The organism is Citrobacter sedlakii NBRC 105722 (assembly GCF_000759835.1).
GTDB classification, from domain to species: domain Bacteria; phylum Pseudomonadota; class Gammaproteobacteria; order Enterobacterales; family Enterobacteriaceae; genus Citrobacter_A; species Citrobacter_A sedlakii.
In genome coordinates this window covers 229,767-287,437 of record NZ_BBNB01000002.1, presented here as the reverse complement: position 1 = coordinate 287,437, position 57,671 = coordinate 229,767, and the positions used below count along the sequence as shown (strand labels likewise).

Genomic DNA, 57,671 nt, shown 5'->3' with positions numbered 1-57,671 from the left:
CCTGCCATTCGAGGGTCATATCCGCCGGGGAGGCGAACATCATGAACAGACGTACGGTGTCGGCGCCGTAACGCTCAACCATCACCTGCGGGTCGATACCGTTGTTTTTCGACTTCGACATTTTGCTCATGCCGGTGTACACCAGTTCATGGCCTGCCGCGTCTTTCGCTTTCACGATACGGCCTTTCTCGTCGCGCTCAACAATGGCATCTACCGGAGAAACCCAGTTACGCTCGCCGTTTTCGCCGACATAATAGAACGCATCCGCCAGCACCATGCCCTGACACAGCAACTGTTTCGCCGGTTCGTCAGAGTTCACCATGCCCGCGTCGCGCATCAGCTTATGGAAGAAGCGGAAGTAGAGCAGATGCATGATGGCGTGTTCAATACCGCCGATGTAAATATCCACAGGCAGCCAGTAGTTGGCGGCTTTGGAATCCAGCATGCCTTCCTGATACTGCGGGCAGGTGTAGCGCGCGTAATACCAGGAGGACTCCATAAAGGTGTCGAAGGTGTCGGTTTCACGCAGCGCTGGCTGACCGTTAACAGTGGTTTTCGCCCATTGAGGATCGGCTTTGATCGGGCTGGTGATACCGTCCATGACCACGTCTTCCGGCAGGATCACCGGCAGTTGATCTTCTGGGGTTGGCATGACGGTGCCGTCTTCCAGGGTGACCATTGGGATCGGCGCGCCCCAGTAGCGCTGACGGGAAACGCCCCAGTCGCGCAGACGGTAGTTCACTTTGCGCTCGCCCACGCCTTTCGCCGCCAGTTTGTCGGCAATCGCGTTGAAGGCGTCTTCAAAGGCCAGACCGTCGAATTCGCCGGAGTTAAACAGCACGCCTTTTTCGGTCAGCGCCTGTTCGGACAGATCCGGTTCGGAACCGTCGGCGGCAAGAATGACGGGTTTGATGGTTAAACCGTATTTGGTGGCAAATTCGTAGTCGCGCTGATCGTGACCCGGAACCGCCATGACCGCGCCGGTGCCGTATTCCATCAGCACGAAGTTCGCCGCCCAGACCGGGATCGCTTCGCCGGTTAACGGATGTACCGCTTTAAAGCCGGTATCGACGCCTTTCTTCTCCATGGTCGCCATGTCGGCTTCCGCGACTTTGGTATTGCGGCATTCGTCGATAAAGGCAGCCAGTTCCGGGTTGTTCGCCGCGGCTTTCTGCGCCAGCGGGTGACCGGCGGCAACGGCCAGGTAAGTAGCGCCCATAAAGGTATCCGGGCGGGTGGTGTAAACGGTCAGCGTATCTTCATAACCGGTCACATCAAAGGTGATTTCCACGCCTTCAGAACGGCCAATCCAGTTGCGCTGCATCGTTTTGACGGTGTCAGGCCAGTGATCGAGCTTGTCCAGATCGTTCAGCAGTTCGTCCGCATAAGCGGTAATTTTGATAAACCACTGCGGGATCTCTTTACGCTCAACTTTGGTGTCGCAGCGCCAGCAGCAGCCGTCGATCACCTGTTCGTTAGCGAGCACGGTCTGATCGTTCGGGCACCAGTTCACCGCAGAGGTCTTTTTGTAAACCAGACCTTTTTTATACAGCTCGGTAAAGAATTTCTGTTCCCAGCGATAGTATTCGGGGGTGCAGGTCGCCAGTTCACGGCTCCAGTCGTAGCCGAAGCCCAGCATTTTAAGCTGGTTTTTCATATAGGCGATGTTGTCGTAAGTCCACGGCGCCGGCGCGGTGTTGTTTTTCACCGCTGCGCCTTCCGCAGGCAGGCCGAAAGCGTCCCAACCGATAGGCTGCAACACGTTTTTGCCGAGCATGCGCTGGTAACGGGCGATCACGTCACCGATGGTGTAGTTACGCACGTGGCCCATGTGTAGTCGGCCAGAAGGATAGGGAAGCATAGACAGGCAGTAATACTTCTCTTTGCTCTCGTCTTCGGTTACTTCAAATGTGCGCTTCTCATCCCAGTGAAGCTGTACTTTGGATTCTATCTCTTCCGGGCGGTATTGCTCTTGCATGGCAGCCAGTGGTCCTGTTTTCAATACAGCTACAAACGTAGCTTTAGAGGTGGTGTTTTAGATCCGCATAGCATAGCCCAAACGCCCGCGTCAAAACAGTCTTTCGCAGGGTTAATCCGCGCATTGATTTACTCACTCTGCGGGCGATCTTACAAAGCAGTGTGCAAATAACGTCTATTATTATAGACAGTTAACGACCCAGGAGGCGAAACGATGAACAAGGTTGCTCAATATTACCGTGAACTGGTGGCGTCATTAAGCGAACGCCTGCGTAACGGCGAACGCGATATCGACCTGCTGGTGGAACAGGCGCGGCAGCGGGTATTACAGGCAGGGGAGTTAACGCGAACCGAGGCGGACGAACTGATCCGCGCGGTCAGACGCGACCTGGAAGAGTTCGCCATGAGCTACGAAGAGAGCCTCGAGGAGGAGTCCGACAGCGTCTTTATGCGGGTAATTAAAGAGAGCTTGTGGCAGGAACTGGCGGATATTACCGACAAAACGCAGCTGGAATGGCGTGAGGTGTTCCAGGATCTCAGTCATCACGGGGTTTATCACAGCGGCGAGGTAGTGGGGTTAGGCAACCTGGTGTGTGAAAAATGCCATTTCCATTTAGCCGTGTATACGCCAGACGTACTGCCGCTGTGTCCAAAATGCGGTCACGATCAGTTTCAGCGCAGACCGTTCGAGCCGTGATTCGCACTTCCGGATGGCGGTGTCGCCATCCGGCAAACATTACGCGTAAGCCGTCAGGCGTTCAGCCAGAAGATCTACAAACCCTTCGCGATCGACATCCACCATCACGGTGGCGTTGGGTCTATTGCCCGTCAGGAAATAGTAATCCACGACCGTCATTCCCTGCGTGTACTTACCCTGCGTTTCGACGCCGACCCAGCGCTCCACGGTGGTAAACAGCTCCGGCTTCAGCAGCCAGGCGATGGTGCAGGGGTCATGCAGCGGCGCGCCGGTGAATCCCCACTTTTCATCTTTATGATACTCGAGGAAGAAATCGAGTAGTTCAGCGACGATGGTCGCGATCGGGTTGCCGATGGCGCGAAAACGTTCGGTATCATCAGCATGGATCTGCGCTTTGTGCGTGACGTCCAGTCCCGCCATCACGACTGGAATGCCCGACTGGAAGACGATTTCCGCCGCTTCCGGGTCGACAAAAATATTAAACTCGGCGGCGGGCGTCCAGTTACCCAGCGCCATCGCGCCGCCCATGATCACTATTCGCGCAATGTTGGCGTGCAGCTCCGGGTGGCTATTCAGTAATAGCGCAACGTTGGTCTGCGGACCGGTCGAGACGATGGTGACCGGTTTTGGACTTTCGCGCAGGGTTTTCGCCATTAACTCGACGGCGGTGCAGGGCTGCGGCGCAAAAGCCGGTTCCGGCAGCGCCGGACCGTCCAGCCCGCTTTCGCCATGAACGTTATCGGCGATGATCAGCTCGCGCATTAATGGCTTTACCGCCCCGCCCGCGACCGGAATATCGGTACGCTTCAGCAACGTCAGCATACGCAGCACGTTACGCAGCGTTTTCTCTGGCGTCTGGTTGCCGGCGGAGGCGGTAATGGCTTTAACATCAAGTTCTGGTGAGGCGAGGGCGAGAACCATTGCGATAGCGTCGTCATGACCCGGATCGCAATCAAACAAAATCGGAAGTGCCATTGTTGCTCCTTGTAAGCGCTACTTTTGCGGCAAGGGTAACGCCGGGCTGAAAAGGATTCGAGGAGCGAAACAAGAAAGCGTGAGATGGCGCGCACTCTGCCGTGCGCGCCGTCAGGATCAATGCAGGATTTTCGCAAGGAAGTCTTTTGCGCGTTCGGATTGCGGGTTAGCGAAGAACGCTTCTTTTGGCGAGTCTTCGACAATTTTTCCTTCGTCCATAAAAATCACCCGGTTCGCCACTTTACGCGCAAAGCCCATTTCGTGCGTGACCACCATCATGGTCATCCCTTCGTTGGCCAGCTCAACCATGACGTCCAGCACTTCGTTGATCATCTCCGGGTCGAGTGCCGACGTGGGTTCGTCAAACAGCATCGCGATCGGATCCATGCACAGCGCGCGGGCAATCGCCACACGCTGCTGTTGGCCGCCGGAAAGCTGCGCCGGATACTTGTTGGCGTGGGCGGCAAGGCCGACGCGCTCCAGCAGTTTCTGCGCTTTTTCACGGGCAGGGGCTTTATCGCGCTTAAGCACTTTGACCTGCGCCAGCGTCAGGTTTTCGATGATCGACAGATGTGGAAACAACTCAAAGTGCTGGAACACCATGCCGACGCGCGAGCGCAGCTTCGCCAGATCCGTTTTCTTGTCGTTGACCATAATACCGTTGACGGTAATTTCGCCTTTTTGCACGGGTTCCAGGCCGTTAACGGTTTTAATCAGCGTTGACTTACCGGAACCCGAGGGACCGCAGACCACCACCACTTCGCCTTTTTTTACTTCCGTGGAGCAGTCGGTCAACACCTGAAAGTGACCATACCATTTCGAAACATTTTTCAGGGTAATCATTAAACTGTCCTTTTCTTCAAATAGCTGACCAACAACGACGCGCTCAGGCTGATAACAAAGTAGACGGCGCCAGCAAACAGGATCATTTCAACCTGCGTGCCGTCACGCTCGCCAATCGTGGACGCGGTGCGGAAGAAGTCCGCAAGGCTTAAAACGTAAACAAGGGAGGTGTCCTGGAACAGGACAATACCCTGCGTGAGCAGCAGCGGTACCATCGCGCGAAACGCCTGCGGCAGAATGATGAGCTTCATCGACTGCCAGTGGGTCATCCCCAGCGCCAGCGCAGCGCTTGACTGTCCGCGGGAAATACTCTGGATACCGGCGCGGATAATCTCGGAGTAATACGCCGCTTCGAACATCGAAAAAGCCACCATCGCCGAGATCAGGCGGATATCGGTTTTCGGCGACAGGCCCAGCACATCCTGCAGTAGCCCCGGCACAATCAGGTAGAACCACAGCAGTACCATCACCAGCGGGATGGAGCGGAAAACGTTAACGTAGGCTTTGGCAAACCAGGCGATCGGCGCAAAGCTTGAGAGGCGCATTACCGCGAGCAGCGTGCCCCAGACAATCCCCACGACCACCGCTGTCAGGGTGATTTTCAGCGTAATCAGCAGGCCGTCCAGCAGATACGGCAGGGAAGGGACAATGGAACTCCAGTCAAATTCGTACATTATTTGCCTCCCATATTGCCAGGCAGGCGGACTTTCCGTTCCACCAGGTTCATCACCAACATGATGAAGGCATTAATTAATACGTATGCCAGGGTAATGGCGGTAAAGGATTCCCAGGCGTGGGCGGAGTAATCGAGCAGCTTGCCCGCCTGCGCCGCCATATCGACAAGACCGATGGTGGAGGCGATGGCCGAGTTTTTCACCAGGTTCATCATCTCTGAGGTCATCGGCGGTACGATCACCCGGTAAGCGTTAGGCAGCAGCACGTAACGATACGCCTGCGGCAGCGTCAGTCCCATGGCCAGCGCCGCATTCTTTTGCCCGCGCGGCAGCGACTGTATTGCCGCGCGTACCTGCTCACAAACGCGGGCGGCGGTAAACAGCCCCAGACAGATCATTGACGACAGGAAGAACTGAATGTTGGGATCCAGTTCTGCCTTAAACCACATGCCGAGATCTTCCGGCAGCAGTTCCGGCACGACCAGATACCAGGTAAAGAACTGCACGATCAGCGGAACGTTACGGAACAGTTCCACGTAAAGCGTGCCGATACCGGAAAGAAAACGGTTCGGCACAGTGCGAAGAATGCCGAATAACGAGCCGACGAGAAAAGCAATGATCCAGGCGGTGATGGATAACGCCACGGTGACCTGAAAGCCACTCCAGAGCCAGCCGAGATAGGTGGTGTTGCCGAAGGGGGCTTCCTGTAAAAAAATACCCCAGTTCCAGTCTATTGACATACATCTACTCCGAAAAAAAAGGGTAGCAGCGCTACCCTCGAAGATTGTTGATCAGCGTGTTTCGGTTTTCAGGCCTGATGGGGAACGACCATCAGGCGTATAGTCTGTCCGTGCTGACCAGCAATCGAGAGGGCAAGGAGATCTCGCCCTATTTCATTGTTGTTAGTTAAGTGCTTTGTCGTTTGGCTCTTTGAACAGGGCCTTCATTTCGTCAGAGAGTTCGAAATTCATGTTCAGGTTCTTGGGCGGGATAGGGTTTTTAAACCATTTATCAAACCATTTTGCCGCTTCGCCAGAGGTTTGCGCCTGGGCGATGGTCTCATCCATCAATTTTTTGAAATCCGGATCGTTTTTACGCAGCATGCAGCCGTAAGCTTCTTCGGACTGCGCTTTGCCGACGATTTCCCAGTTGTCCGGTTTCTTCGCCTTGGCGCGTTCGCCCGCCAGCAGGGCATCATCCATCATGAACGCGACTGCGCGACCGCTTTCCAGCGTGCGGAAGGAGTCACCGTGGTCTTTGGCGCTGATGATGCGCATATTCATTTTTTGCTCGTCGTTCAGCTTGTGCAGTAGAATCTCCGAGGTGGTACCGGAAGTCACCACCACCGCTTTGCCCTTCAGATCCGGGAAGTCTTTAATGTCGCCGCCTTTTTTCGCCAGCAAGCGGGTACCGACGACAAAGATGGTGTTAGAGAATGCGGCCTGCTTCTGGCGCTCAACGTTGTTGGTGGTAGAGCCGCACTCAAAATCGAAAGTGCCGTTTTGCAGCAGCGGAATACGGTTCTGGGAGGTAATCGGAATCAGCTTCACCTGCAGGTCAGGCTTGTTCAGCTTCTTCTTCACCGCTTCAACGATGGCGTTGGAGTAGTCCTGAGAATAACCCACCACTTTCTGCTGATTGTCATAATACGAGAACGGTACGGATGACTCACGGTGACCCACGACAATGACGCCGTTTTTGGCGATCTTGTCCAGCGTGCTGCCCGCAGCAGGCGCGGCGTCTTCCGCGTGCGCCACACCGGCAGACAGCCCCATAACCAGCATTGCTGTGGCTAGCTTACGTAATTGCATATCCAACTCCTTTATCGTCTGCGCCATCGGCGCATTGATACCCATTGTGATGTTGTTATCGTCTGCAACTTGCGCGTGCAGTGTTGTACCTGTTTGTTAACATTTAGTTTGGCTGAATGTAAAGATATTGCTGCGTTATTGTTTATTTTTGCGAAGTGCGCCGCACCATCCGGAGGCAAAAATCTTTCATTGCACTGTTTCGGTGCTACCGATGAACCGCGTTGGTGCGTCCCGGTTGCACGTTGGGCTCAAAACAGGTTTGCCTTGTATTACAAAGCAATAGACGTGCCAGAATGGAATAGCAGGAGAAGGGAAACGCCGGAGACGGGCCAGGGCCGCCATCCGGCGAGATTACGCGGGAGGATTACTTCCGGCGTTGACGCAAGCTCATTAGCACTGCGCCAAAACCAAACAGGGCGGTTATCGCCCACAGCGGCCAGTTGCCGGTACGGGCATACGGCGTTAAGCCTGTGGTCGGCGTCACGGTGGTGGTCAGCACCTGACGCGTAAACTGAGGGATCATCGCCTGGACATCGCCCTGCGGGCCAATTACCGCGGTTATCCCGTTATTGGTGCTACGCAGCAGCGGTCTTGCCAGCTCCAGCGAACGCATCCGCGCCATCTGGAAGTGCTGCCACGGGCCAATCGACTTGCCGAACCATGCGTCGTTAGAGATAGTCAGCAGGTAGTCGGTGTCCGGACGGAAGTTATCTCGCACCTGTTCGCCCAGAATGATCTCGTAGCAAATGGCCGCCGTCAGGGCGAAGCCATGGGCGTGCAGCTGCGGCTGGATATACGGACCGCGGCTGAATGAGGACATCGGCAGATCAAAAAAGGGCGCTAACGGACGCAGGATCGACTCCAGCGGCACAAACTCGCCAAACGGCACGAGGTGGTTTTTGTTGTAGCGATTGCCTGAGTCGTAGCTGTAAGGATTGTCTTTACCCAGCGTAATAATCGTGTTGTAGGTGTCGTAACGGTTCTGCTTGTTCAGGCGCGCGTCAACGATGCCGGTAATGAGCGTACTGTTTTTTGAACGTAACAAATCGTCCATCATGCCGAGAAAGCGCTGCTGGTTAATTTCCAGATCCGGAATTGCGGATTCCGGCCAGATGATCAGCTGCGATTTCCCCATCAGCGGTTGGGTGGCATCAAGGTAGATTTTCAGCGTATTGATCAGTTGGCTTTCGTCCCACTTTAGCGACTGCGGGATATCCCCCTGCACCAGAGAAACCCGGGTCGCCCTTTCGGGTTCCGGCGTATACCACTGGATGTATCGCAGCGGGAAAGGCAGCGCAAACAGTACCGCCGCCACCGCCAGCGGGCGCCAGTTTCGGCTGACGAGGGCCAGCACCAGCAGGCCGCTCGTCATCATCAGCATAAAATTGATCGCCTCGACGCCCATTACCGGCGCCAGCCCCTTCAGCGGGCCGTCAATCTGGCTGTAGCCAAACTGCAGCCACGGGAAGCCGGTCAGAACCCAGCCGCGCAGGAACTCGGTGATTTGCCAGACCACTGGCGCGGCAATCGCCACGCGCAGCCAGCGGGTTTCCGGCCACAGGCGCGCCAGGATCCCGGCAAACAGGCCGGTATACAAAGAAAGGTAAGCGGCGAGCAGCACCACGAGAAAGACGTTGACCGGACCAGGCATCCCGCCAAACTGCGCGATGCTGACGTACACCCAGTTGATACCGGTGCCGAACAACCCCAGTCCCCAGAAGTAGCCGACAGCGGCGGACTGGAGCGGACGTCGGTTTAAGGTTAACGCCTGCAGGCCCATAAGCGAAATGATCGCCGCGGGCCAGATGTCATACGGAGAAAATGCCAGCGTCCCGCTGGCCCCGAATAATAACGCCAGCAGCAGGCGAATGCGCTGGCGTTCAAGTAAAGAGGCAAATGCCATTGAGTTCTTCTTCCCGTTCGGTTTTATTCGTCCAGTTTTGGCTGGGGGGAGTCATCCGGAATTCTGACATGAACCTGAATAATACGGCGGCTGTCGGCCATGGCCACTTTGAACTGGTAACCATCAATGTCAATGGTTTCACCGCGGGCGGGCAGGTGACCAAACGCCTGCATCACCAGGCCGCCGATGGTATCGACCTCTTCATCGCTAAAGTGGGTGCCGAAAGCTTCATTAAAATCTTCAATCGGCGCGAGCGCGCGGACGGTCCAGGTGTGGCGACTGAGTTGGCGGAAGTCGATATCGTCTTCTTCGTCATACTCGTCTTCGATTTCACCTACGATCAGTTCAAGGATGTCTTCAATGGTCACCAGACCAGAGACGCCGCCGAACTCGTCGATGACGATAGCCATATGATAACGCTGTGAGCGGAACTCCTTGAGCATCCGGTCAACGCGTTTGCTCTCCGGGACGACAACGGCCTGGCGTAACACTTTTTCCATGCTGAAGGCTTCGGCGTCGCTGCGCATAAAAGGCAGCAAATCCTTCGCCATCAGAATCCCTTCAATGTGATCTTTGTCTTCGCTGATCACCGGAAAACGCGAGTGGGCGGACTCGATAATGACATCGAGGCATTCGTCCAGCGTCTGGTTGCGTTTCAGGGTAATCATCTGGGAGCGGGGGATCATGATGTCGCGAACGCGCTGGTCCGCAATATCCATTACCCCTTCGAGCATGTCGCGCGTATCTTCATCGATCAGCTCGTTTTGCCCGGAATCACGGATCAGCGCCAGCAGTTCATCACGGTTTTTCGGTTCACCGTGGAAAAGTTGGCTCAGTAACAGGGAGAAAAATCCCTTCTTGTTGCTTAACGTGTCACTACTGTGTGAATTGTCGTCGCTCATGGCGTCGTATGGGTTCTCATGTTAGTTAATCGAACGCGCGTCAGGCGTAAACTCAGCCGCTGACGGCATTTATCGCCTGATGGCGCTACGCGTCTCAGGCCTGCAAAATGAAGGAGTGCTACTCCTTCTCGGCAATGTACGGATCCTCATAGCCCAGAGCAAGCATAATCTCTGTTTCGAGGGCTTCCATTTCCTCGGCCTCATCGTCTTCGATGTGGTCGTAGCCGAGTAAATGCAAACTGCCGTGTACCACCATATGCGCCCAATGGGCTTCCAGCGGCTTGCCCTGTTCCTGCGCTTCCTGTTCAACCACCTGACGGCAGATAACCAGATCGCCCAGCAACGGCATCTCAATACCCGGCGGCGTTTCAAACGGAAAGGAGAGCACATTGGTCGGCTTATCTTTTCCCCGGTAAGTCAGGTTGAGATCGTGGCTTTCCGCGGTATCGACCAGGCGAATCGTCACTTCTGATTCTTCCTGAAACTGCGGGATTACCGCATTCAGCCATGTCTGAAACTGGACTTCGTCCGGCAGGCCCGCGTTGTTTTCACACGCCAGCTGTAAATCAAGGATCACCGGATTCATTTCTGCTCTTGCTCCTGCGCTTCACGCTTGCGTTCCGCCGCCAGTTCGGCTTTGCGTTTTTGTTCCGCTTCTTCCCAGGCCTCATAAGCGTTCACGATGCGCGCGACCACCGGATGGCGCACTACGTCTTCGCTGTGGAAGAAGTTGAAGCTGATCTCTTCGACGTTCGCCAGCACTTCAATCGCATGACGCAGCCCGGACTTCGTGTTGCGCGGCAGGTCAATCTGCGTGATATCGCCAGTGATCACCGCTTTTGAGTTAAAGCCGATACGGGTCAGGAACATCTTCATCTGTTCGATGGTGGTGTTCTGGCTTTCATCAAGAATAATGAACGCGTCATTCAGGGTGCGCCCGCGCATATAGGCCAGCGGCGCGACTTCAATCACGTTGCGCTCGATCAGCTTTTCCACTTTCTCAAAGCCGAGCATTTCAAACAGCGCGTCATACAACGGGCGCAGATACGGATCGACCTTCTGACTGAGATCGCCCGGCAGGAAGCCGAGTTTCTCACCCGCTTCAACCGCTGGGCGGGTCAACAGAATGCGACGAATTTCCTGACGTTCCAGCGCATCGACCGCCGCCGCGACCGCCAGATAGGTTTTACCGGTACCCGCCGGCCCGACGCCGAAGGTGATGTCGTGGTCGAGAATATTGGCGATGTACTGCGCCTGGTTCGGCGTGCGCGGTTTAATGACGCCGCGTTTGGTTTTAATGTTCACCGCTTTGCCGTATTCCGGCACGCTTTCGGCGCTCTGCTCAAGCACGCGCGCCTCTTTAATGGCGAGATGAATCTGTTCCGGTTCGATGTCCTGAATCTGGCCGCGCATCGGCGCGGTATCAACATACAGACTGCGCAAAATATCTGCCGCAGCGGTAACGCAAATTGGGCGACCGGTCAGTTTAAAGTGGTTGTCACGGCGGTTAATCTCGATGCCGAGACGGCGTTCCAGCTGTTTGATGTTGTCGTCAAACGGGCCGCAAAGGCTCAGCAGGCGGGCATTGTCTGCGGGCTCAAGGGTAATTTCGCGAGTGTCTGTGTTCAAACTGTTCCTCTTATGCATAGGTAGCCGGAAGATGAACGTTCACCGGCTGATAAGGAAATTATTCACGCCAGTGGATAAAGGCGCAAGCATTGCAGTAGAAATGGGGGCGGCGAGAAGAATTACAAGGCCCGCCAGCGTAGCGGGCCTGAAGGCGTTAAGGCTGGTAGAACCCGACGCCAATATCGTTTTCTTTACGGGTGCGGGCAATGACCGATTCCGGCGTTTCAGCGATACGCAGGCCCATTTCGTCTTCGGTACGTACCACTTTACCGCGCAGGGAGTTGGTCCAGACGTCGGTGATTTCCACATCGACAAACTTACCGATCATATCCGGCGTGCCTTCAAAGTTGACCACGCGGTTATTTTCAGTACGACCGGACAGTTCCATGATGCTCTTACGCGACGTGCCTTCGACCAGAATGCGCTGAACGGTGCCGAGCATACGGCGGCTCCAGGCCATTGCCTGCTGGTTAATGCGATCCTGAAGAATATACAGTCGTTGCTTTTTCTCTTCTTCCGGCACGTCATCCACCATGTCGGCTGCCGGGGTACCCGGACGCGCAGAGAAGATAAAGCTGTAGCTCATGTCAAAATTGACGTCGGCAATCAGTTTCATGGTCTGCTCGAAATCCTGAGTGGTTTCCCCCGGGAAGCCGACGATAAAATCGGAGCTGATTTGAATATCCGGGCGCGCCGCGCGCAGTTTACGGATAATCGCTTTGTATTCCAGCGCCGTGTGGGTGCGTCCCATCAGGTTAAGTACGCGATCCGCGCCGCTCTGCACCGGCAGGTGCAGGAAGCTCACCAGTTCCGGCGTATCACGGTAAACCTCAATGATGTCGTCGGTAAACTCGATCGGATGGCTGGTCGTAAAACGAATGCGATCGATACCGTCGATGGCGGCGACCAGACGCAGCAGGTCGGCGAAAGATCCGGTAGTGCCGTCGTAGTTCTCACCGCGCCAGGCGTTAACGTTCTGACCGAGCAGGTTCACTTCACGCACGCCCTGAGCCGCCAGTTGGGCAATTTCGAACAGGATGTCATCGCACGGACGGCTGACCTCTTCACCACGGGTGTACGGCACCACGCAGTAGGTACAATATTTGTTGCAGCCTTCCATAATAGAAACGAAAGCGGTCGGCCCTTCCGCGCGCGGTTCCGGCAGACGGTCAAATTTCTCGATTTCCGGGAAACTGATGTCCACCACCGGGCTGCGATCGCCGCGAACGGAGTTGATCATCTCCGGCAGACGGTGCAGCGTCTGCGGGCCAAAAATAATGTCGACATAGTGAGCGCGTTGACGGATATGTTCGCCTTCCTGAGACGCTACGCAGCCGCCGACGCCGATAATCAGATCGGGGTTTTTCTCTTTCAGCAGCTTCCAGCGGCCTAACTGGTGGAAGACTTTTTCCTGAGCCTTCTCGCGGATAGAGCAGGTATTCAGCAGCAGCACATCCGCTTCTTCCGCCACGTCGGTCAGTTGATACCCGTGAGTGGCATCCAGCAGATCGGCCATCTTCGATGAATCGTATTCGTTCATCTGACAGCCCCAGGTTTTAATATGGAGTTTTTTGGTCATCGACTTGCTCTTGCGAAATAGTGGCTGAATTGCAGGGCGCATAGTGTAATGCTTTGCCGCGGTTGTGACCAGTATGACCGTTATCAGCCTCAAGGGGTAAAAAATCCTGTAAACTTATCTGATTCACGTAACAGGATGAATGACCATGACAAATCAACCAACGGAAGTGGCCATTGTCGGCGGAGGGATGGTCGGCGGTGCGCTGGCGCTGGGACTGGCGCAGCACGGATTTACGGTCACGGTGATTGAACACGCCGCGCCAGCGCCCTTTGCGGCGGACAGCCGGCCCGACGTGCGTATTTCCGCGATCAGCGCCGCGTCTGTTTCGCTGTTGAAAAGCCTGGGCGTCTGGGATGCGGTACAAGGGATGCGCAGCCATCCTTATCGTCGGCTGGAAACCTGGGAATGGGAAAATGCCCACGTTGTTTTTGACGCTGCGGAACTGAAGCTGCCGCTGCTGGGCTATATGGTCGAGAACACTGTTTTGCAGCAGGCGCTGTGGCAGGCGCTGGAGGCGCATCCGAACGTTACCCTGCGAGTCCCAGCGTCGCTTGCGGCGCTACATCGTCATCACGACAGTCAGGTACTGGAGCTGGCAGATGGCGAGCAGATTATGGCGAAGCTGGTGGTCGGCGCTGACGGCGCGAATTCACAGGTGCGCCAACTGGCTGGCATTGGCATTCACGCCTGGCAGTATGCGCAGTCATGCATGCTGATCAGCGTTCAGTGCGAACAGGCGCCGGGGGACAGCACCTGGCAGCAGTTTACGCCGGATGGCCCGCGCGCCTTTTTGCCGCTCTTTGATCGCTGGGCGTCGCTGGTGTGGTATGACGCGCCAGCGCGTATTCGCCAGTTGCAGACCCTGAGCATGCCGCAGTTGCAGGCGGAAATCGTAAAACATTTCCCGGCGCGGCTGGGGCCGGTGACGCCGCTGGCCGCAGGTGCGTTCCCGCTGACCCGTCGACACGCGTTGCAGTATGTTCAGCCGGGCCTGGCGCTGGTTGGCGATGCGGCGCACACCATTCATCCGCTGGCCGGGCAGGGGGTGAACCTCGGCTATCGCGATGTCGATGCGCTGATCGATGTGCTGGTAAATGCGCGCAGCTATGGAGAACGTTGGGCCAGCCAGCCGGTGTTGAAGCGCTACCAAATGCGGCGCATGGCGGATAACTTTATGATGCAGAGTGGAATGGATCTGTTTTACGCTGGATTCAGTAATAACCTGCCGCCGCTGCGTATGCTGCGCAACCTCGGCCTGATGGCTGCTGAACGTGCGGGTGTTGTTAAACGCCAGGCGCTGAAGTATGCGTTAGGGTTGTAACACGCGCTTAAAGTAGTCGCTCGAACAGCGTTACTCTGTTGTTTCCTTCGAATAAAAATCCCTGATACCAGACGCTTCCGCTGCTGGTCGTCAGGGGTTCACAGCGCCAACGATGGGTGGCGATGCGATATAGCATATAGGCGCTTCTCCCTGACATCGATAGCATATACACAAGTATGAGCAGGGCGACGATGTCTGTTGCGGCATTTGCTCCTGTCAGGAGATATTCGCGTGCCAATATCGCGATACAGAACCCCTGTAAAATTAGCTTCCCAAGAAAGCTGAAGATATAAAATTGCTGGATACGTTTTTTCGACCAGAAACAGGGTTTTTTTATAACCACCCGCTGTTCATGCGCCGGTAAGCCATGAATGTAGGTGATATTGTGGGTCTTCTCCGTCAGCGTGAGCGCTACTCCCGTTTCGTTGAGCTGGTGCAGGCGCATTGATATGCCGATGGGAAAGAGTAAACCGACCAGAATGAGGTAGGTTAGCAACGCGGAAAGGTCAAAGAAAGTTAGCACGACGGCGAAAACAAAAAGGAACAGCGTTGCCGTCCGGGTAAATATAAACGGAAAAATCTGGTAGTTCATCGTAACGTCCCTTTATCTGCCGTGGCTTAATCTAGCGACAGAGGCAGAACATGTATACGGCTGGCTGGGACTTTCAGAATTCATAAAAGCAAAAAGCTCGCCGAAGCGAGCTTTTTTAACGTGGCTGGGGTACGAGGATTCGAACCTCGGAATGCCGGAATCAGAATCCGGTGCCTTACCGCTTGGCGATACCCCAATTGGCGTACTTCTTACGTTCGTTAGCGGAACGTCTGAAAAATGTGGCTGGGGTACGAGGATTCGAACCTCGGAATGCCGGAATCAGAATCCGGTGCCTTACCGCTTGGCGATACCCCAACAAATTTTTCTGAATCTGCCGAATCAATCGACATTTCGTAAGATGGTGGCTACGACGGGATTCGAACCTGTGACCCCATCATTATGAGTGATGTGCTCTAACCAACTGAGCTACGTAGCCAGAGTATTTCTTCGATGGCTGGGGTACCTGGATTCGAACCAGGGAATGCCGGTATCAAAAACCGGTGCCTTACCGCTTGGCGATACCCCAATGACCGTCGCGGTGATCCGCAAACTCGAAGAAATATGGCTGGGGTACCTGGATTCGAACCAGGGAATGCCGGTATCAAAAACCGGTGCCTTACCGCTTGGCGATACCCCATCCGTGCAACGCGTACTGGTGAATGGTGCGGGAGGCGAGACTTGAACTCGCACACCTTGCGGCGCCAGAACCTAAATCTGGTGCGTCTACCAATTTCGCCACTCCCGCAAAAAAGATGGTGGCTACGACGGGATTCGAACCTGTGACCCCATCATTATGAGTGATGTGCTCTAACCAACTGAGCTACGTAGCCCTCTTTTTTCGCGTTACCTTATCGGCGTTGCGGGGCGCATTATGCGTATTGAGCCTTGAAGCGTCAACCTCTTTTTCATCGAAAACAGCGTGAATGTGACTGTTTGGTTAGGTTGCGAACAGCGTGACGCAATAATCGGCAATTATTGGTTATGAAACACTTTATGGGCAAGATTTTAGAACAAAAAAAGGGCCCTTGCGGACCCATTTCATCATGCAGATTTATTTGTATGCCGACTGATGTACGCCGACCGCGCGTCCGGAAGGATCGTTCATGGTTTTGAACGCTTCATCCCATTCGATCGCTTTGGCGGAAGAGCAGGCGACAGACGGGCCGCCCGGCACGCATTCCGCGGCGCTCGGGAGCGGGAACAGTTCTTCAAAGATCTCACGATACAGATACGCTTCTTTCGAGCCTGGCGTGTTGTAAGGGAAGCGGAAGCTGGCGGTTTCCAGTTGCTGGTCGGTTACCTGCTGCGCCGCCACTTCTTTCAGGGTGTCGATCCAGCTGTAGCCCACGCCATCGGAGAATTGCTCTTTCTGACGCCATGCGACGCTTGCCGGCAGGTAAGATTCGAAACATTCACGCAGGATATGTTTTTCCATCTTGCCGTTGCCGCACATCTTATCTTCCGGATTGATACGCATGGCCACATCGAGAAATTTCTTGTCGAGGAACGGGACGCGGGCTTCCACGCCCCAGGCTGACATCGCTTTGTTGGCGCGCGCGCAGTCAAACATATGTAGCGCCTGCAGTTTACGTACCGTTTCTTCGTGCAGTTCTTTGGCGTTTGGCGCTTTATGGAAGTAAAGATAGCCGCCGAACACTTCGTCAGATCCCTCGCCGGATAGCACCATTTTGATGCCCATCGCTTTGATTTTACGCGACATTAAGTACATTGGCGTTGACGCGCGAATCGTGGTCACATCGTACGTTTCGATGTGATAAATTACATCGCGGATCGCATCTAACCCTTCCTGCACGGTGAAGTGAATCTCATGGTGCACCGTGCCCAGATGGTTCGCGACTTCCTGCGCGGCTTTCAGATCCGGAGAACCTTCCAGACCGACGGCGAAGGAGTGTAGTTGCGGCCACCAGGCTTCAGATCTTTCCTGATCTTCCACGCGACGCGCGGCGAACTTTTTGGTGATAGCGGAAATCACTGAAGAATCCAGACCGCCGGAGAGCAACACGCCGTACGGCACATCTGACATCAGATGGCTTTTTACCGAGTCTTCCAGTGCCTGGCGCAGTTCCGCTTTGTCGGTAACGTTATCTTTTACCGCATCGTACTCGAACCAGTCGCGCTGATAGTACTGACGAATCTCACCGTCCTGGCTCCATAAATAGCTGCCCGCCGGAAACTCTTTAATCGTGCGGCAAATCGGCACCAACGCTTTCATTTCCGAAGCAACATACAGGTTACCGTGTTCGTCATAACCCATATACAGCGGGATAATCCCGATGTGGTCGCGACCAATCAGATACGCGTCTTTCTCGGTATCGTACAGGGCGAAAGCGAACATTCCTTGCAGATCGTCAAGAAATTCCGGGCCTTTTTCCTGATACAGCGCGAGGATAACTTCGCAGTCGGAGCCGGTCTGGAACGCATAGCGATCGCCATATTCCGCACGCAGCGCCTGATGGTTGTAGATTTCGCCGTTGACAGCCAATACGTGGGTTTTCTTTTCGTTATACAGTGGCTGAGCGCCCGCGTTGACGTCGACAATGGACAGACGTTCATGCGCGAGGATGGCCTTGTCGCAGGCAAAAATACCGGACCAGTCCGGGCCGCGATGGCGCATCAGGCGTGACAGCTCGAGCGCCTTTTTCCGCAGTTCCCCTGCATCTGACTTAATATCGAATACGCCAAAAATTGAACACATAACCTTCTCCGTTACCCTGTCTGAATACATTTTGTGTGTGCTTGATTTAAAAAATGCCGCAAAGGAGAGCAGGGCGCAATACTTTTGCCGGGTAAAAAAGAAAAAACGCAACAGCGATTATGGAATGATGAAAAAAGAGTACGTAATGAACGGATTTATTAATGAATCGACAATTTTTAGGTGATTTTATTAGATGCGGCGTGGCTTGACCGTAGGCCTGATAAGCGAAACGTCATCAGGCAACGGTTGGCGTTAAATAACGTCGATCTCGGCGACGGAGGGGTAAATCCAGCTCGGACGGAACGGCATACTGTCAATATCATCAAGCGTAGAAACGCCGGAAAGCACCAGGATGGTTTCAAGTCCCGCCTGGAATCCGGCAAGAATGTCGGTGCGTAGATTGTCACCGACAATCACCGTCTCTTCCGAGTGCGCCTGCATTTTGTTCAGCGCGGCGCGAATGATCCACGGGCTGGGTTTGCCGACGTAGAACGGCTTACGTCCGGAAATTTTCTCAATACCGGCGCACAGGGCACCGCAGGCCGGGTAAAAACCGCGACCGTGGGTGTCCGGATTGGTGGCGATAAAGCGTGCGCCGTTCGCCACGAAGTATGCCGCTTTATGCATCATGTCCCAGTTATAGGAACGGGTCTCGCCCACAATCACAAAATCCGGGTTGACGTCGGTGATGGTGAACCCGGCTTTATACAGTTCGTGGATCAGCGCCCCTTCGCCCACCACGTAAGCCTTTTTCCCTTCCTGACGACGCAGGAAGTCGGCGGTGGCCATGGCTGAGGTATAAAACACGCTGTCAGGGACATTGACGCCGGCGGTGGCGAAGCGGTTCGCCAGATCCTGCCCGGTTTGCGACGGGTAATTGGTCAACAGCACCAGCGGCAGACCTTTTTCAATAATGCCGGTCAGAAATTCTGCTGCGCCGGGGACGGCGACGTTATCGTGCATCAGCACGCCATCGATATCACAAATGACATTTTTAATGGTCATGAACTACCCAGGGAAATGGTTATGAATCCGATACTATAAAAGCGCATCAGTTTTCCAGCAAATGCTGGAGCAAAATGCCGTTCAGCATGGCGCGCTTCACAAGGGCGAATGCGCCGATAGCGGAGCGATGATCCAGCGTAGAGCGCACCACTGGCAGATTCTGGCGAAACGCCTTCAGCGCCTGCGTATTGATGCAGCTTTCGATTGCGGGCAACAGGACTTTATCCGCTTCGGTAATTTCACCGGCAATCACAATCTTCTGCGGATTAAACAGGTTAATGGCAATGGCGATAGTTTTGCCCAAATGCCGCCCTACGTGCTCGATCACTTCCGAGGCCAGGCTGTCGCCTTTATTTGCCGCTTTACAGATGGTTTTGATGTTGCAGTCATTTAGCGAAACACGGCTCTGATAGCCCTGTTTGAGCAGGTTTTGCACACGGTGTTCGATCGCGGCGTTAGCCGCAATGGTCTCCAGACAGCCGAAGTTGCCGCAGTGGCAACGCTCGCCCAGCGGCTCAACCTGAATGTGGCCGATCTCGCCGACGTTGCCGTTACGGCCAATGAAAATTCGGCCATTGGAGATGATCCCGGCGCCGGTGCCGCGGTGTACGCGCACCAGAATGGAGTCTTCACAGTCCTGGCTTGCGCCGAAATAGTGCTCTGCCAGCGCGAGGCTGCGGATGTCGTGACCGACAAAACAGGTAACGCGAAAACGGGTTTCCAGCGCATCGACCAGTCCCCAGTTTTCAACCTGAATATGCGGCATGTAATGAATCATGCCGCTTTCCGGATCGACAAGGCCCGGCAGGATCACCGAAATGGCGATCAGTTCGCGAATTTTGCGCTGGTTGCCGTCAATAAAGGCTGAAATTGCATTGAGCAACGCATGTTCCAGCGTCTCCTGAGTACGTTCGGGCAGCGGGTAATGCTCCTCCGCCAACACTTTACTGCTGAGATCGAACAGGGTAATGGTCGCGTCATGGCGTCCCAGACGTACGCCGATGGCGTGGAAACCGCGGGTTTCGGTAACAATAGAGATCGCGCGGCGGCCCCCGGTGGAGGCCTGCTGATCGACTTCTTTGATCAGCCCGCGTTCAATCAGTTGACGCGTAATTTTGGTTACGCTGGCGGGAGCAAGCTGGCTTTGTTCGGCAATCTGAATCCGCGAGATTGGCCCATGCTGGTCAATCAGGCGGTAAACGGCCGCGCTGTTAAGCTGTTTTACGAGATCAACATTACCTATTTGAGCTTGTCCGCCTGGTGTCATACTTTCTCTTACTCAGTAACGACCTCGTTACCATTAACGATGGTCTTGATGATTTTAAAGTCGTGGGTAAACGCGGTCAGGTTCGCCACTTTACCCGGCGCGATGCTGCCGAGCTGTTTTTCTACGCCAATCGCGCGCGCCGGATAGAGCGTCGCCATGCGCAGCACTTCGTCGAGCGCAATGCCGCAGTGCTCAACCAGGTTACGCACGCCTTCGATCATGGTTAACGATGAACCGCTTAGCGTACCGTTTTCATCCACACACAATCCATTGCGGTAGTATATTGTTTTACCAGCAAAAATGAACTGTTCAATATTCGCACCTGCGGGCGCTGTCGCATCCGTTACCAGACACAGCTTATCGCCTTTAAGACGTTTGGCGTTGCGGATATTGGCGTAGTCAACGTGCAGGCCGTCGGCAATCACGCCGCAATAAATGTCCGCATCGTCGAGAACAGCCCCCGCCAGACCCGGTTCACGGCCGGTAATGTACGGCATAGCGTTAAACAGGTGCGTGGCAAAGCGGATACCTGCGCGGAAACCGGCTTTGGCTTCTTTAAGCGTGGCGTTAGAGTGTCCGGCAGAAACCACGATGCCGGCATTCGCCAGTTTGCTGATGACTTCAGCAGGCACCATTTCCGGCGCCAGCGTAACTTTGGTGATGACGTCGGCATTATCGCACAGGTAGTCCACCAGCGCAGCGTCCGGCTGACGAACAAAGTTCGGGTTGTGGGTGCCTTTTTTAACCAGATTCAGCCACGGGCCTTCCAGATGAAGACCCAGCGCCTGGTTCGGGTGTTTCGCCAGGTATTCACGCATAACGCGAATGCCTTGCTTCATCAATTCGTCGCTGGTGGTGATCAGCGTTGGCAGATAGTTGGTGCAGCCCGATTTCTCGTTGGCTTTCTGCATGATTTCCAGCGTTTCAACGGTAACGGCGTCTGCGGTATCGTTGAACTGTACGCCGCCGCAGCCGTTAAGCTGAACGTCGATAAAACCGGGGGAAAGAATGGCCCCGTTCAGTGAACGTTGTTCGATCCCGTGCGGCAGTTCCGCCACCGGACAAACGCTGTCAATCAGGCCATTGGCGACAACAATCGCATGGTCATCAAGAATTTCGTGGCCGGTAAAGATCCGACCCTGGGTTAAAGCATACATTCCGACCCCCGATTTCAAAAATATGCCGCCCTGAACGCAGTGGCAGGGCGGAGACAACATTACAGACCTTTAATATTTTCGGCTTCTAACTCGTTGAAATATTTCAGCGTCTTAACTTTCAGTTCCATCGTTGACGGCTCATCGCAGACCACCACGGCTTTCGGGTGCAGCTGCAGGCAACTGATGGTCCACATGTGGTTGACGTTGCCTTCAACGGCGGCCTGCAGAGCCTGGGCTTTCTGATGGCCCAGCACCAGAATCATCACTTCTTCGGCATCCAGCAGAGTCCCCACGCCAACGGTCAGCGCATATTTAGGCACCTGATCCACATCACCGTCGAAGAAACGGGAGTTTGCCACGCGCGTATCGTGGGTCAGGGTTTTAATACGGGTACGGGAAGCCAGGGAAGAAGCCGGTTCGTTAAATGCGATATGACCGTCGTTACCGACGCCGCCCATAAACAGGTGGATTTTACCGTAAGAACGGATTTTTTCTTCATATTGACGGCATTCCGCGTCAATATCTGGCGCGTTACCATTGAGCAGGTTGATGTTTTCTGCTGGAATATCAACGTGATCAAAGAAATTGCGGTGCATGAAGCTGTGGTAGCTTTCCGGATGTTCCTTTGGCAGGCCGACATATTCGTCCATATTGAACGTCACCACATGTTTGAAGCTGACCTGGCCCGCTTTGTGCATTTCCACTAAGGCTTTGTAAGCGGTCATTGGCGTGCCGCCCGTCGGCAGACCCAGCACAAACGGACGATCGGCTGTCGGTTTGAACGCATTGATACGGTTAACGATATGGCGGGCAGCCCATTTGCCGACTTGTTCAGCGGTAGTCAGGGGAATCAGTCTCATTCTTCACCTCAGAAAGTAAATGTAAGCCGTTGGCGGATTGCGCGTCTGTGCACCTTAAAGCGTAACCTGGTCTGTCGCGATTGGAGTCAATCCGTCTTGATTTTTTGAATGATAAAATAAGTTTTCAAAGTTAGCCAGTGACAGGGAGAGATAATAACGATATTTGGTGACTTTACTCACAAAAAACACGCTTTTAATTTGCGATACGAATTAAATTTTCACACACTCTTGCAGGAGATGATCTAACAACGTATTTGCCGGAACATCACGCTGAGAAGTTGAGCTACACACATAAAAATACGGCCTGAATGGCCATATCGGGGTCTCGTAGGGGGAATAAGATGAACATTCTAGGTTTTTTCCAGCGACTGGGTAGGGCGTTACAGCTCCCTATCGCGGTGCTGCCGGTGGCGGCGCTGTTGCTGCGATTCGGCCAACCAGATTTACTGAACGTCGCCTTTATCGCGCAGGCGGGTGGGGCGATTTTTGATAACCTCGCGCTGATCTTCGCCATCGGTGTGGCATCCAGCTGGTCCAAAGACAGCGCGGGTGCGGCAGCGCTGGCAGGGGCGGTCGGTTATTTCGTACTGACTAAAGCGATGGTCACCATCAACCCGGAAATCAACATGGGTGTGCTGGCGGGTATCATTACCGGCCTGGTGGGCGGCGCTGTCTACAACCGTTGGGCGGATATCAAGCTGCCTGACTTCCTGAGCTTCTTCGGCGGCAAACGCTTTGTGCCGATTGCTACGGGCTTTTTCTGCCTGGTGCTGGCGGCGATTTTCGGCTACGTCTGGCCGCCAGTTCAGCATGCTATTCATGCTGGCGGTGAATGGATCGTGTCCGCAGGCGCGCTCGGCTCCGGTATTTTTGGTTTCATCAACCGTCTGCTGATCCCAACCGGTCTGCATCAGGTGCTGAACACCATCGCCTGGTTCCAGATTGGTGAATTCACCAACGCTGCCGGTACCGTTTTCCACGGCGATATCAACCGCTTCTACGCGGGTGACGGCACTGCCGGGATGTTCATGTCCGGCTTCTTCCCGATCATGATGTTTGGTCTGCCGGGCGCGGCACTGGCGATGTACTTCGCTGCCCCGAAAGCGCGTCGTCCGATGGTAGGCGGTATGCTGCTGTCCGTCGCCATCACCGCGTTCCTGACCGGCGTGACTGAGCCGCTGGAATTCCTGTTTATGTTCCTTGCGCCGCTGCTGTATCTCCTGCACGCGATTCTGACCGGCATCAGCCTGTTTATCGCCACGCTATTGGGGATCCACGCGGGCTTCTCGTTCTCTGCGGGCGCTATCGACTACGTGTTGATGTACAGCCTGCCCGCGGCGAGCCAGAACGTCTGGATGCTGCTGGTTATGGGGCTGGCGTTCTTCGTCATTTACTTCCTGTTGTTCAGCGCGGTTATTCGTATGTTTAACCTGAAAACGCCGGGCCGCGAAGATAAAGAAGACGAGGTGGTGACTGAAGAAGCGAACAGCAATACGGAAGAAGGTCTGACGCAACTGGCGACCAGCTACATCGCAGCGGTCGGCGGTACGGATAACCTGAAAGCCATTGATGCCTGTATCACCCGTCTGCGTCTGACCGTTGGCGACTCCGCCAGGGTGAGCGATGCAATGTGTAAACGCCTGGGCGCGTCCGGCGTGGTGAAACTGAACAAACAAACCATTCAGGTTATTGTCGGGGCGAAAGCAGAATCCATTGGCGACGCGATGAAAAAAGTCGTAGCGCGTGGTCCGGTTGCCGCAGCCTCGGCGGATGCCGCGCCTGCTGCAACAGCAACCCCGGCCCAGAAGCCGCAGGCGGTACCCAATGCGGTGACCATTGCTGAACTGGTTTCCCCGATTACCGGTGACGTGGTGGCGTTAGATCAGGTGCCTGACGAGGCGTTCGCCAGCAAAGCGGTCGGTGACGGCGTGGCGGTTAAACCGACGGACAAAACCGTGGTTTCTCCGGCAGCGGGAACCATCGTGAAAATCTTCAATACCAACCACGCATTCTGCCTGGAAACAGAGAAAGGCGCGGAAATCGTGGTCCACATGGGGATCGATACCGTTGCGCTGAACGGCCAGGGCTTTAAACGGCTGGTTGAAGAAGGGGCTGAAGTGACCGCAGGCCAGCCGATCCTGGAAATGGATCTGGACTATCTGAACGCGAACGCGCGCTCCATGATGAGTCCGGTGGTGTGCAGTAACATCGACGACTTCAGCGCGCTGGTGGTGAAAGCCGAAGGTCACGTCGTGGCGGGTCAAACCCCACTGTATGAAATCAAAGGTAAATAAAAAGGTCCGGGTCGGATAAGGCGAAAACCGGGTTCCGACAACATCACAGCGACCTTAAGCGGCGGAGGCAAACCTTCGCCGCTTTTTTTTGCAGCAAATGGTCCCCATATTTTCGTTTGAGACGTATTTTGCGTAACTAAAGGTTGTCAGTCTGTCCGGCTTATAAGATCATATGCCGTTATACGTTGTTTACGCTTTGAGGAATCCACGATGAGTGAGGCTGAAGCCCGCCCGAGTAACTTTATTCGTCAGATCATCGATGAAGATCTGGCCAGTGGTAAGCACACCACGGTACATACCCGTTTTCCGCCGGAGCCAAATGGCTATCTGCACATTGGCCACGCGAAATCCATTTGCCTGAACTTTGGCATCGCGCAAGATTATCAGGGCCAGTGCAACCTGCGTTTCGATGACACTAACCCGGTAAAAGAAGATATCGAGTACGTTGATTCGATCAAAAACGACGTTGAGTGGTTAGGTTTTCACTGGTCTGGCGAGGTTCGCTACTCCTCCGATTACTTCGATCAGCTGCATGCCTACGCGGTTGAGCTGATCACCAAAGGTCTGGCTTACGTTGATGAACTGACGCCAGAGCAGATCCGCGAATACCGCGGCACCCTGACTCAGCCGGGTAAGAACAGCCCGTTCCGCGATCGCAGCGTGGACGAAAACCTCGCGCTGTTCGAAAAAATGCGTACCGGCGGTTTCGAAGAAGGCAAAGCCTGCCTGCGCGCGAAAATCGACATGGCGTCGCCGTTCATCGTGATGCGCGATCCGGTGCTGTACCGTATTAAGTTCGCGGAGCATCACCAGACCGGCACCAAGTGGTGCATCTATCCGATGTACGACTTCACCCACTGCATCAGCGATGCGCTGGAAGGTATTACCCACTCGCTGTGTACGCTGGAATTCCAGGACAACCGTCGCCTGTACGACTGGGTGCTGGACAACATCACGATTCCGGTTCACCCGCGTCAGTATGAATTCTCGCGCCTGAATCTGGAATACACCGTGATGTCCAAGCGTAAGCTGAACCTGCTGGTGACCGACAAGCATGTGGAAGGTTGGGACGACCCGCGTATGCCGACCATTTCCGGTCTTCGCCGCCGTGGTTATACCGCCGCCGCGATTCGCGAGTTTTGCAAACGTATCGGCGTGACCAAGCAGGACAACACCATTGAGATGGCGTCGCTCGAATCCTGCATTCGCGAAGATCTTAATGAAAACGCGCCGCGCGCGATGGCGGTAATCGATCCGGTGAAACTGGTGATCGAAAACTACCCGCAGGGCGAGAGCGAACAGGTCACGATGCCGAATCATCCGAACAAACCGGAAATGGGCAGTCGTCAAGTGCCGTTCAGCGGCGAGATCTGGATTGACCGCGCGGACTTCCGTGAAGAAGCGAACAAGCAGTACAAGCGTCTGGTCATGGGGAAAGAAGTACGCCTGCGTAACGCCTACGTGGTGAAAGCTGAGCGCGTGGAAAAAGACGCCGAAGGCACTATCACCACCATCTTCTGTACCTACGACGCCGACACCCTTAGCAAAGATCCGGCAGATGGCCGTAAAGTGAAGGGCGTGATTCACTGGGTGAGCGCGGCGCACGCGCTGCCGGTTGAAATTCGTCTCTACGATCGTCTGTTCAGCGTGCCGAACCCTGGCGCGGCGGAAGATTTCCTGTCCGTAATGAACCCGGAATCGCTGGTCATCAAACAGGGTTATGCCGAACCATCGCTGAAAGAGGCGGTCGCCGGTAAAGCGTTCCAGTTTGAGCGCGAAGGATACTTCTGTCTGGACAGTCGTTATGCTACCGCCGAGAAACTGGTCTTTAACCGTACCGTCGGCCTGCGTGACACCTGGGCGAAAGTCGGCGAATAAGTCGCAACTTGTCTCTCAAACGCCGCGTTCAGCGGCGTTTTTTTTGCCCTCAACTCTCTTTTTTCGAAGCGAATTAATTATCGTTTCTTAAATATTCTGCTTAACAAATCTTTTTACATAACAAATTGATTTCATCAATGCTTATCGTGATGTAACCGATTTCATCTTTCTGGAAAACAAGTAATTTTTTCTGATCTTCCGCTTTATTGATCAAATGAATGAAATGTAACAGAACGCGATGAAATATGTGCGGTTGCTCATACTCTTACATTCTCGTTACAGAAAGGTATTGATAATTCGCGTCGCGAAAAATAGTCTATTCATTGTAGTCAGCGAGGTCTTTCTCAATGCTACTTTTCACTTTTATTTTTTGGCTGTTAGCCGTTGGCGACAGCACTTTAAAACGTCAAAGAGGATTAACACATGCGTACGTTCAGTGGCAAACGTAGTGCGCTGGCGCTGGCTATCGCCGGTATCACAGCAATGTCGGGCTTGGTTGTTGTTCCACACGCTCATGCCGAAGGTTTTTTTGATGACTCCACCCTGACGGGCGGGATCTATTACTGGCAGCGCGAGCGCGATCGTAAAGACGTTACCGACGAAGACAAATATAAAACGAACCTTTCTCATGCGACCTGGAACGCCAACCTGGATTTCCAGTCCGGCTACGCGGCTGATATGTTTGGCCTCGATATCGCGGCCTTCACCGCTATCGAAATGGCGGAAAACGGCGACAGCGGTCACCCCAACGAAATTGCCTTCTCGAAAAAGAATAAAGGCTACGACGAAGATTACTCGGGCGATAAAAGCGGAGTAAGCCTGTATAAAGCGGCGGCGAAATTTAAGTATGGCCCCGCCTGGGCGCGCGCGGGGTATATTCAGCCAACCGGACAAACGCTGTTAGCACCGCACTGGAGCTTTATGCCGGGCACCTATCAGGGTGCCGAAGCCGGGGCGAACTTTGACTACGGCGATGCGGGCGCGCTGAGCTTCTCCTATATGTGGGCCAACGAATACAAAGCGCCGTGGCACACCGAGGTCGACAAATTCTATCAGGCCGATAAAAAGACTAAGGTCGATTACCTCCATTCCGTCGGCGCGAAATATGATTTCAAAAACGACCTGGTGCTGGAAGCGGCATTTGGACAGTCTGAAGGCTATGTCGATCAGTACTTCGCGAAAGCCAGCTATAAGTTTGATTTAGGCGGCAACCCGCTGACGACCAGCTACCAGTTCTACGGTGCGCGTGACAAAGTGGATGACCGTAGCACAAACGATATTTACGACGGTACGGCCTGGCTGCAGGCGTTAACCTTCGGCTACAAGGTCGCGGAAGTGGTTGACCTGCGTCTGGAAGGCACCTGGGTGAAAGCGGAAGGGCAGCAGGGTTACTTCCTGCAGCGTATGACCCCGACTTATGCCTCCTCCAACGGTCGTCTGGATATCTGGTGGGATAACCGTTCTGACTTCAACGCCAACGGCGAAAAAGCGGTCTTCTTCGGCGCGATGTATGACCTGAAAAACTGGAACCTGCCAGGTTGGGCAGTGGGGGCGTCTTATGTATATGCCTGGGATGCGAAGCCGTCCACCTGGCAGAGCAATCCTGATGCGTACTACGACAAAAACCGCACTATCGAGGAATCATCTTACAGCCTGGATGCGGTCTATACCCTGCAGGACGGACGCGCCAAAGGCACCATGTTTAAACTGCACTTCACTGAGTATGACAACCACTCCAACATCCCAAGCTGGGGCGGTGGTTACGGCAACATCTTCCAGGATGAGCGTGACGTGAAATTTATCGTCATTGCCCCGTTCACCATCTTCTAATGCCCATACGCGGCGGGCCATGCGCCTGCCGCACCGTTGAGGACTGTGCTATGAAAAAACTGATACTCATCGCCGTGATGGCTTCGGGACTGGTGGCCTGCACAACGACGACGGCGCCAAAAGAAGACAGCCGTCTGAAAGAGGCGTACAGCGCCTGCATCAATACGGCGCAGGGATCGCCAGAAAAAATCGAAGCCTGCCAGAGCGTTTTAGCGGTGCTGAAGAAAGAGAAACAGCACGAACAGTTTACCCGTCAGGAAAGCGTTCGCGTACTGGATTACCAGCAGTGCATACAGGCGACGCGTACCGGTAACGATCAGGCGGTAAAAGCCGATTGTGATAAGATCTGGCAGGAAATCCGCAGCAACAATAGCGCCAAATAACCCAGGGGGCGGAGAGGGTCTCCGCCCCTGTTTTCTGGCTTAATTCTCCACGGGGTGGTAACTGCGGCTCAGGCGAACAAACAGCATAGCCGTCGCGGCGAAACCACATAGCGCTGCGCACATCAGCCACCATCCTGGCGAACTTTTATCACCGGTCATCTCAACCAACGCAGTAGAAATTGCGGGAGTCAGCCCCCCGAAAATGGCCGTCGCAAGGCTGAACGCCAGCGAAAACCCCACCGTTCGTACGTAGACCGGCATCACTTCGGTCAGCGCGGCGACCATCGCGCCGTTATACATGCCAAAAAAGAACGAGAACCACAGTAGCACCAGGGTCATACGGGTGAAATCCGGCGCGGCGGTCAGCCAGTGCATCACCGGCCAGGTCGTGATGAGCGCAAGCAGAGTAATCCCCATCAACACCGGACGACGGCCGATTTTATCGGAGATCGCGCCGCCAATAGGCAGCCAGATAAAGTTAGAAATCCCGACCAGCATGGTGACTATCAGGCTGTCACGCGCGCTCAGATGCAGAACGGCACGGCCGTAGGTGGGCGTATAAACGGTAATAAAATAAAAAGTGGTGGTGGTCATTGCCACCAACAGCGTACCAGCGGTGACGATGCGCCAGTTTTTCGCAATGGTGGTCAGTATTTCCCGGGTATCGGGGCGGTGCTTACGCTGGATAAAGGCTTCGGTTTCTTGTAGCGAACGGCGCAGTACAAAAATGAGCGGAATGATCATGCAGCCAATAAAGAACGGAATGCGCCAGCCCCATTCAGAGATTTCATCGTGCCCGAGCGTGACGTTCAGACCGTAGCCGATCAGCGCAGCCACCACAATCGCCACCTGTTGGCTGGCCGACTGCCAGCTGGTATAGAAACCTTTATTGCCCGGCGTGGCGATCTCTGAAAGATAAACGGAAACGCCGCCCAGCTCCACGCCGGCGGAAAATCCCTGCAACAGTCGGCCCAGCAGCACCAGCACTGGCGCCAGTACGCCAATGGTCTGGTAGCCAGGCACGAGGGCGATCAGCAGCGTACCGCAACCCATGATCGCCAGCGTTACCATTAACCCTTTACGGCGGCCAATTCTGTCGATATACGAACCCAGCACAATCGCCCCGACGGGACGCATCAAAAAGCCGGAGCCGAAGACGGCAAACGTGAGCATTAAAGAGGCGAATTCACTTTCTGCCGGGAAAAACGTTTTCGCAATATAAGTGGCGTAAAAACCAAACAGAAAAAAGTCGAACTGCTCAAGAAAATTACCGCTGGTTACCCGCAGTATTGCGCCGAACGTGCCGGCGCGCGATGGTTGTTGGCTCATGGGATTGCTCTCCACTGTCTTATCGTAATAGTTATTGAGGTAAGATGTTGCGGGTCAGTCGCCTGCGACCCCCGCCTGTTTTCCGCGCCGCTTCTCGATAGCCCATTTGAGTAACGAAGCGCAGCGGTAAAATCCGTGGGCAAATTTTCCGTACGGGAGGGTTAAAAAGAGCGCCATCACCACGCCAAGATGCACAGCAAGCAGAACGCCCATCCACGTGGAATCCCTCCCTGCCAGCAGTCCCAGCCCTGTCAGGCTGGTCAACAGCAACAGCAAAATAAAACCGCGATCCATCGGTTTTTGTCGCGCGTCACCGTGCAGCGGCGAGCGCTTTACGTTCAGCCACAGCAAACCCGCAGGACCGATAATCAGACCTACCCCCCCGAGGGTGCCGAGGAGCACCGGCACGCTGAAAAACGGATAAGGGGCTTCCCACCCGGCAAAATAGTGATAGCCGGTCGCCACCATGGTGGCGGCGAAGCAGAGCATAAAACCGTAGAAGGTAAAGTGATGGAAGCGACGGCGCAGCAATGTAAAGGCATCATCGGCTTCGTTACACCCTTTGCCGTGTCCGCCGTCGAGGTACTTCAGCGTCAGGGCATTGTGCGTCGCTTCGGCAATCTCCACGGGCTGCGGCGCGCCGGGGGAGATCTCACGCCAGAAGCGGATCACGCCAGCCATCAACAACCCCATCGCCAGAATAAAGACGGAACCAAACATCCAGGCCAGCAGGTTATGCGGGAATATCTGGTAGAAGTCGCCAGCCAGCGGCGGGTGCAGCAAGGAGCCTTTCAGACTCATCGCCAATAACAGGAAGAAAATCAGCGCAAAGACCAGCGTTAGCGCGACGGTCATGCCCGCCCGGCGATACAACGCGCCAAACGCGGCGGGCCGGGCATAATGCTGATAGGTTTCGAGGCGCACTTCCGCCATCGCTTTCGGTACGTTAATGGCGAACTCATGAGGGGGCGCGTACTGACAGGCGTGCAGACAGGCGCCGCAGTTATGGCACAGGTTAGCCAGGTAGTTGATGTCCGCTTTGCCAAACTCAAGACGTTGAGTCATCGCCGGAAAGACGGCGCAAAAGCCTTCGCAGTAGCGGCAGGCGTTACAAACCTGCATCACCCGTTCCACTTCGGCTTCCGGTTCGGTAATGATTTGTGCCTCAATAATTAATTTCTCAAGCTGCTTCATGGTGCGCCTCCTTACGTGCGGCCTGGGCGGCTTCTTTACCGGCAATGCAGCCAAACGTGGTGCCAATCGACATGCCAACGCCAGCGGTATAGCCTTTGCCCAGCACATTGCCCGCCATCATTTCTCCGGCGACAAACAGGGTACGGCTGGGTTTTCCGGCGAAATGCACCGCCGCGCGTTCGTTCACTTTCAGGCCGAGGTAGGTAAACGTGATCCCTGGCCGCAGGGCGTAGCCGTAATAAGGCGGCGTATCGAGAGGGCGTGCCCAGTGCGTTTTCGGCGGCGTTAACCCGCTGGTGGCGCAGTTATCCAGGACGGTGTGATCAAAGTGTCCAGGCTGGCAGGCCTGGTTGTATTGCCTGACGGTAGCGCTAAAACGTTGTGCATCCAGCCCCAGTTGGCAGGCCAGCTCTTCCAGCGTATTGGCCTGCGCGCCGGGGAATACCGGTGGCATAAAGTGACCAATGGCTTTGCTGTCGATAATGGAATAACCAATTTGCCCCGGCTGTTGGGCGACCAGGCGCCCCCAGATGGCATAGCGTTTCGGCCAGAAATCTTCGCCTTCGTCATAAAAACGCGCTGCGTCGCGGTTGACCACCACGCCTAAAGAGACGCAGTCCACTCGCGTGCAGATCCCGCCGTCATACAGTGGCGCGCGGGCATCAATCGCCACGCAGTGCGACTGGGATGGATCGCCAATGATGTCGGCGCCGGCATCGATCATAAATTTAAGCAGGACACCCTGATTAAAGCGGGTGCCGCGGATGAGAAAATTATCGGCGGGCCATTCCCCACGCGCGTTTTGTCCCCAGGCTTCACGTAGCCATTCGCGATTGGACTCGAAACCGCCAGCGGCGAGTACACAGGTTCTGGCCTCGATGCGTTCATCGCCCGCCAGCGCGGCGACAAACTCGCCGTCATGTAACTCCAGCGCCTGTACCGGCGTGTTATAGCGGATGGTGACGCCGAGCGCCTCCGCGCTGCGATAATAGGCGTTGACCAGCGCCTTGCCGCCGCCCATGAAAAAGGCGTTCGTACGCGCAACGTGCAGTGCGCCTGATAACGGTGGCTGAAAATTCACACCGTGTTTGCGCATCCAGTCACGGCAATGCGAAGAGGTGCGGATCACCAGCCGTGCCAGCGCTTCGTTGGTATTGCCTTCCGTTACCCGCCAGAGATCCTGCCAGTACTCCTCTTCGGGATAACGGTCGACCAGCACATCCTGCGGCGCATCATGCATACAGCGCAAATTACGGGTGTGCTGTGAATTGCCACCGCGCCATTCGCGCGGCGCCGCTTCCAGCAGCAGCACCGACGCACCGGCCTCCCGGGCGGTTAAGGCGGCACACAGCGCGGCATTGCCGCCGCCAATCACCAGAACATCAACCATCGTAGACTCCATTACGCTTTAACAAATGTTAAATTTGTAATGAAAATGTATACGCATGGGTTGTGGGGGCGCTATGAGGTACTGCTAAAACCCTCTTTAGTTAACGTAAAGGGTGGCGCCTGGCCAGCGATCAGCCTCAACCAGTTCACGCATCACTTTACCCAGCACGACGCGAGCTGCCAGCCCCGCCGGGGTCAGTTCGTCATCCGATAAACTGACCAAAAAGTTGGGACGACTGAGGACCGGATTATGGACGCCGATCACGCGCAGGTCGTCCTGGTCCAGTCGGGAAATCGCCGCGCCAGGTTGTAGGGTGGCGCCCAGACCGTCGCGGACCGCCCGCATCAGTAGCGTCAGACCGTCAATTTCCGCAACGATATCAACCTGCAGCGCGTGCTCTTGTGCGATAGCCTCCAGTCTGCCGCGCAGACCGTGGCCCTGACTGGGCATCACGAGGGGAATATTCGCCAGTTGAGCAGGCATGATGTTGTCTTCAGGGAATATAGCCAGCAGGGGATGGGGGCCGATCAGAAACAGCCGCTCTTCCAGAACCGGCTTCGCGCTCCAGCGCAGGATCTTCTCTTTCTGAAAGACGACCGCTAAATCAAGCTGGCGGGTGTTAATCATCCGCTCAAGATTGCCGGAGAGACTCTCCACGACGTGCAGCCGCACGTCAGCGTAGCTTTCCCGCATGGCGTTAATAAACGGAATGCCCAACACCGATGCCGTACTGGGCGCCATACCGACGCTAACGTGGCCGGATAACCGCGCCTCACGCGCAGCAAGAATGGCGTCGTCGGCATGCCGTAGCGCCAGTTGCGCCTGAGAATAAAAGGCCAGCCCCGCGTTAGTGGGCGTGACGCCGCGCGACGTTCGTTGCAGCAGGCGGATGGCGAGTTCACTTTCCAGACGTGTCATTTGTTGGCTCAGCGCCGAGACGCCAATGTCGAGATCCAGCGCGGCGCTACCCATGCTGCCGGTTTCAACAATACGAACAAAATAACGTAACTGGCGAAGTTCCATTTCGATTCTCCGGACAGGTCAGGGAAGGGAATTTTTACATTAAAGCAACACGGGCGGGGAGGGAAGGAAAACGGCGGGATCGCGCCCACAAAAAAGCCAGCCCGCAGGCTGGCTTTCATCAAGCGTAAAATTATTTGCCGTCGTGCGCGTGTTCGTCTTCGCGGCAGTCGCCTTCGGCGCAATGGCCATAGAGATAGAGGCTGTGGTTCGTTAAACGAATACCGTGCTTCGCCGCAATCTCACGCTGACGGGCTTCAATCGAATCATCACTAAATTCAATCACTTTGCCACAATCGAGGCAAATAAGGTGATCGTGATGATGCTGCTGGGTCAGCTCAAAAACGGATTTGCCGCCTTCAAAATTGTGGCGGGTTACGATACCGGCGTCATCAAACTGGTTCAGCACGCGATAGACGGTCGCCAGACCAATTTCTTCACCCATGTCGATCAGTCGTTTGTATAAATCTTCCGCACTGACGTGATGGTTATCCGGTTCCTGAAGCACTTCCAGAATCTTTAAACGTGGAAGCGTTACTTTCAGGCCAGCCTTCTTTAATGCGGTATTGTTGTCAGTCATGCGGAATCTGTCCTGTTGCTAAACGATTCACTTCATACGAGAAGTGACAGAAATTGCATTCGAGATAATGCCTCTCATTATAGGACTGCCATCCTTAAATGAAAACTGCAAGCCTCGGGCAAATGTTAATAAAAACGTGGTATTGCCTGGAAATGAGAGCGCCACCTAATAACTCCCGCACATTGTACAGGGATGGGCAAGAAAGTTACAAATTTGTAGCAATTATTTTGATTGGTTTTGTCTATTGATGCGGCGCAAATGGTCTTTGCGCCGCACGGTCATCAGGCGTTGATGATTTCATCCAGGTGCAGTTCTTCAGAAATCTGCTTAACCCATTTCTCAACGCGCTCGGCGGTCAGTTCTGGCTGGCGATCTTCGTCAATGGCCAGACCGACAAAGTGATCGTCATCGGCCAGGCCTTTCGACGCTTCAAAATGATAACCCGCGGTCGGCCAGTGACCGACGATGGTCGCGCCGCGCGGCTCAATGATGTCGCGGATAGTGCCTAACGCGTCGCAGAAATATTCCGCGTAATCTTCCTGGTCGCCGCAGCCGAACAGCGCCACCAGCTTGCCGTTGAAATCAATCTCTTCCAGAGTCGGGAAGAAGTCGTCCCAGTCACACTGCGCTTCGCCATAGTACCAGGTCGGGATACCAAGCAGCAGGATGTCATAGCCTTCAAGATCTTCTTTGCTGCTTTTTGCAATGTCATGCACGTCGGCAACATCTTTACCAAGCTGTTTTTGAATCATTTTTGCGATATTTTCGGTGTTCCCGGTGTCGCTGCCGAAAAAAATGCCAGTGATTGCCATGAGTAAAGTAACCTCTTGAAACTTATTGAAATGGTGGGGGCAAATTGCCCACAGATAAGGGCAATCATAGCAGAACAGTCAGGTATGCGGAAATAGCAAACGCACGCGAGTGCACTCCCTGCTACATGAAAGTGATAAAATGTGCGGGTTTCAGACTGAACCCTGGCGTCGCAACGTCGCCAGTTGGCTCATCAGGATTTCTTCGATCAGCTCGCTGCGGCTGATGTCGCGCGATTCCGCCAGTTCATTCAGGGCGTCGACGGCTTCCGCGTTGAGCTTAAGTTCAACACGTTTCAGGCCACGAACTTTGTCGCGTTTAAGCTGGTTGCGCTTGTTAATGCGCAGCTGTTCATCGCGTGAAAGCGGATTGGTTTTAGGTCGTCCCGGGCGACGCTCGTGCGCGAACAGATCTAATGTCGTACGGTCCGTTTGTTCTTTGGCCATGATTTTGGTGACTTCGGGGAAACAATCAGCCAGGCCTCTGCCCGGATGGATAGCGCGCCATCATACATCAGCGGATGGGGCACGCCAACGTTCGCGCGCGCAATCGCGCGCGGACGCTGAGTTTTTAATCAGTTTGCGCTGTCGTTCAGATAACGACGAATGGCGCGCAGCACTGCGTCAGGTTTTTCGGCATGAACCCAGTGGCCTGCGCCCGCGATGACATGCGCGCGCGCCTGTGGGAATTGCGCGAGCAGGTCGTCGCGATACGCCTCGGTGACGTAAGGGGAGTTGCCGCCAGGGATAAACAACGCCGGGCGATCCCAGGCTGGAATCGGCTCCCAGCCGACAATATGCGGATACTGATCCCACAGCGCCGGCACGTTAAAGCGCCATTCGCCGTCAACGTACGACTTCAGCAGAAACTGAATCACGCCCTCTTCTCTGAGATGGTCGCGCATGACGGCAGCCGCCTCCTTGCGCGTCGTGGCCTGAGACGCCGTCACGGCGTTGATCGCCGCGAAAATCTCATCGTGGCGTCGTACCTTATAATCTACCGGGGCGATGTCGATCGCCACCAGACGATCGATGCGTTCCGGAGCCAGCGCGGTCAGGGCCATCACCGCCTTGCCGCCCATCGAGTGGCCAATAAACGTGGCTTTATCGATCTGCTGCGCATCCAGAGTGTCGAGCAGATCCTGCGCCATCGCCGGATATGTCATCAGCGGATCGCGGGGCGAGAGGCCGTGGTTACGCATATCGACCTGGAGGATATCGTGATCGCTGACCAGCTCGCGGGCCAGCACGCCGAGATTGTCCAGGCTGCCAAACAGACCGTGAACGAGGACGATGGGAGAATTATTGTGCAGGTTTTGTGCAGTTTGCGCTCGGATATTCAATTTCATGGCAAAGTTCTTTTTTTCGCTCTGTCGGGTTAGGGTATTATGTTGACCATTCTGCCACTGGGCTGCAACTGATACGGTTTACTCCGAGTTTTTTGTTCAGCCAGGTTTGACGCTATCCGCTGTTGGGATTTGCTCCTATAATTCCAACGATTTGTATTCAGATCAGTTATGACACCGCACTGGATTAAGATGAAAACGATTGAAGTTGATGATGAACTCTACAGCTATATTGCCAGCCACACCAAGCATATCGGCGAGAGCGCGTCCGACATTTTACGGCGTATGTTGAAGTTTTCCGCCGCATCGCAGCCCGTCGCGTCGGCGACAAAAGAGGCACGCGCCGCGCAGCCTGTGAGCGCAGAAGTGAAACCCGTCAATCCCGTCAAAGACAAAGTGCGCGCTATGCGCGAGCTGCTGCTGTCCGATGAATATGCCGAACAGAAAAAAGCGGTGAATCGCTTTATGCTGGTGCTGTCTACACTTTACTCACTGGATCACCAGGCGTTTGCCGATGCCACCGACTCGCTGCATGGTCGCACTCGCGTCTATTTCGCGGCGGATGAACAGACGCTGCTGAAAAACGGCAATCAGACCAAGCCGAAACATGTGCCTGGCACGCCGTACTGGGTGATCACGAACACCAACACCGGCCGTAAATGCAGCATGGTCGAACACATCATGCAGTCAATGCAATTCCCGGCGGAATTGATTGAGAAGGTTTGCGGAACAATTTAATGCTTGCATAAAAGGACCAGGCAATGGCAATCCACAACCGTGCAGGTCAACCTGCGCAACAAAGTGATTTGATTAACGTCGCCCAACTGACGGCGCAATATTATGTACTGAAACCCGAGGCAGGGAATGCCGAGCACGCGGTGAAGTTCGGTACCTCCGGACACCGCGGCAGTGCAGGTCGCCATAGCTTCAACGAGCCGCACATTCTGGCGATTGCCCAGGCTATCGCCGAAGAACGTGCGAAAAACGGTATCACCGGCCCTTGCTATGTGGGGAAAGATACCCACGCGCTGTCCGAACCGGCGTTTATCTCGGTGCTGGAAGTGCTGGCGGCCAACGGTGTCGACGTGATTGTTCAGGAGAACAACGGTTTTACCCCGACGCCTGCGGTGTCGAACGCTATCCTGGTTCACAATAAAAAAGGGGGGGCGCTGGCGGACGGTATTGTCATCACGCCGTCTCACAACCCGCCGGAAGACGGCGGCATCAAATACAACCCGCCGAACGGCGGTCCGGCAGATACCAACGTCACGAAAGTGGTGGAAGACCGCGCAAATGCGCTGCTGGGCGACGGTCTGAAGGGCGTGAAGCGCATTTCTCTCGATGCGGCGATGGCATCTGGTCACGTCAAAGAGCAGGATCTGGTGCAGCCGTTTGTGGAAGGGCTGGCGGAAATTGTTGATATGGCCGCCATTCAGAAAGCGGGCCTGACGCTGGGCGTCGATCCGCTGGGCGGTTCCGGTATTGAATACTGGAAGCGTATTGCGGAGCATTACAAGCTCAACCTGACCCTCGTGAACGATCAGGTGGATCAGACCTTCCGCTTTATGCACCTGGACAAAGACGGCGCGATCCGCATGGACTGTTCCTCAGAGTGCGCGATGGCTGGCCTGCTGGCGCTACGTGATAAGTTTGATCTGGCGTTTGCCAACGACCCGGACTATGACCGTCACGGTATCGTCACGCCGGCGGGGCTGATGAACCCGAACCACTATCTGGCGGTCGCTATCAATTATCTGTTCCAGCACCGTCCGCAGTGGGGCAAAGAGGTGGCGGTGGGTAAAACCCTGGTTTCCTCGGCAATGATTGACCGCGTGGTCAACGATCTGGGCCGCAAACTGGTCGAAGTGCCGGTGGGCTTCAAATGGTTTGTTGACGGCCTGTTTGACGGTAGCTTTGGCTTTGGCGGTGAAGAAAGCGCGGGCGCATCGTTCCTGCGTTTCGACGGTACGCCGTGGTCCACCGATAAAGACGGGATCATCATGTGCCTGCTGGCGGCGGAAATTACCGCTGTCACCGGTAAAAACCCGCAGGAACACTACAACGAACTGGCGGCGCGTTTCGGCGCGCCAAGCTATAACCGCCTGCAGGCGGGCGCAACCTCTGCGCAAAAAGCTGCGTTGTCGAAGCTGTCGCCGGAAATGGTCAGCGCCAGCACGCTGGCTGGTGATCCGATCACCGCGCGCCTGACCGCGGCGCCGGGCAACGGCGCGGCGATCGGCGGTTTGAAAGTGATGACGGAAAACGGCTGGTTTGCCGCGCGTCCATCCGGTACGGAAGACGCCTATAAAATCTATTGCGAAAGTTTCCTCGGCGAAGAACATCGCAAGCAGATCGAAAAAGAAGCGGTTGAAATCGTCAGCGAAGTGCTGAAAAACGCCTGATGCGTCTGGCGTTACCGACAAATGAAAAGGCGCCGTAAGGCGCCTTTTTTGTTTCAGGATGGGGGCTAACTTACCCGTGCTTATTCTTCAGCTCAAAGCGCGGCGATACCAGTCCGTATAGCGTCCAGCCGAGGAAGGTGACAATCGAGCCATACAGCATCGCTTCTTCCCCCGACGAGTAGAGCGCGTAGAAGCTGTACATCGCGCCAACAAACGCCACGAAGTTTGCCATTTTCGCTTTCGCTGGCGGGACGTTCGCCACCCGCTGAATAATCACCAGCGCGGCCATCGACAGGATATACGGAATAATATTGGTGACCACCGCCAGGTTGACCAGCACATTAAACTGGCTGTTCAGCGACGGGCTAATGGTCATCAGCGAGAGTCCGCTCTGAATAATCACGATAGTCAGCATCCCTTGTACCGGCGCATCGACCTTAGTCACCCGCGAGAAAATTTTCGGGAAATAGCCTTCATCGGCAGAGGATTTAAACACCTGAGCGATGGTGAACTGCCAGCCCAACAGGGAACCGCAGCAGGACATGATCATCAGCGCCATGATCACTTTCCCCACTTCCGGCGTGAACATCTGGGCAAACGCCAGACCAAACGGGGCCGTGGAGTTGGCCAGGTCCATGTTCGGCACAATCCCGGCAATCACGTTGGTGGAGACGATGTAAATCACCGCTGCGCCAAGCGTACCGCCAAGAACCGCTATCGGCACGTTGCGTTCAGGGTTATCCACCACTTCCGCGTTAGCACAGGCGGACTCCAGGCCGAGGAAAGCCCACAGCGTCATGGCGATAGACGACCCGACGGCGGTAAAGAACGGCACGTGATGCGGGTTCCATGAGTTCGCGTACAGCGTCGGACTGAACCAGAACCAGCCGATGATGCACAGGCCAACCACCGGAATGATCACCCCCCAGACGGTAATACTGCTGATCTGCCCGGTAATCCGCGCGCCGCCGAAGTTGGCAACCGTACAGATCCACAGAACGCCGATGGTGGCGAGGCCAATCTGCACCGGCGTGAGCGTCGCGCCGAACAGCTCGGTCCCGTAGCCCACCGCGGAAATGGCAATCGCCACGTTGGCGATTAACAGCGACACCCCATAGGTATAGTTGGCCATAAAGTTACCGGACTTGCCAAATGCATACTCCGCGTAGCCGCCCATGCCGCCAGATTTGCGGCTGAACATCCCGCACTTGGCGAACGCCCAGGCCAGCGCCATGGATCCGACAGCGGTGACCAGCCAGGAGATAATCGAGATGGTGCCGACCTCCGCCAGCTTGGTCGGCAGCATGATGATCCCGGAGCCCATCATGTTGACCATCGTCAGAATGGTAAGCTGCATCACGCCCATTTTGTTGGCTTTGGCTTTACTCATAATGTTTCTCCTTTCAGCAGACCGTCATGCTCTTGTCTCGCTTTGATCACGTAGCACCACACCTGCTTACGACCATCACATTCTTCGATGTAGACCCCCTGCAGCTCCGGCGCAAAGCCCGGCAGCAGGTTGATCCCTTCTTCCAGCGCGCTGAAATAGCGCAGCACCGCGCCGCCCCAGACTTCGCCGGGCACGACGCACAGCACCCCCGGCGGATAAGGCAACGCGCCTTCCGCGGCAATACGGCCTTCGGCTTCCGGCAGCGGCACCAGTTCCACCTCGCCGCGCAGATAGGCGTAATTTGCCTCCTGCGGATTCATGCTGACGCGTGGGAAATGCGCTTTACGGAACATCTCTTTTTGCAACTGCTTAACGTTATGGCGCGCGTACAGGTCGTGCATCTCCTGACACAGCAGGCGCAGGCTGTATCCGGCGTAGCGTGCTTCATGCTGCTTGTAGATGGAGGGCAGCACGTCGGCCAGCGGCGCGTCGGACGCCAGCAGTTTTTCGAAACGCACCAGCAGTGCGACAAGCTGCTGCAATTTCGCCATGTCTTCTGCCGGGGTCAGCAGAAACAGGATCGAGTTGAGATCGCATTTTTCCGGTACGACGCCGTTTTCGCGCAGGAAGTTGGCGAGAATGGTGGCCGGAACGCCAAAGGCGTCATATTCGCCGGTCCGCGCATTAATGCCCGGGGTGGTTAACAGCAGCTTGCAGGGGTCGACAAAATACTGATGCTCTGCGTAGCCTTCGAACGCGTGCCAGCTTTCGCCGGGTACAAAGTGGAAGAAACGCAGATCGCTGGCGACAGTCGCCGTTGGCCAGACATGCCACGGTTTCCCATCCACCGTTTCCGGGACAAACGGACGGATATACTGACAGTTCTCAAGGATCAGCTTGCGGGCGTCGATGCCGTTCGCCACGCAGTCCATCCACATATTGCGGCCGCTGGCGCCCTCGTGCATTTTGGCGTTGATATCCAGCGCTGCGAACAGCGGATAAAACGGGCTGGTGGAGGCATGCATCATAAAGGCGTTATTCATGCGCTTATGCGGCACGTAACGTGACTGCCCCTTGATATGACTGTCTTTTTTATGGATCTGCGAGGTCTGGGAGAAGCCAGCCTGTTGTTTATGCACCGACTGGGTCACCAGAATGCCCGGATCGTTTTCGTTCAGTTCCAGCAGCAGCGGTGAGCAGTCCGCCATCATCGGAATAAACTGTTCATAGCCGACCCACGCGGAGTCAAACAGAATGTAGTCGCACAGATGACCAATCTTATCCACCACCTGACGTGCGTTATAAATGGTGCCGTCGTAGGTACCCAACTGAATCACCGCCAGGCGGAACGGACGCGCATCGCGGGCGCGCTGAGGCGCGACTTCGCCGATCAGTTCCCGCAGATAACGCTCTTCAAAGCAGTGGGCGTCGATCCCACCGATAAAACCATACGGGTTACGCGCGGTCTCCAGATATACCGGGGTGGCGCCCGCCTGCAATAATGCGCCGTGATGGTTTGACTTGTGGTTGTTACGATCGAACAGCACCAGGTCACCCGGCGTCAGCAGCGCGTTGAGCACCACTTTGTTCGATGATGACGTTCCATTCAGCACAAAATAAGTTTTATCGGCGTTAAACACTTTTGCCGCGTGCTGCTGGGCGACGCACGGCGCGCCTTCGTGGATCAGCAGGTCGCCCATCGCCACGTCAGCGTTGCACAGATCGGCGCGGAAAAGCGTTTCGCCAAAATACTCAACGAACTGGTTGCCAGCAGGATGGCGACGGAAAAACTCGCCGCCCTGGTGTCCGGGGCAGTCAAAGGCGCTGTTACCCTGGTTAACGTAATCGACCAGCGCACGGAAGAACGGCGGACGTAACTGCGTTTCATAGTGGCTCGCCGCGGTTTCCAGTTGCCGACCATAATAGGCGCTACGGGCTTCATGGCACTCGAAAACACCCGAGATACGCGGCAGGAATTCCGCCGGGACGCGCTCTTCATTTTCGGTCGCGACAAACACCGGGATACCGTAGCCGGTGGCGTCAATTTCTTCGAGTTTACCTCGTTCAATATCATTGACCGATAACACGACCGCCGCCACGTCAATAAAATGGGTTTCATCCACATTTACAATATTACGCTGCGTTGAGAAGCAGTCGGGGCAGGAACGGCTTACGGCAATTTTTAATTCAGACATGTTCATCTCTTTATTTCAGGTAATAGCAGGTCCTCAATTTCTCAAATGAGAAACTGATAGCGCCGGAATAAAAGCAAAGTCCATCCCCTGATAAATAAAATCAGTGAATTGCTTTTTTTAGGATGCAAAAAACCTTACCTGTCCGGTTACAGGTAAATTCAGGTTTACGCAGTGTGAGCACTTGGAGATACAGGCGCAGGCCTGTGATACAGCGAGTCAGGAAGACCTGTATGCTGACGTGCCCATAGTCGAACGACTAACGGGCGTTAAAGAAATGAAAGTCAAAACTATTACGGTGGGCAAACATCATAATATGTGTTGTTCGCCTGATATGGGGCATTAAGCGGTTATTGTTTTCCATTTTGGTTACCTTTCCTTTATCAGTAGAAGGTGAGGGTATTTTATCCAGGAAAACAGTCCGATCCGTGAAGGAGATCAACAAAAAACGATCATTCGCAAAATATTTAGTCGTTTTTTATGCATGATGGCAGATAAGATATCAAAATGTGTTTTATATGTTATAGGTTTGTATTTTGTTATTTTTTGTGAGAATAAACTTATGCCGCCATAATTATTATTATGGCAGTGCGGTATATTAAAAATTAATTTTTAGAATTATTTAAAAATAATGAATAACCATTCATGGCATAAAACGATAGCCAATGCCGGTTTCGGTGATGAAATGCCGGGGACGGGCCGGATCCTGCTCCAGCTTTTGCCGCAGGTGACCCATATAAATACGCAGATAGTGGCTATGTTCGACCGCGTTCGGCCCCCAAACCTGATTCAACAGCTGCCGTTGCGTTAACACTTTTCCCGGATTGTTGAGCATGACGGCCAGCAGGCGGAACTCAATCGGCGTAAGGTGAATTTCACTTTCGCCGCGATGAATCAGATGCGCGGCGAGATCCACCACGATGTCGGAAAAGCGGACAACCGGATCAGGGGAAGGGGTTGCGGCATGACGGCGCAGGGCCACGCGCAGACGCGCCTGCAGTTCGCCAATACCAAAAGGTTTACTCAGATAGTCATCCGCGCCCGCGTCAAGGGCGGCAATTTTATCGTTCTCTTCGCTGCGGGCAGAAAGCACGATCACCGGGACGGCGCTCCACTGCCGCAAATCGCGGATGAAATCGATGCCGTCGCCATCCGGCAGGCCAAGATCGAGAATAATAAGATCCGGTTTCCGCGTGGCTGCCTCCAGCAGTCCACGCTGCAGGGTTTCCGCTTCGAATACACGCAGTCCGTCGCCTTCCAGCGCGCTGCGCAGAAAACGGCGGATGGCCTGTTCATCTTCTACAATCAGAACGTTTGTCACATATCCTCATGAAAATCATCAAGTTCTGGTGGCGCTTCTTGCTTCAGTGTAACACGAAAACAGGCGCCGCCCTGGGGGCGATTATAGACGGCAATGGCGCCGCCGTGCACTTCAACAATCGCCCGACAGATCGCCAGTCCCAGCCCGACGCCGGGTACCGCGGTCTCTTTATTACCTCTGGCGAATTTGTCGAAGATCGGCTGCTGCTGTTCCTCGGGGATCCCCGGTCCGTTGTCCCACACATCAAGCAGCAGTTGGTCGCCTTCGACATGGGCGTCAATGCCGATCTCCGCTTGCGGCCCGGCATACTTAATGGCGTTTTCCAGCAGATTGATCAGGACCCGTTCAAACAGCGGGCCATCAACATGGATCAACGTCAGCGGGGCTGGCAGGGAGAGATTGATCGGGTGAAGTAACCCCGGCTCCAGCATTTTCAGCGCGCTGCCCACCACTTCTTCCAGCGTCAGCCACTCTTTTTTCAGGTTAAAGCCGCCTGACTGAATGCGCGCCATATCCAGCAGATTATTCACCAACCGGGTAGTATTCAGCACATGCTGGCGAATTTCACTGGCCTGCTTCGCGTGCGCGGAGCCTTCGCTGGCCAGATCGAGGGTGAGAATTTCCGCCTGGCCAAACAGCACCGTCAGCGGAGTGCGCAGATCGTGAGAGAGCGCAGCGAGCAGGGCGTTACGCAGGCTTTCCCGCTCGCTGGCCAGACGCGCCTGTTCTTCACTGGCAGTGAGCGTCAGGCGCTCGAGGGCGTTCGCCACCAGTAGCGTAAAGGTTTCCAGCAGGCGCTGTTGTTCAGGGATCATCAGTTGTCGCAGGTTTCCCGGCTCGACGATCGCCAGCCCGTACGTTTTGTCCGCGCTGCGCAATGGCAGGATCTGGTACGGCACGCCGGGAAGGGTATCGGTGCCCGCGCCAGCCGGTTGGCCCTTGTCAAAGCTCCAGCGGGCGATCGCATCGTCCCAGGGCGTCATGCCCCTGGCGTGGGTCAGCGGCGTCAGACTGCCTTGCGCATCCGGTAACAGAATCTGGCTGCGGGCGTGAAACGTGGAAGCGATAAATTGCTCGCTGGTGACGGCAATATCTTTCTCGCTGCGATCCATCGCCAGCGCTTTCGACATTTCATACAGATGACGGGTGCGTTGTTCCCGATAACGCGCCACGCGCGCCTGGTAGCGCACCCCAGCGGTGAGATTCCCCACCACCAGACCCACCGTGAGCATCACCCCGAAGGTCAACAGATACTGAACGTCGGATACCGCGAGCGTGCCGCGCGGGGCAATAAAGAACAGGTCAAAGCTGACCACGCTGATCACGGTAGAAAATACCGACGGCCAGCGGCCATAAAAAAGAGAGATCACCACCACGCCCAGCAGATACAGCATCACCAGGTTGGCGGCGTCGAAGGCCGCCAGCCACTGGCTGGCAATGAATGTCGTCAGCGCGCAAAGGGCGACGGCGACCAGACAGCCCTGAATTTGCACCCGCCATTTGTCCTTAAAACTGCGGGTATCCGGCAGGGCGGAGAGTGGGCGTAGCGGCGACTCGTCCAGCGCGACAATCATAACGTCCAGTTCCGGCGCGCGTTTCGCCAGCCGGTCCGCGAAAGACGCTTTGTGCCACCAGCGCCGTCCCGGGGGGCGTCCCAGCACGATTTTGCCCAGGTTATGCTCGCGGGCATAGCGAACCACCGCTTTCTCTTCACGGGGATCGGAAAGGGTGGCCGTTTCCGCCCCCAACTCCTGCGCCAGCCTCAGGGCGCTGAGAATGTCCCGCCGCTGCTTTTCCGGTAAACGGTGCAGGGCGGGCGTCTCGACGTACACCGCATGCCAGACGCTGCCCAGCCGGGACGCCAGACGCGCGGCGGTGCGCACCAGCTTTTCGCTGCCGGTATTGTGTCCAATGCACAGCAGAATGGCGTCGCGTGTGTGCCAGACTTTTTCCTCGCCGGGGCGTCCCCGCCAGGCGCGCATTTGATCGTCCACCCGGTCGGCGGTGCGCCGCAGGGCCAGTTCGCGCAGGGCGATGAGATTGCCTTTGCGAAAGAAATGTTCAATGGCGCGTTCGGCCTGACCGGCGATATACACTTTGCCTTCCTTCAGGCGCTGGCGAAGATCGTCAGGTGGCAGGTCGACCAGCACCACTTCGTCGGCGGCGTCAAAGAAAGGATCCGGAACGGTTTCGCGCACCTGGATACCGGTGACGCCGCTGACGACATCATTGAGACTTTCCAGGTGCTGGACATTCACGGTGGTGAACACATCGATACCGGCTTCAAGCAGTTCTTCAATGTCCTGCCAGCGTCGCGGATGACGTGAGCCAGGCGCGTTGCTGTGCGCCAGTTCGTCCATCAGTATTAGCGCCGGACGGCGGGCGAGGGCGGCGTCGAGATCGAACTCGCTGATGTGACGCCCGCGATGCGCCTGGCGTTTCAGCGGTAGAATCGCCAGCCCCTCCAGCAGGGCGGCGGTCTCTTTGCGTCCGTGGGTTTCCACCACCCCAATCAGAACATCCAGCCCCTGGGCGCGCAAACGTTGCGCTTCGGCCAGCATTGCCCAGGTTTTCCCGACGCCCGCGCAGGCGCCGAAGAAAATTTTCAGTTTTCCCCGGTGCGGCGCCGCCGTCTGCTCCAGCAGACGATCGGGATCCGGGCGGAGCGGTTCTTCATTAACCATCAGAGCTTATCCAGCGCTAAATTCAGTTCCACGAGATTGACCACTGGCTGGCCGAGGTAGCCAATCGGCGGCGTTTGGGTATAGTTTGCGACCAGTTGCCTCACCGTTTCAACGCGTAAATTGCGCGCGTTGGCGACGCGCGGGATCTGCCAGGCGACGGCGGCCGGACTCAGGTTGTTATCCAGACCGCTGGCGGACGCCGTGACCAGTTCAACCGGCACCGTAGCGCTGGCCTGCGGGTTGGCGGCGCGCAGGGCGGCTATCCGTTGCTGGATCTGCTGATCCAGCTCAGGGTTGCTGACGGCAAGGTTGCTGCCGCCAGACGCCATCGGATTATAAGGCATGTCGGCGGTAGCGGAAGGGCGACCGTGGAAATATCCTTCCGCCGTAAAGTTTTGCCCGATAAGCCTGGAGCCGCGCACGATGTTATTGTCAATAATCAGCGAGCCATTGGCCTGCGGCGCAAACCACCACTGTCCCAGTGTGGTGGTCAGCAGCGGGTAAACCCCGCCGGTCAACAGCATCAGAAAAATCAGTGTCGACAAGAATGGACGTAGTTGATTCATATATCCCTCACACCAGACCCAGCAGGGTCAGCAGAACATCAATGATTTTGATTCCGATAAACGGCACCAGCAGACCGCCGAGGCCGTAAATCCACAGGTTGCGGCGCAGCATCGCAGAGGCGGAGAGCGGTTTGTAGCGCACGCCTCTCAGCGCCAGGGGGATCAAAAAGACAATGATCAACGCATTAAAAATGACCGCGCTGAGAATCGCGGAATCCGGCGAATGCAAACGCATAATATTCAGTGCATTAAGCTGCGGGTACGTTGCGGCAAAGGCAGCCGGAATAATCGCGAAGTATTTCGCCACGTCGTTAGCGATACTGAAAGTTGTCAGGGAGCCGCGTGTCATCAGCATCTGTTTGCCGATATGCACCACTTCAATCAGCTTGGTGGGGTTAGAATCGAGATCGACCATATTACCCGCTTCTTTCGCCGCCTGGGTGCCGGAGTTCATCGCCACCGCGACGTCAGCCTGAGCCAGCGCTGGCGCGTCGTTGGTGCCGTCCCCGGTCATCGCCACCAGGCGTCCTTCCGCCTGATACTGGCGAATCAGCGCCAGCTTGGCTTCCGGCGTGGCTTCGGCGAGGAAGTCATCCACCCCCGCCTCGGCGGCGATGGCGGCGGCGGTCAGACGGTTGTCGCCGGTGATCATCACCGTTTTAATGCCCATTTTGCGCAGTTGGGCGAAACGTTCTTTTATGCCGCCTTTGACAATATCTTTAAGCGCGATAACCCCCAGTACGCGTGCGCCTTCCACGACCACCAGCGGCGTGGCGCCCAGGCGGGCGACGCTGTCCACTTTTTGCTCGACATCAGGCGGGAACTGCCCGCCGTTAGCCTCGACGTGGCGGCGAATCGCATCCACCGATCCTTTACGGATCATCCGGTTATCGATGTTAATACCGCTCATCCTGCTCTGGGCAGTGAACGGGACGAAAGTGGCATGCAGCGACTGCACGTCGCGCTCGCGCAGATTAAAACGCTGCTTGGCGAGGATAACGATACTGCGGCCTTCCGGCGTTTCGTCCGCTAACGAAGAAAGCTGCGCCGCGTCCGCCAGCGTGCGTTCATCCACGCCGCTGGCTGGCAGAAACTGTGACGCCTGACGGTTGCCGAGGGTGATGGTGCCGGTTTTATCCAGCAACAAGACATCCACATCGCCCGCTGCTTCCACTGCACGTCCGCTGGTGGCGATAACGTTCGCGCCGAGCATCCGGCTCATGCCGGCCACGCCGATCGCGGAGAGCAATCCGCCGATGGTGGTCGGGATCAGGCACACCAGCAGCGCCACCAGTACGGTCACGCTCACCGGATGGCCGCCCCAGGCGGAAAACGGCCACAGCGTTGCCGTTGCCAGCAAAAAGACGAGGGTAAGGGCAATCAGCAGGATGGTCAGGGCGATTTCGTTTGGCGTCTTACGACGCTGCGCGCCTTCGACCATGGCGATCATCCGGTCGAGGAAGGTTTCGCCTGGATTGACGCTGCATTCGATTACCAGCCAGTCGGAGAGGATACGCGTCCCGCCGGTGACCGAGGCGAAGTCGCCGCCGGATTCACGAATCACCGGCGCAGACTCGCCGGTAATGGCGCTCTCATCCACCGACGCGCCGCCTTCAATGACTTCGCCATCGCAGGGAATGATATCGCCGGCTTCCACGAGGACGATATCGCCTTTACGCAGTTGGTCCGCCGCCACACGATCGCTTTGCGCGCCGTATTTCGGCTCGCGCAGTTTGCGGGCGAAGGCGGTTTTTTTCACCCCTTTCAGGCTGTTGGCTTGGGCTTTACTGCGTCCTTCCGCCAGCGCTTCGGCAAAATTAGCGAACAGCACGGTGATCCATAACCACAGGGCGATCGCGCCGGTAAACCGCGCGCTGCCAGGCATCTGCCCGCCAGCCATCGCGATGGCTATCAGGGTAGTCAGCAGGCTGCCGATCCAGACGATAAACATCACCGGATTGCGCCACTGGGTATGGGGGCTTAATTTTTTCACGGCGTCCATCAGCGCCTGAGCGACCAATGACGGTTCGAAAAGCGCCTGTTGTTTGCGACTCATAGTCATGTGCTCCGTGCTCAGCGTAAGGAAAGGTGTTCAGTCACTGGGCCAAGCGCCAGTGCAGGAATAAAGGTCAGCGCGCCGACTAACAGTACGGTGCCAATCAGCAGCCCGACAAACAGCGTGTCGTGGGTCGCCAGCGTACCCGGGCTGGCAGGCTGGCGCTGTTTCACCGCCAGCGAACCGGCAATCGCCAGGACCGGAATAATCACCCCGAAGCGACCGACAAACATGCAGAAGGCCAGCAGACAGTTCCAGAACGGTGAGTTCGCGCTCAGACCGGCAAAGGCGCTGCCGTTGTTATTGGCTGCCGAGGAGACCGCATACAACACTTCGCTAAAGCCGTGAGGGCCGGGGTTAAGCATGCCGCTGCGTCCCGCCTCGGTCATCATCGCCAGCGCGCTGCCGAGCAGGACCAGCGCGGGGGTAACGAGAATCGCCAGCGCGGTCATTTTCATTTCGCGCACGTCGATCTTTTTACCGAGATACTCCGGCGTGCGGCCAATCATCAGGCCGGCAATGAATACCGCCAGCATCACGAACAGCAGCATACCGTAGAGGCCTGAGCCGACGCCGCCGAACACCACTTCACCGATCTGCATCAACCACATGGGCACCATCCCGCCCAGCGCAGTAAAGGAGTCATGCATGGCAATGACCGCTCCGCAGGACGCGGCGGTGGTGACCACGGCAAACAGACTGCTGACCAGAATGCCAAAGCGGCTCTCTTTCCCCTCCATATTCAGGCTGCTGTCGGCGCCGTATTGCAGCAGATGCGGGTTACCCTGCACCTCCGCCCACATCACTACCGCCACGCAGACGATAAAAATCAGCGACATTGCCCACAGCAGCATTCGCCCCTGGCGGCGATCGCCTGCCGCGTCGCCAAACGCAAAGCACAGGGCCGCAGGAATCAAAAAGATCGCCAGCATCTGCACCAGATTGGTCAGCGCGGTCGGGTTTTCAAACGGATGCGCCGAGTTAGCGTTAAAGAAGCCGCCGCCGTTGGTACCCAGCATTTTTATCGCTTCCTGAGAGGCGACGGGTCCCATTGGCAGGGACTGTTGCACCCCTTCGAGGGTGGTGAACGGCTGATACGGCAGCAGGTTTTGCAGCGCCCCTTGCTGAATAAAAAACAGCGCGATGAGTAACGCGAGGGGGAACAGGATCCACACGGTAATACGTACCAGATCGACCCAGGCATTACCCAGGGTGCTGGCGCTCTGACGGACAAACCCGCGTATCAGCGCGAACACGACGGCAATCCCGGTGGCCGCTGACAAGAAGTTTTGCACTGTCAGGCCGACCATCTGGCTGAAATAGCTAAGGGTCGTTTCTCCACCGTAAGCCTGCCAGTTGGTATTGGTGACAAAACTTACTGCCGTATTGAGCGCCAGATGCCATGACAGGCCCGGCAACTGCTGCGGATTTAACGGCAGGCGCTGTTGACACATCAGCATGACGAACAGCGCCGCCAGCCCCAACACATTCAGCGCGAGAATAGCCAGCACATACTGCCGGGCGTTCATTTCCCGTTGGGAAATCCCCAGCGCCCGCCAGAGCAGACGCTCAATGCCTGCTGTGCCCGGAAGCGGCGTATCGTTAATCAAACGCGCCAGTCCGACTCCCAGGGGTCTGGCAAGTAAGAACAGCATCGCTAAGAACGTGGCAATAAGTAGAAATCCCTGCGCAGCCATCAGAATGCCTCCGCGTTGATTAACGCATATACCAGATAACCTAATAATAAGAAAATCAGTACGATACCGATTATCACGCCTGCACTCACAGTGCACCTCCAGTGGCATAATGGTGATAATCAAAGGGTAAATATCTGCCTGCAAAGATTTCGCAAAAATTGGCGGGTAAGGTGTAAAAAAAGTATAAAAATGGCAGAGACCATTATTTAACTAATGATTAGTATTAATTTAACTTTTATGTAACTTAATTACGTAATGAAGGTAAATAAAGCCTAAACCGCTAAAAATAAGTGGTCGGATGAGTAGTAAAATTACAGGCAAGGCGGTACAATTTTCATCAGATAACCAAATTCATTTTCACGGTGCAATTCACCGAAGATATAAAAGGGGAGAAAGTATGGGACTCTATAAAGATTATCCCGCGCATGTTGTGTTCTTACGCCGTACTTTCGCCGTGTTGGCGGGAGTCCTGGCGCTGCCGGTCATGCTGTTCTGGAAAGATCGCGCCCGTTTTTACAGCTACCTGCACCGCGTCTGGTCGAAAACCAGCGACAAGCCGGTGTGGATGGACCAGGCAGAAAAAGCGACCTGCGATTTTTACTGATCATTGACCGACAAAAAAACCGTCAACAGTCATGTGGCGGTTTTTTTATGTCTGCGTCTACACTTAGCGCCTGAAGGACCCGGCTGTAAGGACATAAAAATCATTATCGTGAAACGTACCGCGTTATTTTAACAGGAGTTCTATGCCCACCCATCTGGTCTGGTTCCGCCGCGATCTCCGTCTGCATGACAATCTCGCGCTTGCCGCCGCCTGTCGCCATCGTAATGCGCACGTGCTGGCGCTCTTTATCTCCACGCCCCGCCAATGGGCAGATCACACTATGTCGCCGCGTCAGGCGGGGGTGATCCGTGCGCAACTCGAAGGGTTGCAGGCCTCCCTCGCGGAGAAGGGCATCCCGCTGCTCACCGCCGAAGCGGACGACTTTACCGCCAGCGTCGAAACGGTAAAAGCGGTCTGCAGGCAGCATGATGTCAGCCATCTTTTTTACAACTATCAGTATGAGGTCAACGAACGTGAACGGGATGCGGCGGTAGAAAAAGCGCTGCCTGAGGTGGTATGTGAAGGGTTTGACGACAGCGTGATTCTGCCGCCGGGATCGGTGATGACCGGCAATCAGGAAATGTATAAAGTTTTTACCCCGTTTAAAAATGCCTGGCTTAAGCGCTTGAAAGAGGCCATGCCTGAATGTGTGGCGGCGCCAGCCGCGCGAGAAAATTCGCCCCTGGCGCAGCGGCGTCAAAAAATCGTGTTTACCTATCCGCAGCAGGAGGCAGACACCACGCTTTTCCCGGTGGACGAAAAAACGGTGATAGCCCGACTGCGCCAGTTTTGCCAGCAGGGGGCGGGTGAATACGCACAGCAGCGGGATTTTCCCGCTATCGACGGCACCAGCCGTTTATCTGCCGCTCTGGCGACGGGAGGGTTATCGCCGCGCCAGTGTCTGCACCGCCTGCTCGCCGAACAGCCTGACGCACTGGACGGCGGGCCGGGCAGCGTCTGGCTGAACGAGCTTATCTGGCGAGAGTTTTATCGGCATCTGATGACCTGGAACCCTGCGCTGTGTAAATACCGCCCATTTATCGGCTGGACGGAAAAGGTAGCCTGGCAGGATAACGCGGCGCATTTCAGCGCCTGGCAGGCGGGGCAAACCGGCTTTCCGATTGTTGATGCGGCTATGCGCCAGCTTAATGCTACCGGCTGGATGCATAACCGTCTGCGAATGATTACCGCCAGTTTCCTGGTGAAAGACCTGCTGATCGACTGGCGCAAGGGCGAGCGCTATTTCATGTCGCAGCTTATTGATGGCGATCTCGCCGCCAATAACGGCGGCTGGCAGTGGGCGGCCTCCACAGGTACTGACGCCGCACCCTATTTTCGTATTTTTAACCCAACAACGCAGGGGGAAAAATTCGATCGCGACGGTAAGTTTATTCGTCAGTGGCTCCCGGAACTGCGCGACGTGCCTGGAAACGCGATTCACGAACCGTGGAAATGGGCAAAAAAAGCAGGCGTCACGCTTAACTACCCGCAGCCCATCGTCGATCATAAACAGGCCCGCGTGGCGACGCTTGCCGCCTATGAAGCGGCAAGAAAAGGCGCGTAAGGTCATTTATGTCACCCGGTAGCCTGGAGCCAGGGGCTACAGGAAGGTTTATTGCAGGGACGTCAGCAGGGAAAATGAAGAAGGTCAGCGGGAGGCGGCGCTACGCATTGCCCACACCATGCAGGCACAGGGAAGCGAGCGTGGCTGGGTGCTGCGGGTAACCGGCCTTAACGAAGACGATCGGGTCACGGCGCCCAGCCACTCATGTCCGTTAACTCAGGACTCAATCGCCAGCGGGCGGTTTCTGAATTTAAGCGACTGATACAGCCAGATCAACAGTACCAGCCCGACGCAGGCCAGCGCGCCCCAGGTGATGTCACTGAACACATCGATATAAGCATTGATGGAATAGTTGATCGCGCCGCTGGCGTCAAACGCGCTCTGGGACGTTTGGTCGGCAATGACGCCCGCCAGATAGTTGGCAATCGCGCCGGAAAGCAGCATATAAATGCCGGTTAATACGCCAGTTACCCCAGGGATTTCAATACGTGTAATCTGCGACATCGCCACCGGGTCGATAAACAGCTCTGCAAAGCCCATCACCGCCAGACCGAGGATCATCAGCGGCATGGAAGAGTGGCCATAGGCTGCGGACCAACGGGCGCTAAGGGTCAGAATGCAGAATCCGGCGCTCATCAGACCGAGGCCGAGAGCGAATTTGCCCCAGATGCGTACGCTGCGGCGACCCCCCATACTCTCTTTTACCCGCCAGGCCAGCACCACGCCGCAGAGCATCACGGCAAAGGCGTTTACCGACTGGAACATGGCGGTAGGAACCGAATAGCCGAAAATATCGCGGTTTACGAAGCGATCGATATACAGGCTGATGGAGCTGCCGCCCTGCTGGGCAAAGGCCCAGAACAGCAGGCTAAAGACGGTGAGGGTCACGATCAGGCCCAGCTCTTTACGCTGCTTCTGGTTTTCTGCCTGACGATAAATTTTACTCAGCACCGCCAGACCGATGACGGTGGCGGCAATCAGCGCGTAAACCGACCAGTCCTGCCAGAACAGAACGGTAATGACCAGCGGCGCGGCAACCAACAGGACCAGCAGCCAGCCCCAGTTGGGCAGGAGAAACGGCCGGGCGCACAGCGCGGTTTTGTTCACCCCTTTGGTGTGCGCGAAGTGGCGATTGCCGCAAAGGAAGATGATCAACCCGGCGATCATGCCGATGGCCGCCAGCGCGAAGCCCATCGCCCAACTGTATTCTTCCTGGACATACCCGCAGGCGATCGGTGCGACGATCGAACCCACATTGCCCGCCGCGTATAGCAGCGAAAACCCACCGTCACGGCGTGGATCGTCCGGTTGGTATAACTCACCCAGCAGACAACTGATGTTCGACTTGAACAAGCCATAGCCGCAAACAATGATTGCCAGCGACAAATAAAGGAAGGTGGGGGCAATTTCGCTGGCGCCGAGGACCAGATGCCCGACCGCCATCAGAAAAGCGCCAAGCATTACCGCCATGCGGTTACCGAGCACTTTATCAGCGAGATAACCGCCAAGAATCGGCGTGACATAGACCAGCGAACAATAAGCGCTGAATAACGCATAGGCGTGGGTATCGTCGTATTTAAGCTGATTGGTGAGATAGAGGATCAGCAGGGCGCGCATGCCGTAAAAACTGAAGTATTCCCAGATTTGCAGCGCGACGACGTAGTAAATCGCCCGCGGTTGAGATGATGCTTTATTCATTGTGATACCAGAATAGCTTGCGCGCCCAGCGGATAAAACGCCGCGCGGCGGGGGTTCCTTAACGTTACAATGTCGATACAGATAGGATTATTTTTGCAATATGCTGTCTGATTGCATAAATATACATGAATTCGCTCACGGAAGGGCGCGCTTTTCACGCTAAAAAACGACGGGATTGTTTCTTAATGTGTCAGTGAATTGGCTATCGACGAACGGACGCCCGAAGGCTATTTTAACGTATCGCATAGACGAACAAGGGAGCGATGATGAAAAACACCGAACTGGAACAACTGATCAACGAGAAACTCAACAGCGCGGCGATTAGCGATTACGCGCCTAACGGTTTACAGGTTGAAGGCAAAGCGACGGTGCAAACAATCGTCACCGGCGTCACGGCCAGCCAGGCATTGCTGGATGAAGCGGTACGCCTGCAGGCTGATGCGGTCATCGTTCACCATGGTTATTTCTGGAAGGGCGAATCTCCGGTGATTCGCGGCATGAAGCGTAACCGCCTGAAAACGCTGCTGGCAAATGATATCAACCTCTACGGCTGGCACCTGCCGCTGGACGCGCATCCTGAACTGGGCAACAACGCGCAGCTTGCCGCCCTGCTTGGCATCAACGTGATGGGGGAGATCGAACCCTTGGTGCCCTGGGGCGAACTGTCGATGCCGGTGCCTGGACTGGAACTGGCCTCATGGATTGAAGCGCGTCTTGGGCGTAAACCGTTATGGTGCGGCGATACCGGGCCGGAGACGGTCACCCGCGTCGCCTGGTGCACCGGCGGCGGACAAAGTTTTATCGACAGCGCCGCCCGCTTTGGCGTAGACGCGTTCATTACGGGCGAAGTCTCTGAACAAACCATTCATTCGGCGCGCGAGCAGGGGCTGCATTTTTACGCCGCCGGGCACCATGCCACCGAACGCGGCGGTATTCGCGCCCTCAGCGACTGGTTGAATGAAAATACCGATCTGGATGTGACGTTTATTGACATACCGAATCCCGCGTAAAAAAGACGAAGAGGAACGCAAGTGCAACGAGCGCGCTGTTATCTGTTAGGCGAAACGGCGGTGGTACTGGAGCTGGAACCCCCCGTGACGCTGGCGAGCCAGAAACGTATCTGGCGACTGACCCAGCGTCTGGTCGACATGCCAAATGTGGTTGAAGCTATCCCAGGGATGAACAATATCACGGTGATCCTGCGGGAGCCGCAAACCCTGGCGCTGGATGCCATTGAGCGTTTGCAGCGCTGGTGGGAAGAAAGCGAGGCGCTGGAGCCCGACTCGCGCAATATTGATATCCCGGTGGTTTACGGCGGCGCGGGCGGTCCCGATCTCGCTCTGGTGGCTCGTCACAGTGGGCTGAGCGAAAAGCAAGTGGTCGAACTACACGCGTCGGTTGAGTACGTGGTCTGGTTTTTAGGTTTCCAACCCGGTTTTCCTTATCTTGGGAGCTTACCGGAACCGTTGCATACGCCCAGACGCGCCGAACCGCGTCTGATCGTTCCGGCAGGTTCTGTCGGGATCGGTGGATCGCAGACGGGCATTTATCCGCTCGCGACGCCGGGCGGCTGGCAGCTCATCGGACACACGCCGCGGAAACTGTTCGATCCGACGCAGGATGAACCGGTCCTGCTGCGTCCCGGCGACAACGTGCGCTTTATCCCGCAGAAGGAGGGGGTATGTTGAAGATTATTCGCGCGGGAATGTACGCTTCGGTACAGGATGGTGGCCGTCACGGTTTTCGCCAGTCCGGTATCAGCCACTGCGGCGCGCTGGATCGACCCGCCATGCATATCGCCAATTTACTGGTCGGCAACGACGCCAACGCGCCCGTGCTGGAAATTACGCTCGGACAGTTGGTGGTCGAATTTGAGGCCGACGGCTGGTTTGCCCTGACCGGCGCAGGATGCGAAGCGAAACTGGATGAGCACCCGGTCTGGACAGGCTGGCGACTGCCGGTAAAAGCGGGTCAGCGTCTGGCGTTAAAGCGTCCGCAACACGGTATGCGCAGCTACCTGGCGGTGGCCGGAGGCATTGCCGTACCTGAAGTCATGGGGTCGTGCAGTACGGACCTGAAAGTCGGGATTGGCGGTTTCGAAGGGCGTCTGCTCCGGGACGGCGACCGCCTCGCCATTGGCGCACCGGCGCGGCAATTCCTCGGCGCCCAGGGGGTAAAACAGCTGCTGTGGGGAAACCGGCTTCGCGCACTGCCGGGGCCGGAATATCACGAGTTTGATACGGCATCGCAGGCGTCGTTCTGGCGTTCGCCGTGGTACCTCAGTCCGCAAAGTAACCGGATGGGCTACCGGCTGCAGGGACAGCCGCTAAAACGCACCACCGAACGTGAACTGCTGTCCCACGGATTGCTGCCCGGGGTGGTGCAGGTGCCGCACAACGGTCAGCCGATTGTATTAATGAACGACGCTCAGACCACCGGCGGCTATCCGCGAATCGCCTGTATTATCGAAGCGGATATGTACCATCTGGCGCAGATCCCGCTCGGTCAGCCGATTCATTTTGTCCAGTGTTCGCTGGAAGACGCGCTGAAAGCGCGCCAAGACCAGCGGCGCTATCTTGAACAACTGACATGGCGGTTGAGCAATGAACATTGATTTGAATGCGGACCTCGGCGAAGGCTGCGCAAGCGATGCGGAACTGTTAACGCTGGTCTCTTCGGCCAATATTGCCTGCGGGTTTCATGCCGGGGATGCGCAAACCATGCTGTCGAGCGTGCGAAATGCGCTGAAAAACGGCGTCGCCATTGGCGCGCACCCCAGCTTTCCCGACCGGGAAAACTTTGGCCGTACGGCAATGACCCTGCCGCCGGAAACCGTCTACGCGCAGACGCTGTATCAGGTCGGCGCGCTGGCGGCGATCGCGAAAGCGGAGGGCGGCGTTCTGCGTCACGTCAAGCCGCATGGGATGCTCTACAACCAGGCGGCGAAAGACCCGCAGCTTGCGGACGCGATCGCGAAAGCGGTACATGCCTGCGACCCCGCGCTGGTTCTGGTCGGACTGGCGGGCAGCGAACTGATCCGTGCGGGTGAGCGTTACGGACTTGTCACCCGCCAGGAAGTATTCGCCGACCGTGGCTACCAGCCTGACGGTTCGCTGGTGCCGCGTAGCCAGCCGGGAGCGCTGATCGACGACGAGGAACAGTCGCTGGCGCAAACGCTGGGGATGGTGGAAAGCGGCCGCGTGCAGAGTGTGACCGGCGCGTGGGCCAGCGTGGTCGCCCAGACAGTGTGCATTCACGGTGACGGCGAGCACGCACTCGCTTTTGCCCGACGTCTGCGCGAAGCGTTTACGACGCGCGGTATTCACATTACAGCTTAAACAATGACGTCGTCCCAAAGAGGACGACGCGCTGACGTACGACACAACAAAAACACAACAGACAAGGAATGGATTATGGGAGATGCTATCACTCTCTGGCCACTGATGGGCATTGCCGTCATTGTGGTCGGGTTTCTTTTACGCTTTAACCCGGTGCTGGTGGTCATTGTGGCCGGGATCGTCACCGGACTGGCGGCG

The 57,671-nt window shown here is 55.8% G+C and carries 51 protein-coding genes, 7 tRNA genes and 1 pseudogene (2 of these 59 cut by a window edge); 16 read left to right on the top strand and 43 right to left on the bottom strand.

The features are described from left to right. A protein-coding gene (leuS, locus tag CSE01S_RS05730; RefSeq protein WP_042285478.1) for a leucine--tRNA ligase crosses the window boundary here: on the bottom strand, positions 1–1,978 show its 5' portion. Its footprint begins 605 nt before the window's first position; the window shows 1,978 of its 2,583 coding nt (coding positions 1–1,978); it begins with the start codon at positions 1,976–1,978; its stop codon lies off the left edge, out of view. Positions 1,979–2,191: 213 nt separating this feature from the next. Here leuS and CSE01S_RS05725 point away from each other — a divergent pair, with 213 nt between their 5' ends. Beyond that, positions 2,192–2,674, top strand: a complete 483-nt coding sequence (locus tag CSE01S_RS05725; RefSeq protein WP_042285476.1) for a zinc ribbon-containing protein — start codon at positions 2,192–2,194, stop codon at positions 2,672–2,674. 39 nt (positions 2,675–2,713) lie between these two features. On the opposite strand, the gene rihA is transcribed toward CSE01S_RS05725, so the two are convergent. From rihA to miaB, 10 genes are all read right to left on the bottom strand, one after another. Further along, positions 2,714–3,649, bottom strand: coding sequence for a pyrimidine-specific ribonucleoside hydrolase RihA (gene rihA, locus CSE01S_RS05720; RefSeq protein WP_042285474.1), 936 nt, complete (start codon positions 3,647–3,649; stop codon positions 2,714–2,716). Between the two features lie 117 nt (positions 3,650–3,766). Next, a complete protein-coding gene (gltL, locus tag CSE01S_RS05715; RefSeq protein ID WP_042285471.1) occupies positions 3,767–4,492 on the bottom strand; it encodes a glutamate/aspartate ABC transporter ATP-binding protein GltL in 726 nt (241 codons plus the stop codon). Then, positions 4,492–5,166, bottom strand: coding sequence for a glutamate/aspartate ABC transporter permease GltK (gene gltK / locus CSE01S_RS05710; protein WP_042285468.1), 675 nt, complete (start codon positions 5,164–5,166; stop codon positions 4,492–4,494). The genes gltL and gltK overlap by 1 nt, the downstream gene beginning before the upstream one ends. Then, a complete protein-coding gene (gene gltJ, locus CSE01S_RS05705) occupies positions 5,166–5,906 on the bottom strand; it encodes a glutamate/aspartate ABC transporter permease GltJ (RefSeq protein WP_042285465.1) in 741 nt (246 codons plus the stop codon). The genes gltK and gltJ overlap by 1 nt, the downstream gene beginning before the upstream one ends. Positions 5,907–6,068: 162 nt before the next feature. Continuing rightward, positions 6,069–6,977 carry an amino acid ABC transporter substrate-binding protein gene (locus CSE01S_RS05700; RefSeq protein WP_042285462.1) on the bottom strand — a complete coding sequence of 303 codons (909 nt, stop codon included), beginning with the start codon at positions 6,975–6,977 and terminating at the stop codon, positions 6,069–6,071. Positions 6,978–7,341: 364 nt separating this feature from the next. Next, positions 7,342–8,880, bottom strand: a complete 1,539-nt coding sequence (gene lnt, locus CSE01S_RS05695) for an apolipoprotein N-acyltransferase (protein ID WP_042285459.1) — start codon at positions 8,878–8,880, stop codon at positions 7,342–7,344. 23 nt (positions 8,881–8,903) lie between these two features. After that, on the bottom strand, positions 8,904–9,782 hold the full coding sequence (corC, locus tag CSE01S_RS05690; protein ID WP_042285457.1) for a CNNM family magnesium/cobalt transport protein CorC: 879 nt from the start codon (positions 9,780–9,782) through the stop codon (positions 8,904–8,906). A gap of 118 nt (positions 9,783–9,900) precedes the next feature. Next, positions 9,901–10,368 carry an rRNA maturation RNase YbeY gene (gene ybeY / locus CSE01S_RS05685; RefSeq protein ID WP_042285456.1) on the bottom strand — a complete coding sequence of 156 codons (468 nt, stop codon included), beginning with the start codon at positions 10,366–10,368 and terminating at the stop codon, positions 9,901–9,903. Next, positions 10,365–11,411, bottom strand: a complete 1,047-nt coding sequence (locus tag CSE01S_RS05680; protein ID WP_042285455.1) for a PhoH family protein — start codon at positions 11,409–11,411, stop codon at positions 10,365–10,367. Before CSE01S_RS05680 ends, ybeY begins: the two co-directional genes overlap by 4 nt. A gap of 154 nt (positions 11,412–11,565) precedes the next feature. Next, positions 11,566–12,990: a tRNA (N6-isopentenyl adenosine(37)-C2)-methylthiotransferase MiaB gene (gene miaB, locus CSE01S_RS05675; RefSeq protein WP_042285454.1), complete on the bottom strand. Its 1,425-nt coding sequence runs from the start codon at positions 12,988–12,990 to the stop codon at positions 11,566–11,568. A gap of 145 nt (positions 12,991–13,135) precedes the next feature. Here miaB and ubiF point away from each other — a divergent pair, with 145 nt between their 5' ends. After that, positions 13,136–14,311 (top strand): 3-demethoxyubiquinol 3-hydroxylase, encoded by a 1,176-nt coding sequence (ubiF, locus tag CSE01S_RS05670; protein ID WP_042285453.1) that lies wholly within the window; start codon positions 13,136–13,138, stop codon positions 14,309–14,311. A 7-nt stretch (positions 14,312–14,318) separates the two neighbouring features. On the opposite strand, the gene CSE01S_RS05665 is transcribed toward ubiF, so the two are convergent. The 13 genes from CSE01S_RS05665 to nagB all read right to left on the bottom strand — a co-directional run bounded on the left by CSE01S_RS05665 (position 14,319) and on the right by nagB (position 21,908). Then, entirely contained in the window at positions 14,319–14,903 is a 585-nt protein-coding gene (locus CSE01S_RS05665) for a hypothetical protein (protein WP_042285451.1), read from the bottom strand. Between the two features lie 121 nt (positions 14,904–15,024). Continuing rightward, positions 15,025–15,099 (bottom strand) — tRNA-Gln (locus CSE01S_RS05660). Positions 15,100–15,143: 44 nt separating this feature from the next. Beyond that, positions 15,144–15,218: transfer RNA gene (locus tag CSE01S_RS05655), tRNA-Gln, on the bottom strand. 44 nt (positions 15,219–15,262) lie between these two features. Then, positions 15,263–15,339 (bottom strand) — tRNA-Met (locus CSE01S_RS05650). A gap of 15 nt (positions 15,340–15,354) precedes the next feature. Continuing rightward, a tRNA-Gln gene (locus CSE01S_RS05645) sits at positions 15,355–15,429 on the bottom strand. A 36-nt stretch (positions 15,430–15,465) separates the two neighbouring features. Beyond that, positions 15,466–15,540: transfer RNA gene (locus CSE01S_RS05640), tRNA-Gln, on the bottom strand. A gap of 23 nt (positions 15,541–15,563) precedes the next feature. After that, a tRNA-Leu gene (locus CSE01S_RS05635) sits at positions 15,564–15,648 on the bottom strand. An 8-nt stretch (positions 15,649–15,656) separates the two neighbouring features. Continuing rightward, positions 15,657–15,733: transfer RNA gene (locus CSE01S_RS05630), tRNA-Met, on the bottom strand. A gap of 221 nt (positions 15,734–15,954) precedes the next feature. After that, positions 15,955–17,619, bottom strand: coding sequence for an asparagine synthase B (gene asnB, locus CSE01S_RS05625; RefSeq protein WP_042285449.1), 1,665 nt, complete (start codon positions 17,617–17,619; stop codon positions 15,955–15,957). 252 nt (positions 17,620–17,871) lie between these two features. Next, positions 17,872–18,624 carry a ribonucleotide monophosphatase NagD gene (gene nagD, locus CSE01S_RS05620; RefSeq protein ID WP_042285447.1) on the bottom strand — a complete coding sequence of 251 codons (753 nt, stop codon included), beginning with the start codon at positions 18,622–18,624 and terminating at the stop codon, positions 17,872–17,874. Between the two features lie 46 nt (positions 18,625–18,670). Continuing rightward, a complete protein-coding gene (gene nagC / locus CSE01S_RS05615; RefSeq protein ID WP_042285445.1) occupies positions 18,671–19,891 on the bottom strand; it encodes a DNA-binding transcriptional regulator NagC in 1,221 nt (406 codons plus the stop codon). A gap of 8 nt (positions 19,892–19,899) precedes the next feature. After that, positions 19,900–21,048, bottom strand: coding sequence for an N-acetylglucosamine-6-phosphate deacetylase (gene nagA / locus CSE01S_RS05610; protein WP_042285443.1), 1,149 nt, complete (start codon positions 21,046–21,048; stop codon positions 19,900–19,902). A 59-nt stretch (positions 21,049–21,107) separates the two neighbouring features. Then, positions 21,108–21,908, bottom strand: coding sequence for a glucosamine-6-phosphate deaminase (gene nagB, locus CSE01S_RS05605; RefSeq protein WP_042285441.1), 801 nt, complete (start codon positions 21,906–21,908; stop codon positions 21,108–21,110). 341 nt (positions 21,909–22,249) lie between these two features. Between nagB and nagE the strand changes: the two genes are divergently transcribed. The 4 genes from nagE (at position 22,250) to CSE01S_RS05585 (ending at position 28,293) form a co-directional block, all read left to right on the top strand. Continuing rightward, positions 22,250–24,202 carry a PTS N-acetyl glucosamine transporter subunit IIABC gene (gene nagE, locus CSE01S_RS05600; RefSeq protein ID WP_042285439.1) on the top strand — a complete coding sequence of 651 codons (1,953 nt, stop codon included), beginning with the start codon at positions 22,250–22,252 and terminating at the stop codon, positions 24,200–24,202. Positions 24,203–24,412: 210 nt separating this feature from the next. Continuing rightward, complete coding sequence (gene glnS / locus CSE01S_RS05595; protein ID WP_042285437.1) at positions 24,413–26,080, top strand: glutamine--tRNA ligase; 1,668 nt, start codon at positions 24,413–24,415, stop codon at positions 26,078–26,080. Between the two features lie 423 nt (positions 26,081–26,503). After that, positions 26,504–27,910, top strand: coding sequence for a chitoporin ChiP (gene chiP / locus CSE01S_RS05590; protein ID WP_042285435.1), 1,407 nt, complete (start codon positions 26,504–26,506; stop codon positions 27,908–27,910). Between the two features lie 50 nt (positions 27,911–27,960). After that, positions 27,961–28,293: a ChiQ/YbfN family lipoprotein gene (locus tag CSE01S_RS05585; protein ID WP_042285432.1), complete on the top strand. Its 333-nt coding sequence runs from the start codon at positions 27,961–27,963 to the stop codon at positions 28,291–28,293. A gap of 39 nt (positions 28,294–28,332) precedes the next feature. On the opposite strand, the gene tcuC is transcribed toward CSE01S_RS05585, so the two are convergent. From tcuC to ybfF, 9 genes and pseudogenes are all read right to left on the bottom strand, one after another. Further along, the gene (gene tcuC / locus CSE01S_RS05580) at positions 28,333–29,622 is read right to left on the bottom strand and encodes a tricarballylate/proton symporter TcuC (protein WP_042285430.1); all 1,290 of its coding nucleotides are present in this window, start codon (positions 29,620–29,622) and stop codon (positions 28,333–28,335) included. A gap of 54 nt (positions 29,623–29,676) precedes the next feature. Beyond that, a complete protein-coding gene (tcuB, locus tag CSE01S_RS05575; RefSeq protein ID WP_042285427.1) occupies positions 29,677–30,816 on the bottom strand; it encodes a tricarballylate utilization 4Fe-4S protein TcuB in 1,140 nt (379 codons plus the stop codon). Continuing rightward, positions 30,803–32,206, bottom strand: a complete 1,404-nt coding sequence (gene tcuA / locus CSE01S_RS05570; protein ID WP_042285425.1) for an FAD-dependent tricarballylate dehydrogenase TcuA — start codon at positions 32,204–32,206, stop codon at positions 30,803–30,805. Before tcuA ends, tcuB begins: the two co-directional genes overlap by 14 nt. A gap of 96 nt (positions 32,207–32,302) precedes the next feature. Beyond that, positions 32,303–33,229, bottom strand: coding sequence for a tricarballylate utilization LysR family transcriptional regulator TcuR (gene tcuR / locus CSE01S_RS05565; protein WP_042285423.1), 927 nt, complete (start codon positions 33,227–33,229; stop codon positions 32,303–32,305). Positions 33,230–33,359: 130 nt separating this feature from the next. Next, complete coding sequence (gene fur / locus CSE01S_RS05560) at positions 33,360–33,806, bottom strand: ferric iron uptake transcriptional regulator (RefSeq protein WP_042285420.1); 447 nt, start codon at positions 33,804–33,806, stop codon at positions 33,360–33,362. Continuing rightward, positions 33,799–33,884 (bottom strand): annotated as a pseudogene (locus tag CSE01S_RS23595) (fur leader peptide). Before CSE01S_RS23595 ends, fur begins: the two are co-directional and overlap by 8 nt. A gap of 203 nt (positions 33,885–34,087) precedes the next feature. Further along, positions 34,088–34,618 carry a flavodoxin FldA gene (gene fldA, locus CSE01S_RS05555; protein ID WP_042285419.1) on the bottom strand — a complete coding sequence of 177 codons (531 nt, stop codon included), beginning with the start codon at positions 34,616–34,618 and terminating at the stop codon, positions 34,088–34,090. Positions 34,619–34,768: 150 nt separating this feature from the next. Then, positions 34,769–35,062, bottom strand: coding sequence for a LexA regulated protein (gene ybfE, locus CSE01S_RS05550; RefSeq protein ID WP_042285416.1), 294 nt, complete (start codon positions 35,060–35,062; stop codon positions 34,769–34,771). 128 nt (positions 35,063–35,190) lie between these two features. Beyond that, entirely contained in the window at positions 35,191–35,964 is a 774-nt protein-coding gene (ybfF, locus tag CSE01S_RS05545; protein ID WP_042285413.1) for an esterase, read from the bottom strand. A gap of 189 nt (positions 35,965–36,153) precedes the next feature. On the opposite strand from ybfF, the gene seqA reads away from it, so the two are divergent. Together seqA and pgm are read left to right on the top strand one after the other, a co-directional pair. Then, positions 36,154–36,699, top strand: a complete 546-nt coding sequence (gene seqA / locus CSE01S_RS05540) for a replication initiation negative regulator SeqA (RefSeq protein ID WP_042285411.1) — start codon at positions 36,154–36,156, stop codon at positions 36,697–36,699. Positions 36,700–36,722: 23 nt separating this feature from the next. Continuing rightward, positions 36,723–38,363, top strand: a complete 1,641-nt coding sequence (pgm, locus tag CSE01S_RS05535; RefSeq protein WP_042285409.1) for a phosphoglucomutase (alpha-D-glucose-1,6-bisphosphate-dependent) — start codon at positions 36,723–36,725, stop codon at positions 38,361–38,363. Between the two features lie 70 nt (positions 38,364–38,433). Here pgm and potE read toward each other — a convergent pair whose 3' ends face one another. The 9 genes from potE to kdpF all read right to left on the bottom strand — a co-directional run bounded on the left by potE (position 38,434) and on the right by kdpF (position 50,358). Beyond that, complete coding sequence (potE, locus tag CSE01S_RS05530) at positions 38,434–39,753, bottom strand: putrescine-ornithine antiporter (protein WP_042285407.1); 1,320 nt, start codon at positions 39,751–39,753, stop codon at positions 38,434–38,436. Continuing rightward, positions 39,750–41,948, bottom strand: coding sequence for an ornithine decarboxylase SpeF (gene speF / locus CSE01S_RS05525; protein ID WP_042286198.1), 2,199 nt, complete (start codon positions 41,946–41,948; stop codon positions 39,750–39,752). The genes potE and speF overlap by 4 nt, the downstream gene beginning before the upstream one ends. 256 nt (positions 41,949–42,204) lie before the next feature. Beyond that, on the bottom strand, positions 42,205–42,309 hold the full coding sequence (speFL, locus tag CSE01S_RS23040) for a leader peptide SpeFL (RefSeq protein ID WP_106875989.1): 105 nt from the start codon (positions 42,307–42,309) through the stop codon (positions 42,205–42,207). Between the two features lie 279 nt (positions 42,310–42,588). Continuing rightward, the gene (kdpE, locus tag CSE01S_RS05520; RefSeq protein WP_042285405.1) at positions 42,589–43,266 is read right to left on the bottom strand and encodes a two-component system response regulator KdpE; all 678 of its coding nucleotides are present in this window, start codon (positions 43,264–43,266) and stop codon (positions 42,589–42,591) included. Continuing rightward, positions 43,263–45,950 (bottom strand): two-component system sensor histidine kinase KdpD, encoded by a 2,688-nt coding sequence (kdpD, locus tag CSE01S_RS05515; RefSeq protein ID WP_042285403.1) that lies wholly within the window; start codon positions 45,948–45,950, stop codon positions 43,263–43,265. Before kdpD ends, kdpE begins: the two co-directional genes overlap by 4 nt. Next, positions 45,950–46,516, bottom strand: a complete 567-nt coding sequence (kdpC, locus tag CSE01S_RS05510) for a potassium-transporting ATPase subunit KdpC (protein WP_042285401.1) — start codon at positions 46,514–46,516, stop codon at positions 45,950–45,952. Before kdpC ends, kdpD begins: the two co-directional genes overlap by 1 nt. A 7-nt stretch (positions 46,517–46,523) precedes the next feature. Then, positions 46,524–48,572 carry a potassium-transporting ATPase subunit KdpB gene (gene kdpB / locus CSE01S_RS05505; protein WP_042285398.1) on the bottom strand — a complete coding sequence of 683 codons (2,049 nt, stop codon included), beginning with the start codon at positions 48,570–48,572 and terminating at the stop codon, positions 46,524–46,526. A gap of 17 nt (positions 48,573–48,589) precedes the next feature. Next, positions 48,590–50,269 (bottom strand): potassium-transporting ATPase subunit KdpA, encoded by a 1,680-nt coding sequence (gene kdpA / locus CSE01S_RS05500; protein ID WP_042285396.1) that lies wholly within the window; start codon positions 50,267–50,269, stop codon positions 48,590–48,592. After that, positions 50,269–50,358, bottom strand: coding sequence for a K(+)-transporting ATPase subunit F (gene kdpF / locus CSE01S_RS05495; RefSeq protein ID WP_042285393.1), 90 nt, complete (start codon positions 50,356–50,358; stop codon positions 50,269–50,271). Before kdpF ends, kdpA begins: the two co-directional genes overlap by 1 nt. 308 nt (positions 50,359–50,666) lie before the next feature. On the opposite strand from kdpF, the gene CSE01S_RS05490 reads away from it, so the two are divergent. From CSE01S_RS05490 to CSE01S_RS23660, 3 genes are all read left to right on the top strand, one after another. Beyond that, entirely contained in the window at positions 50,667–50,873 is a 207-nt protein-coding gene (locus tag CSE01S_RS05490) for a YbfA family protein (protein WP_042285391.1), read from the top strand. 142 nt (positions 50,874–51,015) lie between these two features. Beyond that, positions 51,016–52,437 carry a deoxyribodipyrimidine photo-lyase gene (gene phrB, locus CSE01S_RS05485; protein ID WP_042285388.1) on the top strand — a complete coding sequence of 474 codons (1,422 nt, stop codon included), beginning with the start codon at positions 51,016–51,018 and terminating at the stop codon, positions 52,435–52,437. Positions 52,438–52,555: 118 nt separating this feature from the next. Further along, positions 52,556–52,699 carry a hypothetical protein gene (locus tag CSE01S_RS23660; protein ID WP_500861408.1) on the top strand — a complete coding sequence of 48 codons (144 nt, stop codon included), beginning with the start codon at positions 52,556–52,558 and terminating at the stop codon, positions 52,697–52,699. On the opposite strand, the gene CSE01S_RS05480 is transcribed toward CSE01S_RS23660, so the two are convergent. Then, positions 52,654–54,135 carry an MFS transporter gene (locus tag CSE01S_RS05480; protein ID WP_042285385.1) on the bottom strand — a complete coding sequence of 494 codons (1,482 nt, stop codon included), beginning with the start codon at positions 54,133–54,135 and terminating at the stop codon, positions 52,654–52,656. The genes CSE01S_RS23660 and CSE01S_RS05480 overlap by 46 nt on opposite strands. 266 nt (positions 54,136–54,401) lie before the next feature. Between CSE01S_RS05480 and ybgI the strand changes: the two genes are divergently transcribed. From ybgI to CSE01S_RS05455, 5 genes are all read left to right on the top strand, one after another. Further along, positions 54,402–55,145 (top strand): radiation resistance protein YbgI, encoded by a 744-nt coding sequence (gene ybgI, locus CSE01S_RS05475; RefSeq protein WP_042285382.1) that lies wholly within the window; start codon positions 54,402–54,404, stop codon positions 55,143–55,145. A gap of 21 nt (positions 55,146–55,166) precedes the next feature. Continuing rightward, complete coding sequence (gene pxpB / locus CSE01S_RS05470; RefSeq protein ID WP_042285380.1) at positions 55,167–55,823, top strand: 5-oxoprolinase subunit PxpB; 657 nt, start codon at positions 55,167–55,169, stop codon at positions 55,821–55,823. Beyond that, a complete protein-coding gene (gene pxpC, locus CSE01S_RS05465) occupies positions 55,817–56,749 on the top strand; it encodes a 5-oxoprolinase subunit PxpC (RefSeq protein WP_042285378.1) in 933 nt (310 codons plus the stop codon). The genes pxpB and pxpC overlap by 7 nt, the downstream gene beginning before the upstream one ends. Continuing rightward, positions 56,739–57,473: a 5-oxoprolinase subunit PxpA gene (pxpA, locus tag CSE01S_RS05460; RefSeq protein ID WP_042285375.1), complete on the top strand. Its 735-nt coding sequence runs from the start codon at positions 56,739–56,741 to the stop codon at positions 57,471–57,473. The genes pxpC and pxpA overlap by 11 nt, the downstream gene beginning before the upstream one ends. 75 nt (positions 57,474–57,548) lie before the next feature. Further along, positions 57,549–57,671 carry the beginning of a DUF969 domain-containing protein gene (locus tag CSE01S_RS05455; RefSeq protein WP_042285372.1) on the top strand. The gene runs 606 nt beyond the window's last position, so 123 of the gene's 729 nt are visible here — the first part of the coding sequence; the start codon lies at positions 57,549–57,551; the stop codon falls past the right edge of the window.

Excerpts from the sequence above, each read along its gene's own strand:
- CSE01S_RS05725 (WP_042285476.1), top strand. The coding sequence starts at position 2,192 with ATGAACAAGGTTGCTCAATATTACCGTGAACTGGTGGCGTCATTAAGC.
- rihA (WP_042285474.1), bottom strand. The coding sequence starts at position 3,649 with ATGGCACTTCCGATTTTGTTTGATTGCGATCCGGGTCATGACGACGCT.
- gltL (WP_042285471.1), bottom strand. The coding sequence starts at position 4,492 with ATGATTACCCTGAAAAATGTTTCGAAATGGTATGGTCACTTTCAGGTG.
- gltK (WP_042285468.1), bottom strand. The coding sequence starts at position 5,166 with ATGTACGAATTTGACTGGAGTTCCATTGTCCCTTCCCTGCCGTATCTG.
- gltJ (WP_042285465.1), bottom strand. The coding sequence starts at position 5,906 with ATGTCAATAGACTGGAACTGGGGTATTTTTTTACAGGAAGCCCCCTTC.
- CSE01S_RS05700 (WP_042285462.1), bottom strand. The coding sequence starts at position 6,977 with ATGCAATTACGTAAGCTAGCCACAGCAATGCTGGTTATGGGGCTGTCT.
- lnt (WP_042285459.1), bottom strand. The coding sequence starts at position 8,880 with ATGGCATTTGCCTCTTTACTTGAACGCCAGCGCATTCGCCTGCTGCTG.
- corC (WP_042285457.1), bottom strand. The coding sequence starts at position 9,782 with ATGAGCGACGACAATTCACACAGTAGTGACACGTTAAGCAACAAGAAG.
- ybeY (WP_042285456.1), bottom strand. The coding sequence starts at position 10,368 with ATGAATCCGGTGATCCTTGATTTACAGCTGGCGTGTGAAAACAACGCG.
- miaB (WP_042285454.1), bottom strand. The coding sequence starts at position 12,990 with ATGACCAAAAAACTCCATATTAAAACCTGGGGCTGTCAGATGAACGAA.
- ubiF (WP_042285453.1), top strand. The coding sequence starts at position 13,136 with ATGACAAATCAACCAACGGAAGTGGCCATTGTCGGCGGAGGGATGGTC.
- CSE01S_RS05665 (WP_042285451.1), bottom strand. The coding sequence starts at position 14,903 with ATGAACTACCAGATTTTTCCGTTTATATTTACCCGGACGGCAACGCTG.
- asnB (WP_042285449.1), bottom strand. The coding sequence starts at position 17,619 with ATGTGTTCAATTTTTGGCGTATTCGATATTAAGTCAGATGCAGGGGAA.
- nagD (WP_042285447.1), bottom strand. The coding sequence starts at position 18,624 with ATGACCATTAAAAATGTCATTTGTGATATCGATGGCGTGCTGATGCAC.
- nagC (WP_042285445.1), bottom strand. The coding sequence starts at position 19,891 with ATGACACCAGGCGGACAAGCTCAAATAGGTAATGTTGATCTCGTAAAA.
- nagA (WP_042285443.1), bottom strand. The coding sequence starts at position 21,048 with ATGTATGCTTTAACCCAGGGTCGGATCTTTACCGGCCACGAAATTCTT.
- nagB (WP_042285441.1), bottom strand. The coding sequence starts at position 21,908 with ATGAGACTGATTCCCCTGACTACCGCTGAACAAGTCGGCAAATGGGCT.
- nagE (WP_042285439.1), top strand. The coding sequence starts at position 22,250 with ATGAACATTCTAGGTTTTTTCCAGCGACTGGGTAGGGCGTTACAGCTC.
- glnS (WP_042285437.1), top strand. The coding sequence starts at position 24,413 with ATGAGTGAGGCTGAAGCCCGCCCGAGTAACTTTATTCGTCAGATCATC.
- chiP (WP_042285435.1), top strand. The coding sequence starts at position 26,504 with ATGCGTACGTTCAGTGGCAAACGTAGTGCGCTGGCGCTGGCTATCGCC.
- CSE01S_RS05585 (WP_042285432.1), top strand. The coding sequence starts at position 27,961 with ATGAAAAAACTGATACTCATCGCCGTGATGGCTTCGGGACTGGTGGCC.
- tcuC (WP_042285430.1), bottom strand. The coding sequence starts at position 29,622 with ATGAGCCAACAACCATCGCGCGCCGGCACGTTCGGCGCAATACTGCGG.
- tcuB (WP_042285427.1), bottom strand. The coding sequence starts at position 30,816 with ATGAAGCAGCTTGAGAAATTAATTATTGAGGCACAAATCATTACCGAA.
- tcuA (WP_042285425.1), bottom strand. The coding sequence starts at position 32,206 with ATGGTTGATGTTCTGGTGATTGGCGGCGGCAATGCCGCGCTGTGTGCC.
- tcuR (WP_042285423.1), bottom strand. The coding sequence starts at position 33,229 with ATGGAACTTCGCCAGTTACGTTATTTTGTTCGTATTGTTGAAACCGGC.
- fur (WP_042285420.1), bottom strand. The coding sequence starts at position 33,806 with ATGACTGACAACAATACCGCATTAAAGAAGGCTGGCCTGAAAGTAACG.
- fldA (WP_042285419.1), bottom strand. The coding sequence starts at position 34,618 with ATGGCAATCACTGGCATTTTTTTCGGCAGCGACACCGGGAACACCGAA.
- ybfE (WP_042285416.1), bottom strand. The coding sequence starts at position 35,062 with ATGGCCAAAGAACAAACGGACCGTACGACATTAGATCTGTTCGCGCAC.
- ybfF (WP_042285413.1), bottom strand. The coding sequence starts at position 35,964 with ATGAAATTGAATATCCGAGCGCAAACTGCACAAAACCTGCACAATAAT.
- seqA (WP_042285411.1), top strand. The coding sequence starts at position 36,154 with ATGAAAACGATTGAAGTTGATGATGAACTCTACAGCTATATTGCCAGC.
- pgm (WP_042285409.1), top strand. The coding sequence starts at position 36,723 with ATGGCAATCCACAACCGTGCAGGTCAACCTGCGCAACAAAGTGATTTG.
- potE (WP_042285407.1), bottom strand. The coding sequence starts at position 39,753 with ATGAGTAAAGCCAAAGCCAACAAAATGGGCGTGATGCAGCTTACCATT.
- speF (WP_042286198.1), bottom strand. The coding sequence starts at position 41,948 with ATGTCTGAATTAAAAATTGCCGTAAGCCGTTCCTGCCCCGACTGCTTC.
- speFL (WP_106875989.1), bottom strand. The coding sequence starts at position 42,309 with ATGGAAAACAATAACCGCTTAATGCCCCATATCAGGCGAACAACACAT.
- kdpD (WP_042285403.1), bottom strand. The coding sequence starts at position 45,950 with ATGGTTAATGAAGAACCGCTCCGCCCGGATCCCGATCGTCTGCTGGAG.
- kdpC (WP_042285401.1), bottom strand. The coding sequence starts at position 46,516 with ATGAATCAACTACGTCCATTCTTGTCGACACTGATTTTTCTGATGCTG.
- kdpB (WP_042285398.1), bottom strand. The coding sequence starts at position 48,572 with ATGAGTCGCAAACAACAGGCGCTTTTCGAACCGTCATTGGTCGCTCAG.
- kdpA (WP_042285396.1), bottom strand. The coding sequence starts at position 50,269 with ATGGCTGCGCAGGGATTTCTACTTATTGCCACGTTCTTAGCGATGCTG.
- CSE01S_RS05490 (WP_042285391.1), top strand. The coding sequence starts at position 50,667 with ATGGGACTCTATAAAGATTATCCCGCGCATGTTGTGTTCTTACGCCGT.
- phrB (WP_042285388.1), top strand. The coding sequence starts at position 51,016 with ATGCCCACCCATCTGGTCTGGTTCCGCCGCGATCTCCGTCTGCATGAC.
- CSE01S_RS23660 (WP_500861408.1), top strand. The coding sequence starts at position 52,556 with ATGCAGGCACAGGGAAGCGAGCGTGGCTGGGTGCTGCGGGTAACCGGC.
- CSE01S_RS05480 (WP_042285385.1), bottom strand. The coding sequence starts at position 54,135 with ATGAATAAAGCATCATCTCAACCGCGGGCGATTTACTACGTCGTCGCG.
- ybgI (WP_042285382.1), top strand. The coding sequence starts at position 54,402 with ATGAAAAACACCGAACTGGAACAACTGATCAACGAGAAACTCAACAGC.
- pxpC (WP_042285378.1), top strand. The coding sequence starts at position 55,817 with ATGTTGAAGATTATTCGCGCGGGAATGTACGCTTCGGTACAGGATGGT.
- pxpA (WP_042285375.1), top strand. The coding sequence starts at position 56,739 with ATGAACATTGATTTGAATGCGGACCTCGGCGAAGGCTGCGCAAGCGAT.